At 33.5% G+C, this 57,671-nt stretch carries 47 protein-coding genes (2 of these 47 cut by a window edge); 24 read left to right on the top strand and 23 right to left on the bottom strand.

The annotated features are described in order from the left end of the window. The 7 genes from LQ622_RS09350 to LQ622_RS09315 form a co-directional block, all read left to right on the top strand. On the top strand, positions 1 to 4,473 hold the 3' portion of the coding sequence (locus LQ622_RS09350) for a MucBP domain-containing protein (protein ID WP_275590381.1). It extends 339 nt beyond the left edge of the window; the window shows 4,473 of its 4,812 coding nt (coding positions 340-4,812); its start codon lies off the left edge, out of view; the stop codon is at positions 4,471 to 4,473. Between the two features lie 143 nt (positions 4,474 to 4,616). Beyond that, positions 4,617 to 6,122, top strand: coding sequence for an accessory Sec system glycosyltransferase GtfA (gene gtfA, locus LQ622_RS09340; RefSeq protein WP_239762312.1), 1,506 nt, complete (start codon positions 4,617 to 4,619; stop codon positions 6,120 to 6,122). Continuing rightward, positions 6,115 to 7,434 (top strand): accessory Sec system glycosylation chaperone GtfB, encoded by a 1,320-nt coding sequence (gene gtfB, locus LQ622_RS09335; protein ID WP_239762311.1) that lies wholly within the window; start codon positions 6,115 to 6,117, stop codon positions 7,432 to 7,434. The genes gtfA and gtfB overlap by 8 nt, the downstream gene beginning before the upstream one ends. Positions 7,435 to 7,641: 207 nt before the next feature. Further along, positions 7,642 to 9,978, top strand: a complete 2,337-nt coding sequence (locus LQ622_RS09330; protein WP_239762310.1) for an MMPL family transporter — start codon at positions 7,642 to 7,644, stop codon at positions 9,976 to 9,978. Between the two features lie 32 nt (positions 9,979 to 10,010). Continuing rightward, positions 10,011 to 10,559: a TetR/AcrR family transcriptional regulator gene (locus LQ622_RS15070; RefSeq protein ID WP_037589126.1), complete on the top strand. Its 549-nt coding sequence runs from the start codon at positions 10,011 to 10,013 to the stop codon at positions 10,557 to 10,559. A gap of 370 nt (positions 10,560 to 10,929) precedes the next feature. Beyond that, complete coding sequence (locus LQ622_RS09320) at positions 10,930 to 12,237, top strand: LLM class flavin-dependent oxidoreductase (RefSeq protein WP_239762309.1); 1,308 nt, start codon at positions 10,930 to 10,932, stop codon at positions 12,235 to 12,237. A gap of 52 nt (positions 12,238 to 12,289) precedes the next feature. Continuing rightward, positions 12,290 to 14,107 (top strand): solute:sodium symporter family transporter, encoded by a 1,818-nt coding sequence (locus tag LQ622_RS09315; RefSeq protein WP_239762308.1) that lies wholly within the window; start codon positions 12,290 to 12,292, stop codon positions 14,105 to 14,107. A gap of 195 nt (positions 14,108 to 14,302) precedes the next feature. Here the strand turns inward: LQ622_RS09315 and LQ622_RS09310 are convergent, their stop codons facing one another. The 4 genes from LQ622_RS09310 to LQ622_RS09295 form a co-directional block, all read right to left on the bottom strand. Continuing rightward, positions 14,303 to 14,710, bottom strand: a complete 408-nt coding sequence (locus LQ622_RS09310; protein ID WP_037589129.1) for a DUF7679 family protein — start codon at positions 14,708 to 14,710, stop codon at positions 14,303 to 14,305. Between the two features lie 751 nt (positions 14,711 to 15,461). Continuing rightward, positions 15,462 to 15,884 (bottom strand): lipocalin-like domain-containing protein, encoded by a 423-nt coding sequence (locus LQ622_RS09305; protein WP_037589130.1) that lies wholly within the window; start codon positions 15,882 to 15,884, stop codon positions 15,462 to 15,464. Between the two features lie 36 nt (positions 15,885 to 15,920). Further along, positions 15,921 to 16,676: an SDR family NAD(P)-dependent oxidoreductase gene (locus LQ622_RS09300; protein WP_037589131.1), complete on the bottom strand. Its 756-nt coding sequence runs from the start codon at positions 16,674 to 16,676 to the stop codon at positions 15,921 to 15,923. A 17-nt stretch (positions 16,677 to 16,693) separates the two neighbouring features. Further along, positions 16,694 to 18,013 (bottom strand): GntP family permease, encoded by a 1,320-nt coding sequence (locus tag LQ622_RS09295; RefSeq protein WP_037589132.1) that lies wholly within the window; start codon positions 18,011 to 18,013, stop codon positions 16,694 to 16,696. Positions 18,014 to 18,195: 182 nt separating this feature from the next. Here LQ622_RS09295 and LQ622_RS09290 point away from each other — a divergent pair, with 182 nt between their 5' ends. Further along, positions 18,196 to 19,107 (top strand): LysR family transcriptional regulator, encoded by a 912-nt coding sequence (locus tag LQ622_RS09290; RefSeq protein ID WP_126477410.1) that lies wholly within the window; start codon positions 18,196 to 18,198, stop codon positions 19,105 to 19,107. A gap of 181 nt (positions 19,108 to 19,288) precedes the next feature. Here the strand turns inward: LQ622_RS09290 and LQ622_RS09285 are convergent, their stop codons facing one another. The 4 genes from LQ622_RS09285 to LQ622_RS09275 all read right to left on the bottom strand — a co-directional run bounded on the left by LQ622_RS09285 (position 19,289) and on the right by LQ622_RS09275 (position 23,325). Further along, positions 19,289 to 19,396 carry a putative holin-like toxin gene (locus LQ622_RS09285; RefSeq protein WP_078099944.1) on the bottom strand — a complete coding sequence of 36 codons (108 nt, stop codon included), beginning with the start codon at positions 19,394 to 19,396 and terminating at the stop codon, positions 19,289 to 19,291. A 241-nt stretch (positions 19,397 to 19,637) separates the two neighbouring features. After that, positions 19,638 to 19,760 (bottom strand): hypothetical protein, encoded by a 123-nt coding sequence (locus tag LQ622_RS15065; RefSeq protein WP_275589903.1) that lies wholly within the window; start codon positions 19,758 to 19,760, stop codon positions 19,638 to 19,640. 287 nt (positions 19,761 to 20,047) lie between these two features. Next, entirely contained in the window at positions 20,048 to 22,930 is a 2,883-nt protein-coding gene (locus LQ622_RS09280) for a DEAD/DEAH box helicase (protein WP_239762307.1), read from the bottom strand. Between the two features lie 2 nt (positions 22,931 to 22,932). Continuing rightward, positions 22,933 to 23,325: a (deoxy)nucleoside triphosphate pyrophosphohydrolase gene (locus tag LQ622_RS09275; RefSeq protein ID WP_239762306.1), complete on the bottom strand. Its 393-nt coding sequence runs from the start codon at positions 23,323 to 23,325 to the stop codon at positions 22,933 to 22,935. A 198-nt stretch (positions 23,326 to 23,523) separates the two neighbouring features. Here LQ622_RS09275 and dcuS point away from each other — a divergent pair, with 198 nt between their 5' ends. The 7 genes from dcuS (at position 23,524) to LQ622_RS09240 (ending at position 30,215) form a co-directional block, all read left to right on the top strand. Further along, on the top strand, positions 23,524 to 25,131 hold the full coding sequence (gene dcuS / locus LQ622_RS09270; RefSeq protein ID WP_239762305.1) for a DcuS/MalK family sensor histidine kinase: 1,608 nt from the start codon (positions 23,524 to 23,526) through the stop codon (positions 25,129 to 25,131). After that, the gene (locus LQ622_RS09265; protein WP_037589138.1) at positions 25,125 to 25,838 is read left to right on the top strand and encodes a response regulator; all 714 of its coding nucleotides are present in this window, start codon (positions 25,125 to 25,127) and stop codon (positions 25,836 to 25,838) included. Before dcuS ends, LQ622_RS09265 begins: the two co-directional genes overlap by 7 nt. A 135-nt stretch (positions 25,839 to 25,973) precedes the next feature. Beyond that, positions 25,974 to 27,317, top strand: a complete 1,344-nt coding sequence (locus LQ622_RS09260; RefSeq protein ID WP_239762304.1) for a 2-hydroxycarboxylate transporter family protein — start codon at positions 25,974 to 25,976, stop codon at positions 27,315 to 27,317. A gap of 27 nt (positions 27,318 to 27,344) precedes the next feature. Continuing rightward, positions 27,345 to 28,526, top strand: coding sequence for an NAD(P)-dependent malic enzyme (locus LQ622_RS09255; RefSeq protein WP_239775001.1), 1,182 nt, complete (start codon positions 27,345 to 27,347; stop codon positions 28,524 to 28,526). 87 nt (positions 28,527 to 28,613) lie between these two features. Further along, positions 28,614 to 28,874: an AbrB/MazE/SpoVT family DNA-binding domain-containing protein gene (locus LQ622_RS09250; protein ID WP_239762302.1), complete on the top strand. Its 261-nt coding sequence runs from the start codon at positions 28,614 to 28,616 to the stop codon at positions 28,872 to 28,874. A 116-nt stretch (positions 28,875 to 28,990) separates the two neighbouring features. After that, a complete protein-coding gene (locus tag LQ622_RS09245; RefSeq protein WP_204188476.1) occupies positions 28,991 to 29,590 on the top strand; it encodes a hypothetical protein in 600 nt (199 codons plus the stop codon). A gap of 88 nt (positions 29,591 to 29,678) precedes the next feature. Next, complete coding sequence (locus LQ622_RS09240) at positions 29,679 to 30,215, top strand: putative immunity protein (protein WP_239762301.1); 537 nt, start codon at positions 29,679 to 29,681, stop codon at positions 30,213 to 30,215. Between the two features lie 440 nt (positions 30,216 to 30,655). Here LQ622_RS09240 and LQ622_RS09235 read toward each other — a convergent pair whose 3' ends face one another. The 7 genes from LQ622_RS09235 to LQ622_RS09205 form a co-directional block, all read right to left on the bottom strand. After that, on the bottom strand, positions 30,656 to 31,639 hold the full coding sequence (locus tag LQ622_RS09235; RefSeq protein ID WP_037589144.1) for a FecCD family ABC transporter permease: 984 nt from the start codon (positions 31,637 to 31,639) through the stop codon (positions 30,656 to 30,658). After that, positions 31,636 to 32,634, bottom strand: a complete 999-nt coding sequence (locus tag LQ622_RS09230; RefSeq protein WP_204188257.1) for a FecCD family ABC transporter permease — start codon at positions 32,632 to 32,634, stop codon at positions 31,636 to 31,638. Before LQ622_RS09230 ends, LQ622_RS09235 begins: the two co-directional genes overlap by 4 nt. After that, a complete protein-coding gene (locus tag LQ622_RS09225; RefSeq protein WP_239762300.1) occupies positions 32,624 to 33,553 on the bottom strand; it encodes an ABC transporter substrate-binding protein in 930 nt (309 codons plus the stop codon). Before LQ622_RS09225 ends, LQ622_RS09230 begins: the two co-directional genes overlap by 11 nt. 118 nt (positions 33,554 to 33,671) lie before the next feature. Further along, positions 33,672 to 34,796 (bottom strand): alanine racemase, encoded by a 1,125-nt coding sequence (locus LQ622_RS09220; RefSeq protein WP_239705585.1) that lies wholly within the window; start codon positions 34,794 to 34,796, stop codon positions 33,672 to 33,674. Continuing rightward, positions 34,783 to 35,952 carry an MFS transporter gene (locus tag LQ622_RS09215; RefSeq protein ID WP_239774999.1) on the bottom strand — a complete coding sequence of 390 codons (1,170 nt, stop codon included), beginning with the start codon at positions 35,950 to 35,952 and terminating at the stop codon, positions 34,783 to 34,785. Before LQ622_RS09215 ends, LQ622_RS09220 begins: the two co-directional genes overlap by 14 nt. Beyond that, the gene (locus tag LQ622_RS09210; protein WP_204188256.1) at positions 35,933 to 37,618 is read right to left on the bottom strand and encodes an IucA/IucC family protein; all 1,686 of its coding nucleotides are present in this window, start codon (positions 37,616 to 37,618) and stop codon (positions 35,933 to 35,935) included. Before LQ622_RS09210 ends, LQ622_RS09215 begins: the two co-directional genes overlap by 20 nt. Position 37,619: 1 nt before the next feature. Then, positions 37,620 to 39,182, bottom strand: a complete 1,563-nt coding sequence (locus LQ622_RS09205) for an IucA/IucC family protein (protein ID WP_239762298.1) — start codon at positions 39,180 to 39,182, stop codon at positions 37,620 to 37,622. Between the two features lie 274 nt (positions 39,183 to 39,456). On the opposite strand from LQ622_RS09205, the gene LQ622_RS09200 reads away from it, so the two are divergent. Together LQ622_RS09200 and LQ622_RS09195 are read left to right on the top strand one after the other, a co-directional pair. Next, positions 39,457 to 39,915: a MarR family transcriptional regulator gene (locus tag LQ622_RS09200; protein ID WP_206166597.1), complete on the top strand. Its 459-nt coding sequence runs from the start codon at positions 39,457 to 39,459 to the stop codon at positions 39,913 to 39,915. Positions 39,916 to 40,185: 270 nt separating this feature from the next. Continuing rightward, a complete protein-coding gene (locus tag LQ622_RS09195) occupies positions 40,186 to 41,574 on the top strand; it encodes a DHA2 family efflux MFS transporter permease subunit (RefSeq protein ID WP_239762297.1) in 1,389 nt (462 codons plus the stop codon). Between the two features lie 42 nt (positions 41,575 to 41,616). On the opposite strand, the gene LQ622_RS09190 is transcribed toward LQ622_RS09195, so the two are convergent. Both LQ622_RS09190 and LQ622_RS09185 read right to left on the bottom strand, forming a co-directional pair. Beyond that, positions 41,617 to 43,356, bottom strand: a complete 1,740-nt coding sequence (locus tag LQ622_RS09190; RefSeq protein WP_239774997.1) for a trypsin-like serine protease — start codon at positions 43,354 to 43,356, stop codon at positions 41,617 to 41,619. Between the two features lie 549 nt (positions 43,357 to 43,905). Beyond that, entirely contained in the window at positions 43,906 to 44,526 is a 621-nt protein-coding gene (locus LQ622_RS09185) for an NAD(P)-dependent oxidoreductase (protein WP_239762295.1), read from the bottom strand. A 93-nt stretch (positions 44,527 to 44,619) separates the two neighbouring features. Between LQ622_RS09185 and LQ622_RS09180 the strand changes: the two genes are divergently transcribed. Next, entirely contained in the window at positions 44,620 to 45,111 is a 492-nt protein-coding gene (locus LQ622_RS09180; protein WP_204255480.1) for a TspO/MBR family protein, read from the top strand. Positions 45,112 to 45,262: 151 nt separating this feature from the next. On the opposite strand, the gene LQ622_RS09175 is transcribed toward LQ622_RS09180, so the two are convergent. Beyond that, entirely contained in the window at positions 45,263 to 45,430 is a 168-nt protein-coding gene (locus LQ622_RS09175) for a hypothetical protein (RefSeq protein WP_185805772.1), read from the bottom strand. Between the two features lie 263 nt (positions 45,431 to 45,693). Further along, the gene (locus tag LQ622_RS09170; protein WP_239774995.1) at positions 45,694 to 46,266 is read right to left on the bottom strand and encodes a TetR/AcrR family transcriptional regulator; all 573 of its coding nucleotides are present in this window, start codon (positions 46,264 to 46,266) and stop codon (positions 45,694 to 45,696) included. A 161-nt stretch (positions 46,267 to 46,427) separates the two neighbouring features. Here LQ622_RS09170 and pgaC point away from each other — a divergent pair, with 161 nt between their 5' ends. Genes pgaC through LQ622_RS09150 form a run of 4 tightly spaced genes read left to right on the top strand, consistent with a single transcriptional unit; the run spans position 46,428 to position 49,827 of the window. Then, entirely contained in the window at positions 46,428 to 47,660 is a 1,233-nt protein-coding gene (gene pgaC / locus LQ622_RS09165) for a poly-beta-1,6-N-acetyl-D-glucosamine synthase (RefSeq protein WP_239774993.1), read from the top strand. Beyond that, the gene (gene icaD / locus LQ622_RS09160) at positions 47,624 to 47,941 is read left to right on the top strand and encodes an intracellular adhesion protein IcaD (protein WP_078099638.1); all 318 of its coding nucleotides are present in this window, start codon (positions 47,624 to 47,626) and stop codon (positions 47,939 to 47,941) included. Before pgaC ends, icaD begins: the two co-directional genes overlap by 37 nt. Beyond that, positions 47,928 to 48,794 carry an intercellular adhesin biosynthesis polysaccharide N-deacetylase gene (gene icaB / locus LQ622_RS09155; RefSeq protein WP_239762293.1) on the top strand — a complete coding sequence of 289 codons (867 nt, stop codon included), beginning with the start codon at positions 47,928 to 47,930 and terminating at the stop codon, positions 48,792 to 48,794. Before icaD ends, icaB begins: the two co-directional genes overlap by 14 nt. Continuing rightward, positions 48,787 to 49,827: an acyltransferase family protein gene (locus LQ622_RS09150; protein ID WP_239762292.1), complete on the top strand. Its 1,041-nt coding sequence runs from the start codon at positions 48,787 to 48,789 to the stop codon at positions 49,825 to 49,827. Before icaB ends, LQ622_RS09150 begins: the two co-directional genes overlap by 8 nt. Positions 49,828 to 49,884: 57 nt before the next feature. Here LQ622_RS09150 and brnQ read toward each other — a convergent pair whose 3' ends face one another. The 3 genes from brnQ to LQ622_RS09135 form a co-directional block, all read right to left on the bottom strand. After that, complete coding sequence (gene brnQ, locus LQ622_RS09145; protein ID WP_037589161.1) at positions 49,885 to 51,243, bottom strand: branched-chain amino acid transport system II carrier protein; 1,359 nt, start codon at positions 51,241 to 51,243, stop codon at positions 49,885 to 49,887. A 506-nt stretch (positions 51,244 to 51,749) separates the two neighbouring features. After that, entirely contained in the window at positions 51,750 to 53,027 is a 1,278-nt protein-coding gene (locus tag LQ622_RS09140) for a hydroxymethylglutaryl-CoA reductase, degradative (protein ID WP_206166601.1), read from the bottom strand. Continuing rightward, complete coding sequence (locus LQ622_RS09135; protein WP_239774991.1) at positions 53,027 to 54,184, bottom strand: thiolase family protein; 1,158 nt, start codon at positions 54,182 to 54,184, stop codon at positions 53,027 to 53,029. Before LQ622_RS09135 ends, LQ622_RS09140 begins: the two co-directional genes overlap by 1 nt. 102 nt (positions 54,185 to 54,286) lie before the next feature. Here LQ622_RS09135 and LQ622_RS09130 point away from each other — a divergent pair, with 102 nt between their 5' ends. Then, positions 54,287 to 55,456 carry a hydroxymethylglutaryl-CoA synthase gene (locus LQ622_RS09130; protein ID WP_126476581.1) on the top strand — a complete coding sequence of 390 codons (1,170 nt, stop codon included), beginning with the start codon at positions 54,287 to 54,289 and terminating at the stop codon, positions 55,454 to 55,456. Positions 55,457 to 56,006: 550 nt separating this feature from the next. On the opposite strand, the gene LQ622_RS09125 is transcribed toward LQ622_RS09130, so the two are convergent. Then, positions 56,007 to 57,404, bottom strand: coding sequence for an MFS transporter (locus LQ622_RS09125; RefSeq protein ID WP_126476580.1), 1,398 nt, complete (start codon positions 57,402 to 57,404; stop codon positions 56,007 to 56,009). A 162-nt stretch (positions 57,405 to 57,566) separates the two neighbouring features. Between LQ622_RS09125 and LQ622_RS09120 the strand changes: the two genes are divergently transcribed. Next, positions 57,567 to 57,671, top strand: the start of a protein-coding gene (locus LQ622_RS09120) for a glycerophosphoryl diester phosphodiesterase (RefSeq protein ID WP_126476579.1). It continues 639 nt past the right edge of the window; 105 of the gene's 744 nt are visible here — the first part of the coding sequence; it begins with the start codon at positions 57,567 to 57,569; its stop codon lies off the right edge, out of view.

The raw sequence follows: 57,671 nt of genomic DNA, 5'->3' as shown, positions 1-57,671 counted from the left end.
ACTAAAGAAATAGAAACGACAGATGTTAATGAAAAACAAGAAGCACCAAAAGAACAAGAACCAAAAGAAACGCTTAATGAAGAAACAGAAGTGTCAGAACCAAAGGGAACTGAAACAAAAGAAACAATTACAGATACAAAACAGGGAACAGAAGAACAAAATTCATCTCAAGTAAGTAATAAACAAGAAGTACAAGAACCTAAACAAAAGCAATCAGAAACACCAGTAAGTAAAGAACAAGAAGTTTCTGAAACAACAAAACCGGAAAAGTCAGAAACAAACACTCAAGTAAGCAATACAACTCAACCTGAAGTGACAGAAACGAAGACTACTAAAAAGGTCGCAAGTGTTAAAGCGAATACGCAAAGTATGAAAGTAGCTAATGTAGCTGCTACAAACGCAGATAAATCTAACACATCAACAGTAACAAAAGATAATTTCACAGATTATTTCAAGTTAAACGGGGATGCAAAGTACGATAAAAATACTGGCATAGTAACTCTAACTACAGATGAACCAAGTAAAAAAGGTAGTTTTTCTTTAAATAGTAAAATTGATATGTCCCAAAGCTTTAAATTAAAAGGGAAAGTAAATTTAGGGAATAAGAATGCAGCTAATAAAGGTGCTGATGGAATCGGTATTGTATTCCATCCAAATTCGATTAACGATATAGGTTCATATGGTGGAGGACTTGGTATCGGCGGACTGCCTAAAGCATTTGGATTTAAGTTAGATACTTGGTATAACGGATCGGGAGAAGCTACATTTGTACCAGACCCTGAAGAATTTGGTAAAAATCGTACAAAAACAATGGGGGCATTCGTATCTACAGATAAAAACAACATGGCAGTTACAGATGAAGATACAATGCAATTTGTTGGTGGACCAATTCAAAATAAATTTACTGATATATTAGTCGAATATGACGGTAAAACAAAAATAATGAAAATTACGTATACAGATACTCAAAATAAGTCTTACGATTTCATTAAAGATATGACTGAATATATCGATCCTAATCAAAGTTATACGCTAGCTTTATCAGGGTCTACAGGTGCATACACAAACAGACAAGAATTCCAAATTACCGAATTTACATATGTAGCAAGAGGTGTTGCTAATGTGAAATATGTAGATAAAGATACAGGAAAAGAAATAGCACCTGCGATTGAGTATGAAGGTGATATTAAAGGGAAAGCAACAATAGATAATAAAAAGAATGCTTTATATAATCAGGGGTATGATTTTGTAAATGTGACAGCATCGTATGAAACTCAATTTGATAGACAAACAGATACAGTAACGTTTACAACAAGTGGTCAAAATATTGTATATTACTTTGTTAAAGCAAACGGACAAGTTATTTCTAAGTATGTAGATGAGAATGGAAACAAAATTCAAGAACCAACAACTTTAAAAGGCAAAGTAGGAGAAGACTATAGTTCGACACATCCAAGCGAAATAGAAGGATATGATTATTTAAGAACAGAAGGCAACCCAACGGGAGAATATTCAAGAGATAATCAAACAGTGACGTACGTGTATCAAAAAGCAGACGGTCATGTAACAGTGAGATATGTAGATGAGAATGGAAACAAAATTCAAGAACCAACAACTTTAAATGGCAAAGTGGGAGAAGATTATAGTTCAACACATCCAGAGCAAATCAATGAATACAATTATCTAGAAACAGAAGGTACCCCAGAGGGTAAATATTCGAGAGACAATCAAACAGTGACGTACGTGTATCAAAAAGCAGACGGTCATGTAACGGTAAGATATGTAGATGAGAATGGTAATTCGGTACAACCAGATACAGTATTGAATGGCAAAGTAGGAGAAGACTATAGTTCGACACATCCAAGCGAAATAGAAGGATATGATTATTTAAGAACAGAAGGCAACCCAGATGGTGAATATTTAAGAGACAATCAAACAGTGACGTATGTGTATCAAAAAGCAGACGGTCATGTAACAGTAAGATATGTGGATGAAGAAGGCACTGAAATTCAAAATCCAACAACTTTAAAAGGCAAAGTGGGAGAAGACTATAGTTCGACACATCCAACTCAGATTAATGAATACAATTATCTAGAAACAGAAGGTAACCCAGAGGGTAAATATTCGAGAGACAATCAAACAGTGACGTACGTGTATAAAAAAGCAGACGGTCATGTAACAGTGAGATATGTGGATGAGAATGGAAACCCAGTACAACCAGACACAGTATTGAATGGCAAAGTAGGAGAAGACTACACTTCAACGCATCCAGAACAAATCAATGAATACAATTATTTAGGAACAGAAGGTAATCCAACGGGAGAATATTTAAGAGATAATCAAACAGTGACATATGTGTATAAAAAAGCAGACGGTCATGTAACGGTGAGATATGTAGATGAGAATGGCAACTCAGTACAACCAGATACAGTATTGAATGGCAAAGTAGGAGAAGATTATAGTTCAACACATCCAGAGCAAATCAATGAGTACAATTATCTAGAAACAGAAGGCAACCCAACGGGAGAATATTCAAGAGATAATCAAACAGTGACGTACGTGTATCAAAAAGCAGACGGTCATGTAACAGTGAGATATGTGGATGAGAATGGAAACAAAATTCAAGATCCAACAACTTTGAATGGCAAAGTGGGAGAAGATTATAGTTCGACACATCCAGAACGAATCAATGAATACAATTATCTAGAAACAGAGGGTAACCCAACAGGAGAATATTCAAGAGATAATCAAACAGTGACGTATGTGTATCAAAAAGCAGACGGTCATGTAACAGTGAGATATGTGGATGAGAATGGAAATCCAGTACAACCAGACACAGTATTGAATGGCAAAGTAGGAGAAGATTATAGTTCAACACATCCAGAGCAAATCAATGAATACAATTATCTAGAAACAGAAGGCAACCCAACGGGAGAATATTCAAGAGATAATCAAACAGTGACGTACGTGTATCAAAAAGCAGACGGTCATGTAACGGTAAGATATGTGGATGAGAATGGAAACAAAATTCAAGAACCAACAACTTTGAATGGCAAAGTAGGAGAAGACTATAGTTCGACGCATCCAGAACGAATCAATGAATACAATTATTTAGGAACAGAGGGTAACCCAACAGGAGAATATTCAAGAGATAATCAAACAGTGACGTACGTGTATCAAAAAGCAAACGGTCATGTAACGGTAAGGTATGTGGATGAAGAAGGTAATTCAATACAACCAGATACAGTATTGAATGGCAAAGTAGGAGAAGATTATAGTTCAACACATCCAGAGCAAATCAATGAATACAATTATCTAGAAACAGAAGGCAACCCAGAGGGAGAATATTCAAGAGATAATCAAACAGTGACATATGTGTATCAAAAAGCAGACGGTCATGTAACAGTGAGATATGTGGATGAGAATGGAAATCCAGTGCAACCAGACACAGTATTGAATGGAAAAGTAGGAGAAGATTATAGTTCAACACATCCAGAGCAAATCAATGAATACAATTATCTAGAAACAGAAGGCAACCCAACGGGAGAATATTCAAGAGATAATCAAACAGTGACGTACGTGTATCAAAAAGCAGACGGTCATGTAACGGTAAGATATGTGGATGAGAATGGTAATTCGGTACAACCAGATACAGTATTAAATGGCAAAGTAGGAGAAGACTATAGTTCGACACATCCAGAACAAATCAATGAATACAATTATTTAGGAACAGAAGGCAACCCAACAGGAGAATATTCAAGAGACAATCAAACAGTGACGTACGTGTATCAAAAAGCAGACGGTCATGTAACAGTGAGATATGTGGATGAGAATGGAAACCCAATACAACCAGATACAGTATTGAATGGCAAAGTAGGAGAAGACTATAGTTCGACACATCCAGAGCAAATTGGTAATTATAAACTCAAAGAAGTTAATGGTAGTGAATCAGGTGTTTATACTAGAGATCCGCAAACTGTAGTTTATGTATATGAAGAAATAACTTCAGAATCATCTAGTGAATCAACAAGCGACAGCAGTTCTGAAAGTATGAGTGACTCAATGAGTGAAAGTGGCTCAGAAAGCACAAGTGAATCAACAAGTGAAAGTGATTCAGAAAGTACAAGTGAGTCAACAAGCGAAAGTACATCAGAAAGCATGAGTGACTCAATGAGCGAAATTGGAAGTGACGCTATGAATATAGATGAGACTTCAAATACAGTTGATACTAATATGAACAATGTTGTTCAAGATGATAATTATGAAGTAAATACTTTAAATAATCATATTGAAGAAGATGCAGATTCTAATGAAATTAAGGATCATAATGGTGATCAGTCTTCTGGTGATGAAAAGTTACCTGATACAGGTGAAACTAAACAGAATTCTGGTTTGATGAGTGGCTTACTTGCAGTCTTTGGTGGTGCTTTGTTATTTAGAAGTCGCCGTAAAAATAATCATGATAATCAGTAATTTTAAAAACAAGCTAAGAGATTGCACTCTTAGCTTGTTTTATTAAATGCAAATATTATATAATTATTTAAAAAGAGAATTGCGGAAGGTTAGTTTGTTTGTAATTTTTATAATTATGATAATTTGTAAGGACGGGACTTATTATGACAATATATAATATTAATTATAGTATTGGTTGGGCAAGTAGCGGCATCGAATATGCCCAATTTTATAGAGCTAAGATGCTACGTGAACAAAAGGAAAGTTTGAAATTTGTATTTTTAGACTTTATGACACGTGAGAACATTCAAACTTTAACAAGTCATATGGGATATTATGATCATGAAATTATTTGGTTATATCAATATTTTACAGATATTAAAATTGCACCTACTACTTATACCATAAATAATTTAATTGATACGCTTGATATGAAAATAACACGTCGAGAAGAAAATAAAAAAATAGTAAAGTTGTTTAGTGAAACGAATCAAACATACGTGACATGCTTTCTAAAGGAACAAGGTAAGCCATATGTGGATAGAGCAGAGTTTGTTTCTCGAGGAAAACTAATCAGAAAAGATTTCTATACTTACACTAGAACATTCTCGGAATATTACGCGCCACATGAAAATAGAGCGAAAGTTTATATGAGACAATTCTATAATGAAGATGGTTCTATTGCTTATAACGAGTATTTAAATAATAACGGTCAGTTATATATGTTTAAGGATCAAATTTTCTATTCTAAAGAGGAATTTGTAGCTTATTTCATGAAATGTCTGCATTTAACATCAAAGGATATTGTGCTTATTGACCGGTCTAAAGGAATGGCTCAACCTGTTATTCAAAATAAAAGCGAGGCTCAATTAGGTGTTGTCATTCATGCTGAACATTATAGTGAAAATTCAACAACTGATGATTATATTCTATGGAATAATTATTATGAATATGTATTTTCTCATTCAAGAGAAATTGATTTTTATATTGCAGCAACAGACCGACAAAAAACAGTTCTGAGTCATCAATTTAATCAATATTACGGAAACCTTCCAAAGATATATACAGTGCCTGTTGGTAGTATTCATGATGTGATTATACCGGATAGTAGAAAGCCTTATTCAGTCATAACGGCATCAAGATTAGCCAGTGAAAAACATATAGATTGGTTAGTAAAAGCCGTTGTCAAAGCAAAACAATCTATTCCAGATTTGATATTTGATATATACGGAGAAGGCGCTGAAAGAAACATGCTTCAAAAATTAATCGAAGAAAATGAAGCGAATGACTATATCAAGCTTTTAGGACATGTGAAGTTACAAGATGTATATGCGAATTATGAATTGTTTTTCGCAGGTTCAACAAGTGAAGGTTTCGGGTTAACATTGATGGAAGCTGTCGGCTCTGGTTTAGGGATGATAGGATTTGATGTCGATTATGGAAACACAACATTTATCAGTCATAATGAAAATGGTTATTTAATTCCATTCGATAAAAGTCACCAATCAGAACAGGAAATCGTCGATAATTTAGCTAATGCAGTTGTTCAATTTTTCAAAAATGATACTTCATCATTTCATGAGAAATCTTATGAACTTGCTGAACAATACAAGACTGACAATATTAAACAAAAGTGGTTTCACTTAATTGAAGAGGTGCTACATGATTAATCTATTTGAATCTTTCGATATAAGAACACAAAGACTTTATAAAACATTTGAGAACGCAAAGGTGAATGTACAGACCATTGTCATTGAAGAAGATGGTTTCTTACCTTCAAATGTCATAACACCTTATCAGTTTTTCGCAAATAATGATGATCATGCTTCAAAACCTTTATTCTTTAACCAAGTGCCATTGCCAAGATTTTGGGAAATTGAAGGTAATAATAATTCAGCAGAAATTAAAAATATGGGCGAAGTAAAAGGTAGAATTATATATAAGAAGAACTACGGTTTTAGAATAGTTGAGCGAATTGAATGGTTGAACAAACAAGGTAGGACGCAAGTCATTGACTACTATAATGATAAAGGTTTAAAGTATGCGCAATTAATGGTTGATGATAATCAAAGACGCATTGTTAAACGATGGTTTAATGATCGAAATGAAGAAATTATAAGTGAGAATTTTGTAACGAATGATATTATGTTGAAATGGAACGATAAAGAGTATATCTTTCAATCAAAAGTACAGTTTGTCATATTTTATTTGAAAATGAGCGAAACACCTTTAGAAAGCTTTTTAATCAATTCTTTAGCTATACCTTTTGCAGTCCTTCATGATTTAAAAGAAGAAGGACACGACTATTTGTATTGGCAAGAACAAATGAAAGATGATTTACCGGGAAATATGAAGCTTATGTTAGCTGATAAGACAAGAGGTAGTAAAATTTTAGTACCAAGTAACGAGGAATACAATAAAGTACGTGAACTTGTAGAATCTGAACATCAAAGTAGAATTGCGAAAGCAGGTTATGTATACGAGTTTAAAAATAATCATAAAGAAGCGCGCAATGTGCTCACATTAACGAACTCTGATCAGATTCCACATATTGAAGATATCGTTAAAGCTCACCCTCAATATCAATTTCATATTGCAGCTATTACTGAGATGTCTCAAAAGTTACTTCAACTTAATAAATATCATAATGTCACGCTATATCCTGTAGCAACTAAAGAGAAAATTCATACTTTGTATGAAACATGCGATATTTATTTAGATATTAACAAAGGTAATGAAATTCTGGATGCTATTAAAGTAGCATTTGAGCACCAGTTATTGATTTTAGGATATAAAGAAACAGTGCATAATGCAGATTATATTGCGAAAGAAAATCAATTCTCGTTAGAACATAAAGATCAATTAATCCATGCGTTAAAAGAGATAGAAGCGGACCCTTCATTAGCTGATACTAAACGAGAAAATCAATTGAAGCATGCAAGTTCAATACAAGCGCAAGCATTTGAAGCATTGTTTGAATAATAAATGTGTAAATAAAGAATAGAGAGTTACAGCCAAGGCATAGCACAAGCCTTGGCTGTTTTTTTAAATTTAAAACTACATTACATGCTCTAATGTAGTTTATCTTACATTTTGCCCTTAATTATCTCTACTATTTAAGTGAGTACTCCATTATCTTGTAGTTATGTCAATATAGTTTAAACTACAATCGAAATTAGGAGGAAGATTATGGCAAATGTATTGTATAAAATAGGGACTTTTATGGCTAAACATAAAGGTTGGGGGGCTACTATTTGGTTGGTTATACTTTTATCAGTATTAGTACCAATGTTACTTACGAACCCTAAGTTTGATAATGATTTAACGATGAATGATTTAAAATCAGTCGATACGAATAATAAAATTAAAGATCATTTTAATCAAGATAGTGATAAGGCACAAATTCGTGTCGTTATAAAATCAGAAGATAAAGAGGGCATTGTTAAGCCTGATATTTCAAAGGATATTCAAGATTCATTGAAGAGTATTAAAGATGATGACAAAAAAGTCGATAGAATATCTGATCCATATGAAATGAAACAAATTAGTTCTGATAAGACAACAGCTATAGCAGAAGTTTATTATGATGTATCTGCAACGGCATTATCAGATGATTCAAGAGATAAAGTACAAGATAAATTTAATGATTTAGAAGATAAATATAATGTTCAAGTTGAATATACTGGAACAGGTATGAAGACTACAGATGTAGGTGCTACTTCTGAAATAGTAGGTGTAGCAGTAGCGTTTATCGTCTTATTAATAACATTTGGGTCATTAATCGCTGCAGGTTTACCAATTCTCAGTGCAATTATAGGATTAGGTACAAGTGTGAGCATTATATCGCTATTTACATTAGCATTCGATATCCCAAATGTAACGTTAACACTTGCTGTTATGATTGGTTTAGCATTAAGCATAGATTATGCATTGTTTATTCTTTCGAGATATAAAGAGATTAAACGAGATGAACCTGACACAATAAAAGCAATCGGTTTAGCAACGGGAACTGCTGGTAGTGCAGTCGTATTTGCAGGTGTTACAGTCTTAATTGCTGTATTAGGTTTATCAGTGTTAGGCATCGATTTCTTAACGACTACAGGTTTAGTTGCAGCTATTAGCGTCATATTTGCTATGTTAACAGCGATTACGTTAGTACCTGTATTAGTTGGTATATTCCATAAGCATATTAAACCTAATAAACAGAACGTTCAAAATAAAAATGATGCAGATTCATTCTGGTCAAAATTCGTTGTTAATAAGCCGTTATTGGCTATTCTTGTAGGTTTAATCATCATTGTATTAGCGATTATTCCAGTAAAAGATATGCGTTTAGGTATTCCTGATGATGGCATGAATCCTAGCCATACGACACAACATAAAGCATACAACATTATTTCTGATAAATTCGGTGAAGGTTATAACGGTCAAATCGCGATGCTTGTGAATGTCAAAAATAAAAAAGATGATATGCAGGCACTTCAACAAGATTTACAAAGTTTAACGAAAGATGTAAAAGACATCAAAAATGTTGATACTGTCTTACCACCTATGATGAGTGAGAATAAAGATTATGCTTTAGTAATTATCGTTCCAGAAAAAGGACCAAATGATGAAACGACGAATCAATTAGTACATGATTTAAGAGACTATAATGATGATGCTAAAAAAGATTATAACTTCAAAACGGAAGTATCAAGTCAAAGTGTAATCAACATTGATATGGCAGAGAAAATCAATAAGAGTATTCCACTATTTGCGAGCGTCATAGTCGCACTAGCGTTCATTTTATTAATGGTTGTATTTAGATCTATACTCGTACCTCTAAAAGCTGTATTAGGATTTATACTATCGCTATTAGCAAGTATGGGTGTCACAACACTTATTATGCAAGATGGTGTCATGTCAGAACTATTTGGTATTGATACACCAGGTCCATTATTTGCGATTTTACCTGTTATTCTCATCAGTTTATTATTTGGACTAGCAATGGACTACGAAGTATTTTTAATGTCGAGAATACATGAAGAATATAATAAGACTAAAGATAATAAACTGGCCGTAAAATTAGGTATTAAAAAGAGTGGTCCAGTCATCGTTGCAGCAGCATTGATTATGTTCTCAGTATTTATCGCATTTGTATTCCAAGAAGATCCAATTATTAAATCAATGGGTCTGTCATTAGCTTTAGGTGTATTGTTTGATGCATTTATAGTACGATTAACATTAATTCCGGCACTTACAACTTTATTAGGAAAAGCAACATGGTTTGTTCCAGCGTGGTTAAGCAAACTGATTCCTCATATTGATATCGAAGGTCGTGATTTAGAACATACAGCTAAGCAAAATCAAACATATCATCAACCTACACCCGAAACAAATATGCATATCAATAGTCCATTAATAGATCAGCATATTGAAGTCGATGAACAAAATAAAGAAGAAATTTTGGATATATTGAAACAACAAAGTAAAAATATTGAAAGCATTAATAAAATTTTGGCAGAACTCATTAAAAAATCATAAATGCCAGAATGAATACAAAGGAGGATTTACAAATGAAATCATATAATAAATGGGATTTAAGAGTACAAAAGACATATAAGCTATTGCACACATCACTTATCACATTGTTAGAAAAACAAAGTTTCGATGAAATAACAGTACAGGCAATTTGTGATGAAGCAATGGTGCACAGAACAACCTTTTATGCCCATTTTGAAGACAAATATCATTTGTTGTCATCATGCTTAGATTACATCATAGAACATGAAGCAGTTTTTACAGATATAACACTCTCGCCAGAGAAGTGTTTAAAAGAATTGATAAAAATTGTAGATAAATATAAAGATGCATTTTCTCAAGTGATATCTAATAAGAAAGCATCTATACAAAATATATTAAAAAAGAATATGTCAGAAGGTATCAAACAACATATTAAAGAATCAGGGCATATATATGATTCATCACATATTGATATTATCATCGCAGCATATGTCGCTTCAGTACTCTCTATATTAGAAAATTACGTAGCCGAAGACGTTGAAATCAATGAAAAAGATTTAGATAACATACTCAACACCTTATCTAGAATGTTTGCGTCGTAGTAAATATTAATTTCCCATCCAACCACACTTGTTTACTATGACCTTATCTTATTTCTTGGTATGATAAGCATGATATAAAGAATATTAAGATAAGAGGTGTTTCAAATGATGTTTATTGCTGCATTCATTCCTGTATTCATTGTTGGCTTTATTATTCTTGCGATTATGGAAGAGAAAAAGAAGAAAAAATAAGTTTTCGACTTTTTATATAAATTGAATTTATCTATACCTACCAATAATTGATGTTGGTAGGTATTTTTATTTTTAAAAATAAATTTTTTGAAAATTGTAAATTGACTCTATAAATAGACAATGGTAAGATATTTCTTATTAATCCAATCGGAATAATAAATAATGGAGGGGAACAAAGATGAAAAGAATGAAATTAGGATATTTTTTAACAGGTTTTGGACATCATGTTGCGAGTAGTAGACATCCTGAGTCTATCAAAAAGGGTGGTATGAATTTAGAGAAGACGATTGAACAGGCAAAGATTTTGGAAAAGGCTAAGTTTGATTTCTTGTTTGTATCAGACAGTTTGTATGTAGATAAGAAGACACATCCTGATATGTTTTCATTTTTCGAACCTTTATCACTCATGTCTATTGTAGCTAGAGAAACGAAGCATTTGGGTCTAATTGTAACGGGTTCAACGACATATTCTGAACCGTTCAATCTAGCAAGAATCTTTGCTTCTTTAGATCATTATAGTAATGGTAGAGCTGGTTGGAACATTGTTACTTCTGGAATTAATGCGACTGCATCGAATTTCAATGGAACAAATAATGTGGATCATGATTTAAGGTATGAGCAAGCGGATGAATTTGTAGAAGTTTCTAAACAGTTATGGCATTCATGGGAAGATGTGAATCCTGAAAAGTTACACGATGAAGGTAGATTATTGCCTGATTATCAACCTAAGACGATTGATTATAAAGGACGATTTTACAGTGTTAAAGGGCCGTTAAATATTGAACAACCTCCTCAAGGTCATCCTTTACTTGTGCAAGCTGGCTCTTCTAAGAAAGGCATTGATTTTGCGGCTAAGTATGCAGAAGTTGTATTTACTGCTCAAAATGATGTGGATGCAGCTGTGCGTTTTGCTGAAAATTTAAAACGTAAAGTTAAAGAAAAAAGAGGCGATCACCAAGATGTTGTGATTATGCCTGGAATATTCCCGTTTATTGGTGAAACGAGAGAAGAGGCAGAAAAGAATTATAATGAGTTGCAAGATTTGATTCCGAAAGAAATGGGATTAGAATTACTATCTTCTTATTTAGGTGATACAGATTTAAGTGGATATGAATTAGATACACCATTTGAGGATGTTGAAATCGACCAAGGAAACAATATTCAAAGTCGTGTTGATTTGATTAAAGAAACAGCTAAGAAACATCATTCTACACTTGAAGATGTTATGAAACATGTAGCTGGCGCAAGAGGTCATCATATTATCGTTGGGACACCTGAAGATGTTGCAGATAGAATGGAAGAATGGTTTACGAAAGGTGCTGCTGATGGCTTTAATATTATGGCACCACTCAATCCTACACAATTCCAATTATTTGTAGATAAAGTGGTTCCAATATTAAAAGATAGAGGATTAGTACAAGAAGATTATAACGAAGGAACATTACGAGAAAAAATTGGATTAAGTTATGCAAAGCAACATAGTTAAGAACGATTAAAACAGTTAAAGCTGTTATTCTTCTGAAGAGGTGGTCAACAATATGTATGTAGCTTTTACACTTGTTTCATGTGCATTCTTTATCGGTATTGTCGCTTGGTATTCTTACTATAAGACGAAGAATACTGTAAATAGTTCTGGCGGATTTTTCTTAGGTGGAAGAGGGTTAACCGGCGGATTTATCGCAGGTGCCTTAATTCTTACCAATTTATCTGCCGAGCAATTAATAGGATTAAACGGACAAGGTTATCAGAATAACTTATCAAGTATGGGATGGGAAGTAACTGCTGGATTTTCAGTCATTATATTAGCGACCATTCTATTACCCAAATATTTAGGAGGCGCCTTTACGACGCTTCCTGAATTTATAAATACGCGTTTCGACCATCAAACGAGACTATTAATTGTCGTGTTATTTATGGTGGGTTATGGTTTCATTACCATTCCTTCAGTACTGTATTCAGGCTCATTAGCTGTGATACAAATTTTTGATATACCCAATATGTTTGGCATTACATATGAAATATCAATCTGGATCATCGTTTGGGTGATCGGCATTATCGGAATGCTGTATGCAGTTCTTGGTGGGTTAAAAGCAATTGCAATTTCAGATACATTAAATGGTATCGGATTGTTGATTGTCGGAATACTGGTTCCGATACTTGGATTTATTGCACTTGGTGATGGCAATATGTTAGCTGGCATGAAGACAATTGCTACAGAACATCCAGAAAAGCTTAATTCAATCGGTTCACAACAAGATGACGTGCCATTTGGTTCGATTTTTACAGGTATGATTTTTGCTAATTTATTCTACTGGGGTACGAATCAATATGTGATTCAAAGAACACTCGGAGCGAAAAGTTTAGCAGAAGGTCAAAAAGGTGCGTTATTTACAGGTTTTCTTAAGATTCTTGTACCATTTTTAATGATGATACCAGGCGTTATCGCATATCATTTATACGGTTCAGGATTAAAGAATATGGATTTAGCTTATCCAACTTTAACTAAAGATGTCTTTCCGACATTTTTAAATGGTTTCTTTTTAGCTGTACTATTAGGTGCAGTATTCTCAAGCTTTAATGCGTTGCTCAATAGTGCATCAACATTGTTTGTTTACGATATTTATAAAGTACTCATCAATAAAGAAGCGACTGATAGACAAATGATCAGAGTGAGTCAATGGTTCGGCGTCATCTTGGCGCTTATTACATTCTTTATTTCACCCATGTTAATGAATGCACCACAAGGCTTATGGACAATCATTCGTCAGTTTACAGGATTCTTTAACATACCTATCATCGCAATCGTACTGGTAGGGATATTTTCAAAAAGAATTCCAGCTATCGGACCTAAAATCGTGATTATTTCACATGTCATTGTTTATTATTTACTCATATGGGGCTTGCCGATGTTTTTCCATTATGAGATGGCGATAAACTTTATTTACATACAAGGATTATTGTTTGTCATTGAAGTACTTTTAATGATTGTTATTGGAGCAATTAAGCCATTAAGTACACCTTATCAATTCAAACCAAATCCTAAAGTAGATATGACACCATGGAAATATACCATTCCAGTGACAGTAGTCTTATTTGGGTCAATGGTCTTTACATTCGTATTGTTCTCACCGATAGGATTAGCCTCACAGGAGAATATCGTTTCACCATTATTCTGGCCAATGGTCGTAGCGCTCGTCATAGTAGTGGGCGTTCTGTATTACGTCAGTCTAAAACAATGGTCACATAAATATGAGTCAACACTAAAGCAGCAGTACAATAAACAACTCAAAGAAGAATTAAATATAGAACAACAAGGAAATGTTTTACCGAATAGCTTAGAACAGTCGGTGAAATGATGAGAGATAGTGGGTTGATCTATAGTGTAACTTTACTTGTATAAGTTAAGAAAAATGTGTTAAAATTTAGAAGTAATATAAATAACCATCAGGCTCCGGTTAGAGAACTGATGGTTAATAAGTAAAGGCTCACAGGTGGATTGTGAATACCAAACAAACCTTAATAGGTGTAAGCTAACTATACTGCGAATATAGTTAGCTTATTTTTTTATGCCATTTTTTCCATTGGTAGTATTGATACATGATATTAATCTTAGACTTCAATTTATGATCGTGTCTTAAAAAAGCAGAGCTTCTCCAAAAGTGTTTCCAACCTTTCTTTGACCAATTATCAAATGTTAGAAACTGACCTCTTGTGCGCAGTGCTTTTGGTTTATTGAGATAGAATACATTTTTAATTAAGCCAACACCAATTAATGGTCGATAATGATTCTTTGCGCTATATGGTTCTAAAGGAATGTTGATTAAAGCATGTTTGAACATCTTAGTCCAAGTCTTCGGATTTTCTTTTCGATATATACGCATCGCTTCCTGTAAATCATTAGGCAATTGATAGTTCAGAACACGTCCATCCAAGCGCTTAACTTTTACATAAAAATACATTTTAGACACAGATGAAAATTACCTCCGAGCGAAAATTAATACCATAATTATACAATAGAAATGTATGGAAGGTCTAACGAGAATGTAAGGTGGGCAGGGCGGAATGGGGGTGTTGGAGGTCTGAATATTGCAAGTGGAGTGTGACTAGCAATGTTCAGGACATTATATTTATCAAGACCACCTAAACAAGATAAATAGCGGGCTTGTATTTATCAAGACTGGCGAAACAAGATAAATAGTGGGCTTGTATTTATCAAGACTGGCGAAACAAGATAAATAGCGGGCTTGTATTTATCAAGACTGCCCAAACAAGATAAATAAGCGCTCCGTATATTGCAAGACTCCCCAAACAAGCAACATAGAACTCCCGTATGTTGCAAGACTCCCCAATCTAGCAACATAGAACGCCTGTATGTTGCAAGACTCTCCAAACAAGCAACATAGAACGCCTGTATGTTGCAAGACTCTCCAAACAAGCAACATAGAACGCCTGTATGTTGCAAGACTATCCAAACTAGCAACATAGAGCTCCTGTATGTTGCAAGACTCTCCAATCTAGCAACATAGCGCCCACTTTTCCTAATTCTCTCCGCCAACCCGCCAATCCAATCTACTGCCAATCCGCCCCAGATCCATCAGCCTCCCTAAAAGATCCACCAGCCACTCCATCTCCAGCCCCAATCACCCATCTCAAAACAGAAAAAACCGGGACTGCCATACTAGTCCCGGTTTTCTCATCATTATTATTTAATTATTTCACACGTTCCCAAACGAGTTTTTGGTTGGGAACGTTACCGTTTATGATACTTAGTGTATCGCCTTCTAATGTGAAGATTCTTGGTTGTGTTTCTCCTAACCATGTTGGGTTCATACTTACTTCCATTGTGTGGTACACTGTTGAATTTTCTTCATCTAATTCAAATTTACCTGAATATGCTACGTATCCGTGTGCTGCTGTAGCCATTTCATCTTGTGTACCTGTGTGTAAATCTCCTGATTCATATGCTGGACGGCCTTGTTGCATTAATTGTGCTGACATATAGCCGTCTGGGTTATACATGATAAATCCTGTTGCATCTTTACCTAATGGGAAAAAGATTTCTCCGTTTTCAGTTTCATCTTGATATCTTACTAATTTCCAAGTTCCAATTAATTGATCTTTTAAATTAGCCATTTGAACACTTCCTTAGATAATTTGTTTATTTATAAATTATGCGTTAGAACCGCCTGATACACTGATTGTTTCACCAGTAATTGCTGAAGCACCGTCTGATGCTAAGAATATGACAGTATCTGCAATTTCTGATGGTTCTAATAAACGGTTCATTGGCATTTTACCTGTAATGTATTTTTCCATTGCTTCTTGTTCAGTAGAATTGTCTTGTTCTGCTAAGTGTGCAAGTTGATTTTCAATTAAAGCAGTACGAACTGGTCCTGGTAATACAGCGTTTGAAGTAATACCATCTGCTACAACTTCAAGTGCTACTGTTTTAGCAAATCCAATTTGAGCGAATTTAGAAGCAACGTAAGCTGATTTGAATGGGTCTGCCATTTCACCATGTGCTGATGAAATTGTAACGATACGACCTTTTTTCTGTTGTTTCATGCTTGGTAATACGTGTTTAGTCATTAAGAATGTACCTGTTTGAATAACACCGATAACTTGGTTCCATTTTTCTAATGGGAAGTCTTCTACTTTAGAAATAAATTGAATACCTGCATTGTTAACAAGTACATCTATTGGACCATATTGTTCAGTGATTTCTTTAATTGATTTTTCAATAGTTGGTTCATCTGTTACGTCTACTTGATAAGCGACACCGTTGTTTAAAGATTGTGCTGCTTTATCAGCAACTTCTTTACTCATATCAAAAATAAATACACGGTCACCTTCTTTATCAAAAGCTTGTGCGATTGCATATCCAATACCTTGTCCTGATCCTGTTACGATTACGTTTCTCATAATGTAAAACCTCCTGAATTTTATAGAATAATTGATGCTAAAATAACAACGATAAGTGCGAGTAAGTTTGCACCTGTGTTTGTAATGAATAAATATTTAAAGCCGTTTTTGTGTGTTAAGCCTGTTAAAGCGAAGAATGTTAATACAACGCCTGTGTGCGGCATAACTGTGAATATTGATGAAGACATTGTAGCTACTCTGTGAATAGCATCTGGATCGAGTCCCATATCAACATATTGTTTACCGAATGCTTGCATTACGATACCTAGTGAACCAGATGCAGATCCTGTTATCACACCAAATAATGCAGATGCGATTGATAAACTAATTAATGGATTGCCTGGTATATTTAAGATGAAAGTCTTAATACCATCAAATCCTGGTGCTAACGTGACAACAGTACCAAATGCGATAGCTGAAGCGGTTAAGAACATTGGTAAGATAGAACTTACTGCACCATCATTAATAATTGCTTTTTGTTTAGGAATATATTGATAAAATAGTATAGCTGATAAGATAATAGACACTGCTAAACCAATCAGAATAACATTGTCTACTCTTAATATACTACCCACAATATTAATTACTATTAACACGATAATTGGTAAAATACTTAAATAAAAGTTCGGTGTTTTATTTTTAGATTGATCAGAAGCGTCTTGTTCGACATTAAAGTCATCGAATGTTTCACCTTTTTTAAGACTTTTATTTAATGCATATTTCATATACCATAACCCAAATACTATTGCGACAACTGCACCGATAATACCTAATAAAGGTGCCGCTGTTAATGTTGTACCTAAATATTTAGTAGGGACAACGTTTTGTACTGACGGTGTACCAGGGAGCATCGTCATCGTGAATGTACCTAAACCTAACATGATTGGAATACCAATTAAGTTCCAAGCGATATTTAATTGCTTGAATAATGGTTTAGCTAAAGGCACAATAACAAAGACAACAACAAACAGGCTAATGCCACCATATGTTAAAATAGCAGTAATTAAGAAGATTGCTACTAATATAGAATAAGGATTGTTTGTACCAACTTTGCTAATGATTTTTTCAGCGATAGATTGTGCTGCACCACTTTGGTCCATATACTTCGCAAGTAGTGAACCTAGAATGAATACACCAAAGAAACTAATAATAAAACCGGCGAGACCAGTCATATACGATTCTTCGGTACCGACTAAAGAATTAAAGAACGGTAAGCCATTTGTTAGAATAACAATGATTGAAGCTATTGGCCCTATAACCAAAATAGAATAACCTTTCATTGATAAATAAATAATGAAGAGGATACCTATAATGATGCCAATCGTACCTATTGTTTCCATAAAATCCCCCTATAACAATTACGATTTATGTGATTACATATACTATTATTCGCCTGAAATCGCCTGAAGTAAAAGACTTGTTTAGTTATTAGCGTGATAACTAATTAGTTATAGAGGTGTATGAAAGCAAGTATCATAAGGGGTTACGCTTATAAAGATAGACATAAAGGGGACATGAACCTATGAACAAATTACATGCTAAATCATATTTAGAGGCTATTGTGAGATTTGGAAACATTTCTCATGCAGCTAAACATTTATACGTTTCACAGCCTTATTTAAGTAAATTTTTGAAAGATATAGAATCAGAAGTAGGGGTTAAACTCATTGATAGAGAAAGTAATCCTTTAACATTAACTTACGCAGGAGAACGTTATTTAGCTTATGCAGAAGAAATGGAGAACATCTCTCAAAAAATGGCTTATGAATTACAAGAAATCGCCAATTTAGAAAAAGGACGCTTAAAAATAGGGGTGAACCCATTTCTAGCATCACATACTTTATATAATATTTTGCCTGAATTTATAAAGAACTATCCAGGTATCGAAGTTGAATTAATAGAAGACAGTGCGAATCAAATAGAAGTGCTACTTGCAGAACATAAAATAGATATTTGCATAACCATATTACCTATCAATAATGAAGAAATAGACTACGAGACGTTATATACAGAAGCATTGTACTTAGCCATCCCAGACCAGAATCCATTAGCGAAATATATACAATCTTCAGAACATAAATTACCATTTGCGATTAATAAATTGAATCGAGAAAAATTTATACTACTTAAGAACAATATGACATTACGCAGAGTGACAGATACATTTTTTGAAGATCATGATTTGAAGCCACAAACAATAGTAGAAACCATTAATGTAGATAATGCACTTTACTTAGTAAACGAAGGATTAGGCATAACAGTCGTACCAGCAAGTGTAAAAATGAAATCATCACATCAAAACGTAAAGTATTTCAAATTAAATGAGTTCGTTTATAAGAACACAGTAGCAATTGCATATAATAAGCATTTTGATATCTCTAAAGCAGCAAGTGTCTTTTTAAATTTAGCAATAATGCGATTTAAAGAGAGATAGGTGTTAAGAACTAAAAGAACATAGAAAATAGACAAAATATACCAAATTATGATATTATGTAAATGAAAAAGGACAACGTGCGCGAACACGTTGCCCGATGAGCCCGTTCGAAAGACGGTGACTGAAGTTTTTAGAACAATAATAAGTAATCATTCCAGAACTCCGTCAAAAGTTGGAATGGTTACTTTTTTGTGTTTAACTTCACAATTGTAATGACTAAGCCAATTAAGACTACGATAAAAGTACCGAAATCTATCATCAGCTTAATTGCATCAACAATTGGAATCACTAAAGGCGTCTCCTTTCTAAAGATTTTGTTGATACTTTCATAAGCACCACCTCACTCTATACTGAGATTAGCCACCATCAATCCAACTTGCTCTGTTATATTATACCAAATTACCAGTATTTGTAACATAATTTTTGGTTGTTATAGACATAATATTACGGATTATTGTATAATATAACTATAAAATGGCGACGTACACTAACACGTTGGCCAGTTAGCCCGTTCGAAAGAAAGTGGCTAGTTAGTTGATTAAAAAGTAACCATTTAACTGTCCAAAGTTAGAGATGGTTACTTTTTGATTGTTGCTTATTAATATTAAACCAATGATTGATATGACAACCATTAGAATTTCATAATCAGTCATTCTACTACTTTCAAGGATCAAAAACCAACATCATAGGCATCACCCTTGAAATAGAGATTAGCCACCATCTTTCGAACTTGCTTATATTAAAATAAAGATAATTTCAATCATTCCGTAAACTTGATTAATAGTTGGGAATGGTTATTTTTTTGTAATAATTTAATGCTCATAGCACAAATTAAAGAGTATTTAATATAATTTAGTTAAAGTACAAGAAGCGGGTGATTAACAATGAGAGTGGTTCATACTATAGAAAAGTCCAGAACATTAATGTCCTAGACTTTTTCCTACGCCTCTATGATATATCTATAAATTTCGTCTTTTACAGGTGATTCCATAGATAATGTCATTGTGACGATATTTTGTTGTTTAGCGTTTGGCATGATTGTTTGTTCTGCTGAATCTTTATTGTAGTGGGCTTTTCCCAGGTAATAAAATTCTTTCCCGTCTGCCACGTCTTCTTTCTTTACAAAGATATACATGTCTATATTATTTTCTTGATGTGCTAGGATTTTTTGGACTTCCTTTGATTCTAATGTACGATTACTTCTTGTAAACCATTTGAGTTCGTCAGGGCTTAGGAATTCATCTTCGTACTTTGTATTATCACTGATATCATCTTGTTTATGATATGTAATGAAAATTGGTAAAGTATTATTTCCGAATTTATAGCCGTTAATTGTTCCAGACTCATCAGATTTCCAGTTTAGTAATTTAACGAAGTCTTTTCTTGTATATTTGTTATACAGTAGTAGGCCGTTTTGGCTACCGTGATGAACCATATTATTGTATTTAGCTAATTCGATAATGTCATCAACGTATGTTTTGAACTCTGTTTTTTCTAGTGCTGCTGAAAATGTATCAGTCAGTCTAACTTCATCATCGATTATGTTGATAATAGGGTTACCATACGTTTTGTTTATTGTAACGCTAAAGAAACGATGGTCTAAAATTTTTAAGGTTGTTTGAATGTCATCGTTTGTAACGTTTGAATCAATTTGTTGTGCGATTGGTAGTAGCTCATGTATTTTATGAGGTCTTCTCATAATAGCTTCTAAAATTGTATAATCAACGTTTTTTAAGCCTGGTGCGATTTCTCGAGACAAGAATGTTAAGTTGAGACTTTCATTTTTAGTTAATGTGTCTTCAATTTTCTTAAATCTGACGAGGAATTCATGATAGTTATTATAAGTACTATCACTAGAATATATCACGCTAGGTTCTATAGAATTCTGTCTAATGAAATCCATTAATAATGGCGTTCGACCAATTCTTTGTTCAACTTCATTAAAAGCCTGTTTAATGTGAGCTGCTGAACTCAAATTGACTTGTTTCAGTGAATCATATATTTGTTTCTTAGCTACTTCTTCAAAATTGATAGTAGAAACACCTGTTAATGCAGTATTATCCGCTATAAATCTTCTGTAATTATCTTTATTTTGTGATTGATCACCAGATAATGCGACTGGAATGAGGTAGTTTTTCTTATAGTTACCTATGAAATCAATAACCGTTAAATATTCTTTGCTTTCCGCTTTTCTTAAACCTCTACCAAGCTGCTGAATAAAGATAATACTTGATTCTGTTTCCCTTAACATGACAATCTGATTTACAGGTGCAATATCAATACCTTCGTTAAATAAGTTAACGGTAATAATGTAATTGATTTCTCCTGATTTTAGTTGTTCGATTGCTTCTTGTCGTTTATCCATATTATCTTCACCAGTTAATGCAAGCGAAGGTACGTTAAGAGCTGTTAATTTTTTAGCGAGTTCCCATGCTTCGTCTTTTCTACTTACGAAAATAAGTCCTCTAAGCGTATCACCAGAATAGCCATAGTATTGTGTCTTTTCTAGAATATGTTTAACTCTTTCATCAGAAGTTAAATCTGCTAAACTACTGTAATCATCTGTAGATTGCCCATTATGAACGTAGTCTGTGACACCGAAATAATGGAACGGGCATAGTATTTCACTTTCCAGCGCTTTTTGTAATCTAATTTCATAAGCAATGTTGTAATCGAACATTTCAAATATATTTAAATTATCGGTTCTTTCAGGTGTTGCTGTCATACCAAGTACAAAATCAGGTGTAAAGTAATTGAATACCTTTTGATATGATGAGGCAGCTGATCGGTGTGCTTCATCGTAAACGATATAATCAAAGTAATTTTCATCAAACTGCCTAAAAACATCTTCTTTAGATAATGTTTGAATCGTTGCAAATAAATATTTAGCACTAGTATTCTTTTGTTTCCCTGTTAATAAGCCAAAGTCCTCATCTTGTGCGAATGGTAGTACTTTTTTAAATTCTTGAATGGCTCTTTTTAAAATACCTTCATTATGAACGATAAAAAGAAATTGATTAGGATTGTAACTTCTCACATCTAATGCAGAGAGAATTGTTTTTCCTGTACCAGTAGCTGAAATAATCAATGCTTTATCTTTATGCTCTTTTCTGAGTTCAGCTAATGAATGTAAAGCTTCTTTTTGCATAATGTTAGGTTCGATTCTAACTGCTTCATCAATATTTCTTTGGATTTCATTTTGTTGCTCTGTAATACGATAGGCTTCTTTTAAATTACGCGCGTCATATGTCTTCTCGTAGTCTTGAATCCATTCATCAGAAAGAGGCGTACTATTATGCCATAGTTCATCAAATTGAGCTTTAACATTATAAACGAGATCCCCATTCTTTTGAGTAGAAAGTAAGATATTATGTTCGTAGTTAACTTTTAAAGCATTAGAAGTTAAATTAGAACTTCCGACAATCATGGACGAATAATATTCATGGTCAAATACATAACCTTTAGCGTGAAATCCACTAACACCAGTTAATTTTACATCTACATTTTTAAGCTTTAATAATTCTTTATACATTTTAGGCGTGTTGAACCCTAAATAATTCGAAGTAATAATTTTACCTCGAACACCTTTTTTGTCTAAATCATATAGATGCGATTTTAAACTTGCTAATCCACCTTCTGTGATAAAAGCGACTGAAATCGTGAATGTCTTACATTTATGTAGTTCATTAATAATAGTAGAAAGTACATTTTCTTCATTATTATTAACCAATAATTTCGGCATGAAATTACCTTTATGTGAAATTGTACGATCTATAAACCCTTTGTGTAGCGACTGATTAAAGTCTTCTAATAAATTGTTCATATTTATACCTCATCTACAATGATTTTGACAGCAGGTATATCGGCTGGTGCCCATTCTAAAGTTTCAAGATCTTTAACATCAAGCCATTGAATATTTTTATGTTCAGTAAGTGTAGGCATTTTCTCTTTCAATTTACATTTATATGTATGAAGGTTAACAATTCCAAAGTCATATTCATATGAAGTAGAAGTAACTTTATCACCAACTTCAAGATCACATAACATTTCTTCACTGATCTCACGTTTTAAAGCTTCTATTTCAGATTCACCTTTTTCTATTTTACCGCCAGGGAATTCCCACATAAGAGGTAAACTCATATTTTCATTTCTTTGTGCACAAAGTATCTTATCATCATTAAAGATAATTGCACCTACAACTTCGATTTGTTTTTTCAAAATATTACCTCCAAAAATTATGATATTTGTCTATATATTTTATCAAAAATTGTTCTCAAGGTTAATAAAATGTAAAATTACGATCCATAAAAATTCAACTTTAGATAATTTCCTATGATTTATTATATGAAAACTAAGAATATGATATATTCTTAATAATTAATGACATTTGTAATGTTTACTAAAGGCGGTTATGTTTTGAAGAAGCAAAGATTAAAGTTGAGTACGCTTGTGATTATTGTGGTTTGTATTGTAGTGTTATTTTCTTTATTAATTACGTGTTTATTGATCAGTAATACGATTAAGGATACGATTCATAGTACGACAAAGGAGAAGGCGGAGGTTATTGGTAAGGCGATTGCGGGTTCTGAGGTTGTGCAGAAGTCTTTGGCTGAGAATAGTGATGATCATAAGATCCAAGATTATACGTCTAAGATTCAAAAAACAACGGACGTGAGTTTTATTGTAGTGATGGATATGAATGGCATTAGAAAGTCTCACCCGAATGAGAAGTTGATTGGTAAGCATTTTAAAGGTGGCGATGAAGGAGAGGTCTTACATGGTAAGGCTAGTTCTTCTATTGCGAAAGGTACGCTTGGTTTAACGATGCGTGCTTTTACGCCTATATATGCTGATGGCAAACAAGTTGGTGCGGTATCGGTTGGTGTGCCTATGCAGACGGTATACGAGGCTTTAGCGGATGGTAATAAGAAAATTATTATTGGATCTGTGATTGGTTTAATTGTCGGTGCTATTGGTGCGTATTTATTATCGATTTATATTAAGCGTATTTTGTTAGGGCTTGAACCTTCACATATCGCGAAAATTCTAGGTGAACGGAATACGATGTTACAGTCTGTTCATGAAGGGATTGTGGCAGTTGATAAAGAAGGTAAAATTAATCTGGTCAATAAGTCTGCAATGGATATTTTTAAGAAAGCAGGTCTTAAAGGAGATCCTATAGGTATGCCAATTAATGATTATATGGCTTCGACACAATTGCCTAAGATTGTTGAGCTTGGAAAGCCTGAACTTGATAAAGAACAAGATATTAATGGCGTGAAGATATTGGTGAATAGAGTACCATTGATTGTGAATCATGACATTGTAGGTGCGATATCAACGTTTAGAGATAAGACAGAAGTGCATAAATTATCAGAGCAGTTGGTAGGCGTTCGGACGTATGCAGATACGTTAAGAGCTCAATCGCATGAATTTAGTAATAGATTGCATGTGATTTCTGGTATGTTGCAGATGGAACATTACGATGATTTAAAACAGTACATACGTGAAATTGTTGAACTCGGTAGTCAAGAAAGTGGAGATATCACATCGAAAGTTAAAGATGCTGCACTAGCTGGTTTCTTAATTGGTAAGCTTAGTCTGGCACGCGAACAACAAATCAAGCTTTCTATTGTGAATCATGCTACGATACCAGAACCGAAAGATTCACATATTACACATGAAGTGATTACTATTATCGGTAATTTAATTGATAATAGTATAGACTCATTAGTATCATCATCACTTAAAAAGAAAACAATTGACGTACACTTGAACTATAAACAAGATCAGTTAATGATAGATGTAATAGATTCAGGCATAGGGCTCAATCATGAACTAGATGAACATATATTTGAAAAAGGCTTTTCTTCTAAAGGAGAGAATAGAGGGTATGGTTTACACCTCGTTCAACAAAGTGTTGAAAAGCTTGATGGTCAAATATCAATCAATGCGCATGAAGCAGGAAATGTACAGTTCTCAGTTGTTATAAACTATCCGAAAAAGGACGAAGATAAATGTTAAATATACTTATAGTTGAAGATGACCCAATGGTTGCGCAAATCAATCGTCAATTTATAGAAAAAGTAGATCCTGAAGCGTTAGTTGATTTTGCACAGAATGTAACAGAAGCAATGGAAGTCATTCAGTCAAAGACAATCGATTTATTATTGTTAGATATATACATGCCAGAAGAAAATGGCTTAACTTTTTTGAAATATGTAAGAGAGCAAGGTTATCAAGTAGATGCGATATTGATAACAGCTGCTACAGATGCTGAAGATATTCAGACAGCCTTCAGATATGGTGCAGTAGATTATTTAATTAAACCATTTGAATTTGAACGATTTAAGCAGTCTTTACTTAAATACAAACAAGGACAGACTTTCTTTAAAGGTAATCATCAAATTAAACAAGCAGATATTGATGCAGAGTTCTTGAATAAACAAGTTGTTACAGATGATTCAGAACTGAAATTGCCAAAAGGTGTCACAAAAGAAACGTTACAAAGTATCATTGAGAAGATGAATGACTTTGAAGATCATGCATTTTCAACAGATGATATTTCTAAAGCAGTTAATATTTCAAGAGTATCTGTCAGAAAGTATTTAAAATTCTTAACCGATATTGAAGTGTTAGAAGAGTCTTTAACGTATGGTATTGGCCGACCGATATACTTCTACAAGTTAAACAAAGACAACTTAAAATATTTACAAGGATATATGTCATGATATATCTCAATAAAAAACCAAACGATTCGGTTCGTTTGGTTTTTTTAATTACAAAAAGATAATTAAAATTTCATAAGCTATAATTTTTGGTTGCGTTTTCATAAAATGAATTTATATCAATTAAGGGGGATAAAAATGAATACGAAGACCAATTTGGAAGCGGTTACCGAGAGTGAGTTACCTATCCAAAATAATATAAAAAGCTTATGGGAAAAATTAATGAAAGCTAAAATTGGTGTATTACCATTACCGTTATACATTGTCTTAGCTGCAATTATATTAACAGCATCTGTATATAATACGTTACCAGCAGATATGATTGGTGGATTTGCTGTCATTATGATTTTAGGAATATTGCTTGGCGATTTAGGGCAGAGAATTCCTATATTAAAAGAAATAGGTGGACCAGCTATATTAGCATTGCTCGTACCTTCTATTCTAGTATTTCTAAATGTGATTAATACATCTTCAATGGAAGCCGTTACGACTTTGATGAAGACATCTAATTTCTTGTATTTCTATATTTCTTGTTTAGTAGTCGGCAGTATTTTAGGCATGAATAGAAAAATGTTAATTCAAGGTTTCACACGCATGTTTGTGCCTTTAATAGTGGGTACAGTATTAGCTGTCGTAGCAGGTATGTTAGTTGGATTGTTGTTTGGATATGATTTACAACATACTTTCTTCTATATCGTTGTTCCAATTATCGGTGGCGGTATTGGTGAAGGGATACTTCCATTATCTATAGCATATTCATCTATTTTAGGTGGATCAGCAGAATCATTCGTATCACAAATGATTCCAGCAGCTGTTATTGGGAATATTTTTGCAGTTGTTAGTGCGGGACTTATGATGCGTTTAGGTGAAAAGAAAAAACATCTTTCAGGAAATGGGAAGTTAGTAAAAAATGAAGATGGTAATGAAGTTCATGAAGAGAAAGAGAAAGTCATTGATTTCTCACTAATGGGTGCAGGTTTACTTATTGCTTGTACATTCTTTATTGTTGGTACGCTTGGTCAGAAATTCATTGGTGTCCCAGGACCGGTTATTATGATTTTATTTGCAACATTAATTAAGTGTCTTAAAGTGATGCCACACAAAATGGAAGACGGTGCGCATAATTTATACAAATTTATTTCAACAAGTTTAACTTGGCCGTTAATGGTCGGTCTCGGTATGCTTTATATTCCGTTAGAAGATGTTGTGAAGATTGTAACACCAGCATACGTTATCGTATGTGCGTCAGTTGTTTTCGTCATGATGTTATCTGGATATTTCGTAGGAAAATTAATGAAGATGTATCCTGTTGATGCAGCAATCGTAACAGGTTGTCATAGTGGGTTAGGTGGTACAGGAGATGTTGCGATATTATCAGCATCTAAACGTATGGCATTAATGCCGTTTGCACAAGTGGCTACTAGAATCGGTGGTGTATCTACCGTAATCTTAGCATCACTATTATTAAAATTATTAAGCTAAATATATATAAATAAGGAGTAATTAAAAATGACTGAAAGTAATGAATACGGTGAATCTATAAATTTACATCAAGAACGCGCAGGTAAAATTGAAATCACGAGCAAAGTAGATGTGACTTCAGAAGAAGACTTAAGTGTTGTCTATACACCAGGTGTTTCTGCAGTATGTAGAGCAATTGCTGAAGATGAAACAAAAGTAAATACATTGACTGCAAGAGGTAACATGATTGCAGTTATTACAGATGGGACAGCAGTACTAGGTTTAGGTGATATCGGTCCAAAAGCGGCCATTCCTGTTATGGAAGGTAAGAGCATTCTCTTTAAAAAACTTGCGAATGTTGATGCTTTTCCAATTTCATTAGACACGAAAGATACTGAAGAAATCATCTCAATCATTAAAGCGTTACAACCTAATTTTTCAGGTATCAATTTAGAAGATATTTCAGCACCTCGTTGCTTTGAAATAGAGAAGCGTTTAATAGAAGAATTAGATATACCTGTATTTCATGACGATCAACACGGAACAGCAATCGTCGTACTTGCAGCACTTATCAATGCACTTAAAGTTGTAGATAAAGCAGAAAAAGATGCGAAAATCATTATAAATGGCGCAGGTTCAGCAGGTATTGCGATTGCGAAATTATTGCTAGAAGCGGGTTATCAAAACATTACGCTCGTTAGTCTAGAAGGCGTCTTAAATAAATCAGAAGAATGGTTGAATGATGCACAAAGAGAAATTGCTGAATATACAAATCTTGATAATATCCATGGAACTTTAGAAGATGTTATTAAAGATGCTGATGTATTTATCGGCGTATCAGGTCCAAAAGCATTATCAAAAGAACATGTTCAATCAATGAACAACGATCCAATTATCTTTGCATTAGCGAATCCAACACCAGAAATTTATCCGGAAGAAGCGTATGAAGCGGGTGCAGCAATCGTTGGAACAGGTCGTTCAGATTATCCAAATCAAATTAATAATCTGTTAGCATTCCCTGGTATATTTAGAGGTGTATTAGATGCCAAGACACAACATATTACAACAGAAATGAAAATAGCAGCAGCAAAAGCCATAGCAGCAACCATTCATAAAGACGAACTCAATGCGAATTATGTCATACCAAATTCATTAGAAAAAAGAGTCGTCGATCAAGTAGCAGTATCAGTCCAACAATGCGTAGAAAATAAAACAGAAGTGTTGGTGTAAGGTATAAACGCCACGTATAGTCCGTCTATATGTGGTGTTCTTTTTGTGTTATTATATCTTTGATAGCATGATAAAGGAGTGATATCCGTGAGTGAATCGATGAACAATGAATCTGCTAAAGTATATGAAAATGACAATGGACAATTTATCAGTGTCACTAAAGAAATACTTGAAAAAGCAGGCATGAAAATTGGTGATGAACTTATCGTGAAAGTAAAACCTAATCAAATTATAGTAGAAAAACCTAATTCATATAAGGAACGTCTGAGACAATTTGTAGCAGATGGCGGAAGATATGAAGAAGAAGAGTTTGATTGGGGCGAAGATGTCGGAGAAGAAAAATGGTAAGTTAGTAATATGAGTTTATAACAATAAAGTAAACTTAAAATATATTCACCACAAACGATATGAATTACAATACATTTATAAACTTTTTATGAAAATTACAGTTCGGAGGAAGGAATTTGAAACAGATATTTTCGGGAATGATATTAGTATTACTACTTTTAATCGTTGGTGTATTTGGTTTCATTGCGTATCAATTTATTGCTGGTGATAATCGTATTGAATTTTCTAGTAATCAACAAACAGCTGATAAAGAACCGAGTAGTGAGGAAAGTCATGACAAAGAATCCAGTGATGATTCTGAGGAACCAGAAGGCGATCCACCAAGCATCGATGTCCAAACGACTCAATTTAGCCAAGGCTTTATGAATGCTGATGTAAGAAGCGGATTTTATGGAGTAGGTATTGGATTATCGCGAGATGCCATTGAAAAGAAATTCGGGAAGTCAGATGGACGTATAGAAGCTGGACAATCTCAAGCTGAAAAATATGGTAACGTAGCCGTAAGATATAATAGTAAAGATAAAGCAGAACATATATACGTAGCACCGACAAATGTAACAGTAGAAGCATTTAAATCCGTTCACGGAACACCAACTATAGAAAATAGCGATGGGTTAGTATATGATGATAATCCAAACAATTCCTTCTCAATATTAATAACGACAAAGAATGGTAAAATAACAGCCATTGAAAATGCCAATCAAATACAAAGATAATATAATGCCAGCTATGATGATGTAGCTGGTGTTTTTATAAATTTAATTGAAAGCATTTAAACAATCGTCATACTAAGGAGGACATGTTATGGATCTAGAGGAATATGCATGGAATGAGCATGAAAGAGAGCTTAAGAAAGCGCATAAAGTTGAAATACCTTCTAAATATAAAGTGAAAATTCAAGATGATATTGAAAAACGAATAACTTTGGAGATATTATTAGAAGAACTGACACAGAAAGAACTTGTCGAGTGGGCGATTACAAATGCGAAGAGATTTATTGATGATATAGATATAGGCAATGACGAAGAAAAATATACAATTATTTCAGAAACTGAACACAAATTAAAACTTAGAAAAGAAGGGCAAATTAGTGCTTATGAACTCAGACAAGCTGGATTTTTAGCGAATCAATTATCACAAAGATCACTAACAGAACAAAGTAAATTTGCAGCACGTGTATACGCACAAGCAATCGCAACAGGACATATGAGAGGACATGCAATTGTATCATCAGATTATGCTGTTAAAGTGATGAATGTAATATCTAACAATGATTTAAAGTTAGTGACTGAAGAAAGAAATAAACAAATCCATATAGCAAAAGATATCATGGCAAGATGAGTATTGTTTGATTTGAGGATTTAGTAAAGCCAAGAGATCGCCCAAGTCATGGCTTAAGTCCTGAATAAAGCCAAGAGATCGTCGAAGTCGTGGCTTAAGTGATGAGTAAAGCCAAGAGATCGTCAAAGTCATGGCTTAAGTGATGAGTAAAGCCAAGAGATCGCAAAAGTTGTGGCTTAAGTGATGAGTAAAGCCAAGAGATCGTCGAAGTCATGGCTTAAGTGATGAATAAAGCCAAGAGATTGCGAAAGTCATGGCTTAAGTGATGAATAAAGCCAAGAGATCGTCCAAGTCATGGCTTAAGACCTAAGTAAAGCCAAGAGATCGCAAAAGTCATGGCTTAAGACCTAAGTAAAGCCAAGAGACAACGAATCGTCATATCAAGATAGATAACAAAAAGGACTAGAAAATTTTCTAGTCCATTTTGTGTTATTAATATATCATTTTCTACTCTTAATTAATAAATACATAAAGAATGGTGAACCGATGAGTGCGGTAAAGATTCCTGCTGGGATTTCTTTTGGTAAGAAGAGTGTTCTACCGATTAAATCACTTAATAATAGTATGATGGCGCCGATTATAGCACTATAAAATATTCGGTTTCTAAATTGATGTGCACCGAGTTTAAGTGCGATGTGTGGTGCGATTAATCCAACAAATTGTATGCCACCTACATAACTCATGGATATTCCAATTAAGATACTCATTGATATTAATGCAATGACAGATATGTGTTGATAAGGATTACCTAAAGCTAGTGATAAATTTCTACCTAAGTAATGAATATCAAATGATCGTGCATAATATGTCAGAACAAACATAACGATAAGCAAGATGCTTCCTACAATCATGACTTGTTGATATTCTGCTTGATGAACAGATCCTGTAATCCAAATTTGAGCTTGAGCACTTCGTTTACTTGAAGTTAATATTAGGAACATCACAATTGCTTGGCAAAGTATATTAAAGCTTATACCAATGAGTATGAGACGATCTCGTTTGTAACTTTTTCGCATTGCTAAATAATATAATAATGCCGTAATAATAATCGCGCCAAGCATTGAAAAGATTGGCTGATAGGCAATTGGTAATAATAAAGCTTCGGTACTTGTTGTTAAAACAATAAGAAATACTAATGAACCAACATTAGCACCTTGTGATATACCAATCACATCAGGAGAAGCTAATGGATTCTTCGTAATAAATTGTAAGACACAACCTGCAATGCCAAGTGCTGCACCCGTTACAATTGCTAATAAGACTCTCGGCAGTCTTAAAGTATTAATGACTAAGTTTGTATAAGGATCACCAAGTTTAAATAAGCCACTTAGTACATTTTGAGGTGCGATAAAGCTGTCACCTAACATGAGTGTGAGTAAAGTCGTTAACATGAGCATGATAATAAGTATGATAAATTTCTTCATTCTGTTAACTCCTTACGATTAAGAATTAAATAAATGAATATTGGTGCACCAATAAGAGCTGTTGTAATACCGACTGGCAATTCTCTCGGCATTAATAAATATCTGCTTAAAATGTCGCTTAATAATAGAAGACAACCACCTAGAACACCTGATAAAGGTATGACGATAAAATGATTATGAGATTTACATAACAATTTCGCAACATGAGGTGTAATCAGTCCTATAAAGGCGATGGGACCAGCTAATGCCACGGCAGATCCACTTAATAGAACAACAGCAATCATCGTGAATACTTTAATGGATAATATTTTAGCTCCAAGTCCTTTTAATGCGTCATCACTTAGCATATAAAGATTAAGCGGCTTGGCCATGTAAATAGATATGATTAAACCAACGATAATAAATGGCCATATGTACATTAAAATATTAATATGTTTATTCGCTACCGAACCATTTAACCAATATATTAATTCTTCTATAGCTGATTCGTTATAGATCAGTAGACCTTGAGTGATAGCCATACAAAAAGCACTAATACTTGCTCCAAATAAAGTTAATTCCATCGCATTAAATGGCTTAAATGGTAATGTTGTGGCTAATATAATTAAAGTTGCAATGATGATGGTACCGATAAAAGCCATAATGGTTTGTTGAAATGCACCGTTCATCCCAAACGCAACAGTCGTAATTACAACCATTAAACTAGCACCACTATTAACTCCCATAATGCCAGGACTTGCGAAAGGGTTTCGTGTAATGGTTTGGATCATTACACCACTAATACCCATTAAAACACCGACAACCCCGCCCAATATTGCGCGAGGTAGTCTTAGTTGTGTCAGTACACGTTGCTCTTTAATTGTTTCTCCATGGATATAATGTTGCCATATATCTGAAAAGGTAAAATGTTTATAGCCAAGCATCATACTTAATATGAATAGTACGATAAACATACCTGAAAATAGGAGAAATAACCAAAGATATTTATTTTTCATTTAATTTTTCCTTTAAATCATCAATCATCATATTGGCAGATAATACACCACCTGAAGTGTTCCAAACAGCATCATCTACTTTATAAACATGACCTTTTTTAGAAGCATTTAATTCTTTAAAGGCAGGATCATTTACCCATTCTTTTTCTAATGCTGAAACTTTCTTATCATCTTCTTGGAAAGTAAAGTAGAAGATGTAATCTCCGTCCATTGCTTCAATACGTTCTTTTGTAAGACCTCTTTCCGCAAAGTCGTTCTTATCTTGACCTTTAGGACGTTTAATACCAAGTTCGTCTAAGATAACACCTGAGAATGTATCTTTATGATAAATTCTTACATCACCTGGCATAAAGCGAACCATTGATACTTCTGAGTTTGCTTTATCTCCAATTTCTTCTTTTGCTTTTTTAACATGATTATCGTAATTCTTTAAGACTTCATTTCCTTTATCTTCTTTATTTACAGCTTTCGCGTATAATTTAAAGTTGTTTTTCCAGTCACCACGTAGTTCTTTAGAGAATACAGTAGGTGCGATTTCAGAAAGTTTCTTGTATTGTGCTTCTTGTCTGAATTTATTACCGATAATTAAATCTGGTTTAAGTTTCGCAATTTTTTCTAAGTTGATTTCACTTTCTCCACCAACAGGTTCAATGTCTTTATATTTCTTCTCTAAATGCTTATACCACGGATCACCAGCATATGAATTAGCAGCACCAACAGGTTTAACGCCCATTGAAACGAGTGCTTCTGTACCTTCATTAGTTAATACAACAACGCGTTTAGGATTGTTAGGTACTTTAGTCGTTCCCATCGCATGTTTCACTTCATGCGTATCTTTGTCTGAAGATGCCTCTTGTTTATTACCACAAGCTGCGAGCATTACAACAAGTACTACTATAACTGATAAAAGCTTTCTCATTTCTTTAACCTCTTTCTCAAGTTGAATTATGATAATGATTTTCATTTTCAATTATAAAATATTACCTTTTTTTGTCAATATATTTTTGGAATATACTTTCAGTTTAAATAAAATATATTTAAATATACTCAATAACTGGCAGTTCATGAGATAAAAATTGTAAATGGCTAATGTCATATCCGTAACTTCCGGCATATTTAAAGACGACCCAGTCACCCGTTTGTATGCTTTCAATATCATAGGGGAGACCAAATACATCATTAGGTGTACATAGTTTTCCGGCTAATACGACCGTATCATTATTAATGGACTTTATTCTGTTAGATGTTGAATGCGAATGAATGACTTCAAAAGGTTGATGATGTTGCCACGCTTTTGGAAATCTAAAATGATTTGTGCCACCGTTTAATAAGACGAATGTTTGATCATGCATAGATTTAATATCGTAAACATGAGCGGCATAATAACCTATTGGACCTGTAATAAAACGACCAAGTTCAAAAGTTAAGCGTGGTAGGTGATGGATACGTGTTGCAAAATAATCAAAATCAAAACATGTTTGATCATCGTAGTCGATCCCTATACCGCCACCAACATTAATCGCATAGTCTTCCGGTAAATGTGATTGATATTGTTGCGTAAATTTAAGGGCACTTTCTATGAATGTGACATGCGCATCCTCATCTAAATTATTGCTCATAGCATGAAAGTGGAAACCTGTTAAAGTAATTTCTTCTGTGTCGTGACAGATTTGAATGGCTTCATCTAGATCGTTGTAGGGCATACCAAATTGTGTCGCGACACCAGCCATTTTTAATTTAGCTGTTGATTGAATGTTACTTAAATTAATGCGAATCATCACTTCGATTGTTTGTTGTTTGTCTTGAAGCAATGCTTGCAATGCATCTAACTCAAAGAGGCTCTCTACTTGAATAGATTTCACTTGTTCATCTAAAGCATATTCTAAATGTTGTTTCGTCTTTACAGGTCCGCCGTAAATGATTGGAATTTCTTTTGAAATAGATCGAACCTTTTCAATTTCTCCAGTAGAAGCAACTTCAAATCCAGAAACAAAAGGTGCGAGTGTTTCTAAAATTTTTATATTAGAGTTGGCTTTCACTGCATAGAAAATATCGTGTTTCGTGACAGATCTAATCCAATTGATGCGCTGTTTTAGTTCGGTTAAATCATATATATAATAATCGTGATTACTGTCTGTTAACACTTCTTTAATTCTTTCCATATTGATTCTCCTTATTTATCATAAACATGACACAGATGACCATGATGAGCAGTCCAACAACCATTGTTATATATACAATTTGTAAATTGAACTGTTCAAAGATAAAGCTTAGTAATATACCACCAAGTGGAATGAAACCTTTGTCCATCATTGAAATGGATAATACAGACCCTCTATATTTAGCTTCAACAAGCTGTTGAACAAGTATTCGATTGGTCGTTCTAAACGCTTGTGATGCCAATCCCATTATTAATAAGATAGCTGCATATAAATATGTATCATGAATAAACATTAATAATATGATGGTTAACGTAAATATCATTGCCCATCGTTTCAAACTTTTCATCGTGTTCATATTTTTAGTGCGCATAAACATGACTAAAATCATAATAGAACCAGCTGCAATCATGGCAGTAAAGAGTGAATAAATCATCGTACGGCTGCCAAATTGTTCATCTACAATGTTTGGCAAAATAATCGTATACGAAAATCCAAAAAGCATCGATAAGACACTAGACAACATGAGCATGACAATAACAGGTTGTTGTCTTAAGTAAGACCATATTTTATGACGTGTCTTCTTCTCATGATGGACCTCTGGCAAAGTTTGATTGAATAACATAACCATCAAACTCCCTATAATAGGTAGGGATAATACGATATTAGAATTCAGTTGAGCTAATAATATCCCACCTATAAATGGTCCAGTTAATCTAGCTATATTTAAAATTAAAGCATTTAAACTGATTGCTTTATGTAGCTTGTCTGGTGTTACAAAACTTTGTATAAGTGCATTTCTTTGAATTGTATCGATTGCTTGGAAAAATGAACGCACCATAATAATTGAAAGGATGAGGTAGATATTCCATTTTTGCCAAAAAGCATAGACGACACATACTGTGCATAACATATTTGCACAATGGATGATGTACATGAGTTTGGTAGAGCTGACTGTATCGATGATTTTACCGATTACAAAAGCAAAAGCTAACTGCGGCATTAACCGTGCAAAATTAATATATGCAATATAAACAGCACTGCCGGTCATTTGTAACGTTATCCAATTTAATGCGATAATATCTACCCAATCGATTGTTCGAGCTATAAACTGAGAACTGACAAAACGATGATAAGGATTAAACTTTAACTTCATCATTAATGAGAAGTGGGTTGGCTTTTTGGATATAAATATCTTGATCTTTATTAGATACGCGCATCGTTAATAACGCTTTCTCGTTTATAGTCTCTTTGTAAAAGGCTTTAATATCTGCCTCTGTATGTTCTATGTCTTGTGATAATAAATCTTCAAATACGGCTTTAAATGTACGGTTAATACGTAGCCATAACATGTTTGGATCATATGTATAATCTTCACTGAAATGATGCACAAGTGTGTTGAGGTGATTACTCATTAATGTGTTTTGTACTTTTTCATACATACCTTCAGTCGTTGCATTTGTTAAAGCGTTGCTAAGTTCTAGCCATTCAGGAACGCGAGAAGCATCAATTCGTAATCCGCCAAAGTCACGTACGTGTAGTCGTGTAGGCATACCGTTCATAAATTCAAATGACATATTTTGTAGATGTGCTTCTAAGCCGACACCGTATTTCGTCATAAGTGTTAACACGGTTTCAACGAGTAATGAAACATATTGGTCAAACCAAGCAATTGGCGTTGCTGTTGCACGAGCTGTTTCAATCATATCGACGTAAATTTTTTGGTGATGTTCATTTAACTCAAACAAACATGTCGCTGTATAAAGTGATGCATGAGCAGGTATATATTGTGTATTATTTTCTCGCAATATGAATGACAGGTTACGCTGTTTATCTACTTCGTCATGAATGTAAGTCATTCCGCCATATTCTAAAACAGGTAAGCTGATTTCATTAAGACGGTCGTCAGTCTTATAAATATATTTGAAATATTCACCGATATTTTTAGAGTTAATAATACTGTTGTTACTAATAGAACGTATTGTTGACGTCATTTGTGAATTGACGGGCAATTTGATAATCGGTGTTATCGTATCTAAAGGACAAACGGTTCTAAATGATGATGTACTCTTTACGAGTCCACCAGTATGTTGAAGCGGTATAATGTTTTGAGATTGAATCTCTTCCGCATAAACTTGTGGTATGACATGTTCGAATTGAAACGGATGAACGGGTATCAAATCATAATCTTCAGGAATTTCTCCTAAATAACCACTAAAGTTAGCCAATGTTTTTATCTCAGAAGCTTCTAAATTGTTATATAGAAAGCCTTTTTTCACGAATAACCAGTTTAATTTAAATGCTTGATTATATTCAGGTGAATATTGCATCACTTCTTTGAAAGACAATCCTAACTTTGTCTTTGCGCATGGATGAATGTTATGTCCTGTAATCACATATTGCTCACTATGTAATAATGGGTGGTCACTTTTAGATGTATAAGAACAGTGAATAAAGCTAATGGCTTGGTTGATGAGATGATTTTCAATTTCAACACGCAATTTGTGGTAATCGTGATGTTCATCGCTAAAATGATTAAGCCAATCTATTAATTCAAGTGGATCTTGAACAAAGCGAGTTGTTGTATCATCTGTAATTTGTACGCGATGGTTCGCTTTATCATATGTGATAAATATAGAATCGGTAATATATAAAGTAGTGATTGTTTTAATAGATTCTACATGATGTATAGGAGGTGTTACTTCTTCATATAAGCATGTTAATAATTTCTTAAATGTTGTATGAATGCTGTCTTGAATACATTGCTCGATATAGTGATGTTCATATTTATCTGTATGTTGATATACCTCTTTAGTCCAACTCATTTTATTTGGCCTCCATATATAACGGGTTATTGATATTTGTATATTGGTAATCGTAACCTTCAGCGAAAATTCTCATTTTTAACAATGATTTAATGTTAAAGGTTGGTTGTTTTAAAATATTGATGTCAGGTGCACTATGAACGTGATGATCGGCTATCATATTTCGAATGATTTGATAACCTTTTGTGCTGTCATAGCCATAAGTAGCCAACACTTGTATAAGCTGGAACAGATGATTGTATAAGACTGCATGAGAGAATACAGATAACAAATCTTCAAATGAGTCAGTAATCAAACCTGTTGAAGCATCGATATCTATATTTCTTTCGTATAATCTCACGCCACCAAAGTCTCTTATATAAATAGAGATAGGCATGCCGTCTTTAATAATGACAGTGCTATTTTGCATATGTGCTTCTAAACTAATACCTTCTTCAAGCAATAATCTATAAGTAGCTTCTAATAAATTATGTGTATACTCTGTTAAGAATAATTGAGTTGCAGAATCAAATGACATGTCTTGTGTTTGCATAATTGTTTCAATACATTCAATGAGTATAGGTTTTTTCGTAACAAAGCTATCAGTAATCAGACTGCCACATACTAATTGGTGAGCACCTTTCTGTTCGGGTATACGACTTCTTAACATAAAGCTACATTTATTAGCGTGAGCCTGATTGATATTTAAATAACTGCCTGCTAAATCTTTTTGAATATAGCTATTATCATAACCATTTGAACGATAAATGCCTTCCACAACATCACTGAGAATAATACCGTTACGTATAGAAGCGGGTGACACATTTCTTACTGCACTTGTCGCTTGTGCATTGACAGCAGTCTTAACGATGCAATTTAATTCTTGTGCTTCTAAAGTTCTAAAAGATAATAATGGATTACTTTCAACTGCTAAATCGAATAACGGAATCATGAACTGTTGTTCGAAACATGTTTCAAACTGTGGTAACAGAAAATGTTTCAATTGCCATTCATGAATAAACAGTAATGCATAGTTTTCAAATTTAATGCCATGTTCTTTACAATATGTATTAATTTTCTTTTTAAAAGTCTCTAATGCAGGTGATTGATAGATATTGATTTCATCTATAAAATCTTTATTGCACAATAGAGGAATGACATTCACCGTTTGTCTAAATTCTGGTGAAAACTTAATAACATCATCAATAGAGAATCCTAGTTTTGTCTTAGTCATAGGGTGAAAAGGATGTCCTTCAGTAACACTTTGTTCGAAAAAGACATCTGATAAATTTTCTTGTTCAACAAACTCAAAAATATTTTGATAACGGTGACCATATTGTTGATGATCACGTTCGAATTGAATATAGCTCAAAGTGAGATTACGAATAGAGTCTTGAATTTCGTGTACTAAGCGTTCATCATCATAAATGACATCTTGATCAATATCTTCAAAATTTGATAATTGATCAATACGTCGTGTGATTTCACGGTATGCTTTCTCGTATAAAGTAGTTATTTCTTCTTCAGAAAAATCTTGAAAATATTGACGTATTTCTTGTATCTGTTCGTTATATACGATTTCCAAAAAGATCAACTTCCTTTTCAAATAATTTATATAGTGAGAATCATTCTCAATTATAGGAGGTTTGAACGGTTTGTCAATGATAGAACATAATAATAAAAAATCACGATAAATTATATAAAATTATTATTTTAATACTTTAGTTAGTCTAAAAAGATTAGAATATGATAAAGACAATTGAATGAACTATTGATTTTTTATCATTTCTGTTACTATGAAGAAAAGTATGTGTAAAGTGAATTATCATATATGAGATTGAATATAAGGGGATTTAGCGATGAATAAAGTAAAGTCTTTAATGCAAAAAATGGGTCATGTACAAAATAGAATTGTCTGGCTAAATAAACCTAAAATGGAAAAAGCTTTATCTGGATATACGTCCTCAGAAGTTCATTGTATAGAAGCTATCCATAATATAGAAAATCCAAATGTTAAAAAAATATCAGATGACTTATTTATGACACGAGGCGCAATAAGTAAATTAACGAAAAAACTCATTAAGAAAAATGCGATTACGGTATATCAAAAAGATGACAATAAAAAAGAAATATACTTTGAGTTAACAGCAGAAGGAAACCGAATATATAACAGTCATTTAGCATTGCATGATCAATTTTTAGAAAGAGACAAACCATTCTTTGATGATATAACAGAAGAAGAATTTGAAACATTGAATCGATTTTTTGATAAATATAGTGACTACTTAGATCAAGTCATTGAGAAAGAAAAAGCTTGAATAGAATGTAGATAAAAGCTGAGACATCCATGTCTCAGCTTTTTTGGATTTAAGGGATAGTGGCATTTCTAAGGAACATTATTCGGGATTCTGTCTCTAACGGGGATTCTAAGGGACACAATTCGTAATTCTGTCTCTAACGAGGGTTCTAACGGACACAATTCGGAATTCTGTCACTAACAAAATTTCTGCTTATATTATTTTTGTTGACTAGGAAACAAAAAGCTCTTATAATGTTTCTGTGGAAACAAAATATAAAGGAGTTAATTTATGTATTCTCAACAATTAGAACGCATTCCTAAAAGCATAATGATAGCGGCATGGGCCATTGCTTTAGGTGCTATTATGCCCATGCTCGATTCAACAATGATCAATATTGCGATTAATGATTTAACGAAATACTTTGATACATCCCTTAATTTTATTCAATGGGGTGTTACGGGATATATTCTTGCTATGGCAGTTGCTGTGCCGTTTTCTGGTTGGTTAATGGACCACTTTGATGGTAAACGTGTATATATAAGTGCTGTTGTTACATTTGGTATTGTTTCAGTATTAACAGGATTAAGTCCAAATATCTTTTGGTTTATTCTATTTAGACTCGTTCAAGGATTTAGTGCAGGAATCATTTCAACGCTTATGGCTACACTGCTTGTTAAGACAACAGGTCAAGATAAAATTGGTAGAGTTATGGCTATTGTAAGTATTCCTATGATACTTGGTCCTATATTAGGTCCAGTAGTTGGTGGGTTTATTATTCATTATGTCTCATGGCAATGGATATTTTATTTGAACATCATTGTCATGATCATTATCACACCAGTTATGATTAAACGATTACCGTCATATGAACCTTTTAATAAAGGTAAGAGACTAGATTGGTTTGGCATAATTAATTTATCTTTAATCAGTATTACGTTAATTTACGGCATTACACATGCTACTGAAACAGCTTCGTTTACAAATATTGAAACTGTGCTCGTGCTATCGGCGAGTATTATACTTATCATGATTTATTTGATATACAATCGAGTTCAGGATTATCAAACCGTATTACCAACTAATTTATTTAAAAATCGTAACTATGCAGCTTCAAGTAGCGGCTTATTTCTAGCCAATTTAGCGATTATGGGACCGATGATTATTTTCCCGCTGTTCTTTCAGAATTTTAAAGGATTTAATACGATTGAAGCGGCTATTGCATTAATGCCTCAAGGAATTGGTATGTTATTAGCGAGACCTTTGATTGGTAAATTAACAGATCATTATGGTGCTAAAAAAGTGATATTGGTAAGTTTAATATTAACGATTGTTGCTTCAATACCATTTGTATTTGTAGACGGCAACACATCAATCATCATATTAAGTATGCTGCTTTTATTACGAGGAATAAGTGTTGGTGGGATACTTCTACCATTTACAACAAATACTTATGCAGATTTAAAAGACGAACAATTACCACAAGCAGGTATTACGATTAATATTGTAGAAAATATTGGATCTAGCTTCGGTTCCGCATTGATCGCTACAGTCGTCGCAACAATATCTATACACAATCATATAATGGCATTTCACATTGGGTTTCTAGTCCCAGCAATTGTATTTATATTATTGCTTATATGTTGGGCGATGATTCCTTCTAAAAGTGTGAAAGCATAAAAAGAGATGTTTCATATGAAACATCTCTTAGGGGATACCTTATTATTTATCAGTTTTACGTTTTCTGAAGAATAATAAACTACCTAATACTGCGAATAATGTACCGAATAATGTTGTAGTTATCGCTTCTTTTTCACCTGTATTTGGTAATTGTTTCTTATCATGCTTAGCATTTGATTGAGTTTTGTTCTGAGCATGAGATGTAGATACTTGAGTAGCAGTTACTTTCTTTTCAGTATTATTTATTTGAGTAGCTTTTACTGCTTGTTTAGTGTCGTCTACTTTAGGTTGCTCAGCCGGTTTAGTAGTGTCGTCTACTTTAGGTTGTTCCGCCGGTTTAGTAGGCTCGTCCACTTTAGGTTGCTCAGCTGGCTTAGTAGGTTCATCCGCTTTAGGTTGTTCCGCCGGTTTAGTAGGCTCGTCTACTTTAGGTTGTTCCGCCGGTTTAGTAGGCTCGTCTACTTTAGGTTGTTCAGCTGGCTTAGTAGGTTCATCCGCTTTAGGTTGTTCTGCCGGTTTAGTAGGCTCGTCTACTTTAGGTTGCTCAGCAGGTTGAGTTGGATCTTCTACTTTACCGTCTTTATTAATAATAGACTGTATCCAGTTATAAATTTCATGTGTTATAGGAGTCATTAAAGTTCCATATTCATTGCCTGTTGTATCATAACTAAATACACCAATAACATCGTCAGTACCTTCAAGAATAATAGGACTTCCAGATTGTCCAGAATATCCGTACATCGATAATTCAACTGTTCCTTTAGGTTGTTTTTGAATGATAGTACCATCAACCCAATATTGGTCTATTGATTCTTCATTTAAATCAACTGGATAACCTTGTGATTCTATCTTTTTACCAAGCATTTCTTTATTAAATGGTTTAATGTTATAAGGGTTTATTTCACTTATAGATTCTGGCATATCATTATGTGGTTCTACTTCAATAATTCCGATATCATAACGTTGCAATGGAGATTCAATGTATTGTGGCATAACATGCATTGCTTTAATTTTGTAGCGACCAAACTTTTCAAATTCACCATGTCTACCTGGTGAAACATACCCACCAGTTAAATATCCTCTTGGGTAATTATTACTATAAATAACATGACCTGCTGTTAGGATATAATTTTCTCCAATAACTAATCCAGTACCATTAGCATGTTTTAAGTTTTCGATTTGACCTTTATAATTACCATTTTCCACATAAATATAAGCAGTTCTGTTACGGACCTCATAGTTTTCTAATTTTCTACGAGTATCAATTAAAGCACCATCCTCATCAAAGTGAGGGTCTTTTGAAGTATCATATCGGAAATTAGGATCTGTGAAATATGCATCTTCTTTTTCTTCTTCGGCAGTAAGTGCTGTCGGAGTAGGTTGTGCTGTTGCATTATTTTCTGTTGAAGTAGGTGCAGGTTGAGTTGTACCTTCTTTAGTACTTGATGTTGTATTACTTGTAGTATTTTCAGTTACATTATGCTCAGAAGGTGATGCTGTTGGCTCACTATTAGCTTCGTTAGCAGCATTACTATCTGTTTCTTTGTTTGCTTCAACTGAATTTGTCGCTTCATTTGTATTTGTTGAATTGTCTTTATTCTCTATATTATTTGATTCATTTGAAGTATGTGTTTCTTCATGAGCTACAGCTGCGTTTGACTCAGTTGATGCATTGTTCTCGCTGGCATGAGTGACAGTTGGATGAGATAAGAAAAACACACCTGCTATAATAACAGGTAATTTTACTAATCCCGTTCTAAAGTTGATAAAGTTTTTATTCATGTAAAACTTCCTTTCTTGGATGATACCCATAATATACAAAAATTTCCATGCTAACGCAATACGAAATGATTATTATTCTCAATTATTTTAGAAAAATTTTACAAATTTGTGAATGAAGGTAGGAGAGGTGTGAAAGAAAGGTATGACTAGCAACATAGAACCCACGAATATTGCAAGACGAGGATGACTAGCAACATAGAAGGCCCGAATATTGCAAGACGCGTATGACTAGCAACATAGGAGCTGCGAATATTGCAAGACACGACTGACTAGCAACATAGAAGCCGTGAATATTGCAAGACGGACATGACTAGCAACATAGAAGCCGTGAATATTGCAAGACGGACATAACTAGCAACATAGAAGCCGCGAATATTGCAAGACGGACATGACTAGCAACATAGGAGCCGTGAATATTGCAAGACGCGTATGACTAGCAACATAGGAGGCCCGAATATTGCAAGACACGACTGACTAGCAACATAGAAGCCGTGAATATTGCAAGACGAGGATATCTAGCAACATTCGGGGGCATTTTTACACTCTAATTCAATATCCTATTCCAACGCGTGATTGGATATATTCGTCAGACGATATTTGATTGTAAACGAAGTCTGCTGTGTCTGGGACAGATATTTTTACAGCGTTCTCTGGTAAGTAGTTTCGTTCGACTCTGTATTGTCCGATTCTTTCGCCATCTGGTAAATAGGTTGGGCATACGATTGTCCAATCTAACTCTGAATCTTTAAGCAGTGTATAAACTTTATGATGTTCTTCTGCTGCACGTGTTGTTCGTCTTTTAGATTCATTAGATTGATAGCGCAGTAAATTCTCATCAGTTCGACTTTGTAATATACCAGCAGTACCTATTGTGATGATACGCTTTATGCCTTGTTGTGACATTGTATCGATAATGAATGGCATAGCTTCTGATAATGTAGTGGAGCCATCTGTACTTAATGCACTTACAATAATGTCATTACCTTCAGCTGCTTTTTGAATATCATTTGGATTTAATACATTTCCTTCGATTAGTCTCACAGATTGATGATCGACGCTTAATTTATTTTTATCACGAACGAGTACGGTTACGTCATGACCGTCCGATAGCGCATGTGTTAATACTTCTTGTCCAACTCTGCCTGTAGCACCTAAAATTAATATTTTCATTTGTATTGCTCCTTTTAAAAAAGTTCTTATTTTAATGATAGACAATTTCGGGTATATATACTAGACATCAAACTTTTGAAAAGGTGGTTCTGTATGAAATTAAGTAAAATAGTGAAATACGCTGGTATCATTTCAGCACCGTTAGTTGGTGGTAGACTAATCGGTAAATATGCTGTTCAAAATGCACGTAAAGATTACTCTAAAAATAAAAAACCACCATTTTCACCACCGGGTTATATATTCCCAATTGTATGGCCGATATTATATTTAAGCATGGGTATCGCACATTCGATTATAACGAAAGAACGCGCAGCTAAATCAACACAGACAGCTTATTATAGTCAATTAGGTTTAAATTACTTATGGTCAATACTGTATTTCAAATATAAATTAAGAGGCACAGCGCTGATTGAAAGTTATGTATTATTGAGCGCAGTCATATTAACAACTGTTCAATTTTATAAAGTGAATAAGACAGCAGGATTATTATTAATTCCATATGTTTGTTGGTCTGCTTATGCCTCATATTTAACAACAGGTAATTGGGCACTTAATAAAGATAACCCGAGATATACGGAGAAATAGGGAATACACCTAGTAGGAAAAATACAATTAAGCATATATTTTAAGCGGGATTACTCAATAGAGTACCCGCTTAAAATATGTCTGTATAAAAAATAAAATCATAACGATTGCCTTGATTGTCTGAGCAGTCGTTATGACGGTATATAGCGAATTATTCTGAAGATTGAGCTTCCAACTTTTCTAGGATGCCTTTAATAATTTCTTTCTCATCTGATAAATTAAACTCTTCAGATGAGATTTTTTGGCTAATAGACTGTGAAACATATAACAAATCATCACTAATATCTTCATAATAGCCTTTCCCGTTGTTGTTAACCATGGTTCTACCTCTTTCTCTAGTATAGCTATATATGTAATACCCAGAAAATATAAAATAATAACAAAAAAAGTAATTTAATTATTGGAAATACAAAATAATAATTAATTTGTTTACTTTCTGAAACAAATTATACACAAAAAGAATGGTTTTGAAAATCAATTAAAGTTAATGTGTTTTTTGATTTTGCGGAACTTTTTATAAATGATTAATCTATAAAAAAAACACACCATATCTTAATTGATATGGCGCGTTATTATAAGTTTTTATGAATTATCAGCATTGGACTGCTTCATTAATATTTTAATATGTTGATCAAATTCTTTAATGATATTCTCAGGTGTAACGTTATTTTGTACAAATGATTTTCTATAAAGCCATCCGTATACAAACATATTAATAAATAGAATGAAATCTTCACGATTTATATTGAATTCACTATTTTTATGGATATCTACTAATTTACTGTTAAATACGACTGCAAGTTCTTTATTATGCTCTAAAATCATCTCTGTAAAGTTGGATGGTGCAAATGATAATTGAATGTAGAATTTCACTAAGTACTCTGAATCATATATATATTCTTGAAAAAACTTTATAAGTTCTTCATGAGCATTATGAGGTTGTGTATCAATACTTTTGATTAATTTCATACCTTTATTCATACATCTTTCAATACATTGTTCATACAATTCATCTTTACTTTTGAAATAGTTATATAAACTTGCTTTTTTAATACCTAATTCATTGGCAATATTATTTAGTGATGTTCCATAATAGCCCATTTCAGAAAAGGTTCTCATACTTATTTGAATGAGTTTCTCAGATGTATTATTCACTTCATTTGCCTCCTTTACTTCCTATGAATAACTATACAGGAAAATACACTAAAAATCACTCGTAAAAACGTTTACATTTCACACAATAAATTACGCATTGCCTTTTTCTCTGAAAATGATATACTATTTTTACAAACTACCGTTCGTTAGGGAGAGGGATTATGGAACTTTTATTGTTATTTTTTATCGTTTATCCAATTGCTATGTCGATTTTTTGGATAATCGGGACTTTGATTTACTATGTTTTTATTGAAAGAAAGTTGAAAGCTAAGCATATTAATTATCAACCACAAGAAGGGATTTCATTTATTATCGCTTGTTACAACGAAGCGAGTACCATTGCAGAAACGATTAAGAATTTAAATGACCTCTCATTTCCGATCAAAGAGATTATTGCTGTTAATGATGGGAGCTCGGATAATACAAAGGCAGAATTATTAAGACTTAAACAAGCGTACAAAATTAAGTTTATTAATTTAGAGGAAAATAGGGGTAAAGCAAATGCGTTAAATATTGCAGCTCAATATGCTCAATACCCATATTTGATGTGTGTGGATGCAGATACGATTAACGACGATGATGCACCGTATTATATGGTGGAAAGTTTGGTTGATGATCCAACAATCGGAGCAGTAACAGGGAACCCACGTATTAGAAATAAATCTACTTTACTAGGGAAAATTCAAACAATCGAATATGCAAGTATGATAGGCAGTATAAAGAGAGCACAAACGATTAACGGATTTGTTAATACGATATCTGGTGTGTTTACGTTATTTAATAAAAAAGCACTAGAGAAGAATCAATATTGGGATACGGACATGATTACTGAAGATATTGCAGTGTCATGGAAGTTTCATTTATCAGGATACAAAATAAAATATGAACCGAGAGCTTTATGTTGGATGCTTGTGCCTGAAACATTTAAGGGGTTATGGAAACAAAGGGTAAGATGGTCCCAAGGTGGACATGAAGTGATTTTAAGAGATTTTAAGAACATGTTTAAAGTAAGAAACGTTTCATTATGGTTGTTATTTATTGAACAAATTCTTTCTGTAATATGGGTCTATGGCATAGTTGTTATCTTATGTTACACACTACTTCGATTAAACTTCTTGGATTACTACTTCTATAATTATCAATTAAATATCTTCTTAATATCAGCATTCTTACTGACGTTTATTAACATTATTCAATTTACTATTTCTTTATTAATTGATAGTAGATATGAAAGAAAAAATAATTTATTTCTTATATTTTTAAGTTGGTATCCAACTTTTTATTGGTTAATCAATGCGATTGTCGTCGTAGTTGCATTTCCAAAAGCACTTAAAAGAAAAAAAGGAGCGTTTGCTACATGGACAAGTCCAGACAGAGGGAACATAAAAGAGTAGAATCAAATTTAAATATTTTTAGAGAGTCAATCGTATTTATAGCATCATCAATATTATGGCTATATTGCATAACAGTATTATTTGTAATGGTAGGTTCGTTATTACCGATAGACAATCATTTTATACAAATTGTAAGAGTAATATTGAATCTTGAGAAAGGTGACATTGTCTCGATTTTTAATTATTTTGTGATTGGGTCAATCATCATTGCAGTATATTTGATGATTACGTTTCTATTCAACGTTAGAAGAAAGAGAGCTGTACCACATGAGAATTATTAAGATGAGTCTTAAGTGGTCGATGATGATAGCTTTGATATTATTCATGTTCATTTCTAGTGATCAATCAGTACTTGCTAAGAAACAAAAAACACTTGGTGGCGAGAAAAATGGATGTCTCGCATTAAACTATCACCGCGTACGAGAAGACACATGGATAGATAAATTATTATCAGCATTCTCAAATAGTAAAGAATTGAAAATTTATAGTGTCACTGACACGCAATTCGAATCTCATATTAAATGGTTAAAAGAAAAGAATGCTCAATTTTTATCTTTAGATGAATTCATTCATTACAAAGAAAAAGGTAAGTTCCCTAAAAATTGCGTGTGGTTAAATTTTGATGATATGGATCAAAGTATTTATGAAAATGCCTTTCCAATTATGAAAAAATACGATGTCCAAGGAACTGGGTTTGTAATAACAGATCATGTAGGTGACCCTGATTTTCATAATATTCGTATGTCTCCTAAAAAAGAATTACTCGAAATGAAGAATAGTGGTCTATGGGATTTTGCTTCGCATACACATGATATGCATACTATGAAAAAAGAAAAATCAAAATTTGTAGCATATGCTGAAAAGGGGAACATTAAACAGGATATCGATAATAGTACGAACTATATTAAAGATGAACTAGATGGAAATGAACAAGCGATCGCATATCCGTACGGTCAAGCAAACGATAAATTAATTAAACAACTTGATCACGATACATCAATCAAGTATGGATTTACATTGGAAGAAAAAGCAGTTGTTCCAGATAGTGATAATTTTTACATTCCAAGAGTTATGGTAAGTGATGACGCTTTTAACAAGCTTGTTAAGAAATGGGAAGGATTTAATCATGAGTAAAGGAAGATATATTGAATTTATATATTTAAGAACATTTTTATGTTTATTAATTGTACTAACACATGTTTTTACCGAGTTTACAAATACAAATGAACCTGATAATTTACAGTTACAAGTCTTATATTGGATCAGAATGATCTTAATTATCGGGACACCTTCATTTATTATATTGTCTCAACTATTAACGACGCTAAATTATAATGAAAAATTAAAAACAGGCTATTTAAGAACAAGATTAAAATATATATTATTACCTTACTTAATTATGGGTGCTTTCTATAGTTATTCTGAATCACTTAAATTAAATGATTCATTCTTAACGCAATACACAGAAAATGTTATTCAAGGTAATTGGTATGGATACTTTATTGTAATCATTATTCAGTTCTTCTTGTTAAATTGGTTTATCTATCGAATAAACGCAAAAATACTTTTTTCAAAATGGAGCCTTATCATTTCGTTTATGATCAATACAGTCTATTTATATAGCTATCAAAATGTTGAACCTGTCAGAGAATTTATAAGTCACTATTATCCATTTAGTCCTGAAACATTTATAATTGGTTGGTTATTTTATTACTTTTTAGGTTCTTACGTAGGTCATAATTATCAAGCTATTAAAGCTTTCGTATCGAAATACATCGCTTTAATTGTATTTTTAGCTATCGCTGCATACATAGCTTTTGTATTTGTAGGAGAACATGATTATTGGATGGTTAGTAGTATGGACTATCGTATTTTATTATATATTACTTTTGCATTTTTAATTTTAATTAACTTTAGCACACAGTTTGATGAATTTATGTTTAGTTCTGTTGAATTGATTAGTAGATATTCATTTTTTGTTTATTTACTACATCCTATTATATTGGAATATATGTTCCAATATACAAGTATATTTGAAGAACAAACATTCATCTTTATTCCAATATCTTTACTGTTTATTGTGGGATGTTGCCTCGGGATTGGAATTTTATTAAGAGAATTTCAAATTTTTAAATTTGTAATGGGCAGACAACCTTATAATAAATAAATATTTAAATAAAAAAGCAAGTTATCTCATAAACGAGGTAACTTGCTTTTATCTGTATTATGCTGTTTTGTATGATGATTTCTTAAATTGATATACGATGAAGCCGATGATAAATCCGACAACGGCTGGTAATACCCAACCCATTCCAATCGTGAAGAACGGTAAGAATTTTTCGCCAAAAGTGATGACTGCATGTGCAAAACTTGTATTTGCGATGAATTCAGGACTTGCTTTAATGCCATCAACAAATGAAGCAATCATTGTAAAGTATGTCGTAAATTGATAAACAATTTTTGAATGATTAAAGAATGAACTGAATAATGTTAGCAAAATAATTGTAATCGCTAATGGATATAAAAACATTAATACTGGAGTAGAGTATTCAATAATTTTTGTTAAACCAACATTAGCAAATATACATGAAATAATACTTACAACTGTTGCAAACATTAAATAATTTTGCTTTGGAAATAGCTCAGTGAATGTTTCTGAAAAGGCTGTGATTAAGCCTATAGCAGTCTTTAAACAAGCTACGATAATGATTAGAGATAGTAATATGATGCCGTAATCACCTAAATAATATCGTGCGATTTGAGCTAAAGCTATGCCACCATTTTCACTCGCTTTGAAATGACCTAAACTCATCGTACCCATAAATGCTAATAAACTATAAATAATACCCATTAAAATAATGCTAATCGTACCAGATTTAAACGTTTCTTTCGCAATATGATTTGGGTTTGTAATACCTAACTTTTTAATAGTGGATACGATGATAATACCGAATGCAAGTGCAGCTAAAGCATCTAACGTATTATAACCATCAATGAACCCTTTTAATAACGCGCTATTTTCATAATCAGGATTAATATTAGCATTTGATACTTGTCCAATTGGATTAATAAACGCTAATAAAATCAATAAGCCTAAAAGGACTAAAAATACAGGATTTAAAAATTTACCGATATATTCTAGAATTTTTGAAGGTTTTTTTGAGAAAAACCAAGCAACTAAGAAGAATAAAATACTAAATATCGATAAATATAATGTGACAGATGAATCTGAAATAAACGGTGTAAATGCAATTTCAAACGATGTCGTCGCAAGTCTAGGTAACGCATAGAACGGTCCAATTACAAGATAAAGTAATATTGTGAAGATATAAGCGTATTTGCGATTCACACGTGTCGTTACTTCAAAAATACCATTCGTCTTAGATATACCAATTGCGATAATACCTAAGAACGGTAAACCAATCGCAGTAATTAAGAAACCAATATTGGCCGTTAAAACATTCGATCCCGCCAATTGACCTAAATGAATAGGGAAGATTAAATTACCCGCTCCAAAAAATAAGCCAAAAAGTAAGGATCCAATATATATATTTTCTTTAAAAGTCAGTTTGTTTTTCATGATGATAAATATCTCCTATTTTTTTAATCAACTTCACTATCTTAATGCGTATTGTAAGAAGATGTCAAATGGGTATTCGGGATAAACAAAGAAAGAGCCTAGAACAACGATGAATGTTGTTCTAGGCTCTTTTATGATTTTATTGTGGCGCTAACGATCAAGACTCAAAAACAAGATCGTTAGCGGACTGAATCATAGGTGAAATATAGTGATTTTACACTAAATGAGATGTCTAACGATCAAGACTCGAAAACAAGATCGTTAGAAATTCTAACGTTCAAGAAAGTGAAACAAGATCGTTAGCGCGCCGAAATGCAGGTAGAATAGTGTGAATTTGCACTAAATGAGCTATCTAACGATCAAGACTCAAAAACAAGATCGTTAGCGGACTGAATCATAGGTGAAATATAGTGATTTTACACTAAATGAGCTATCTAACGATCAAGAATGCGAAACTAGATCGTTAGCGCGCCGAATTCCACCGAAATCCACCGAATCTCACCAATTATCTAGTTATTTCTCATCTCATACAGTAATCCTTGTGCTGCTTCTAAGTTTGGTTTATCCATATTTTTAAGTGCTTCTGTTATAAGTTGGATTTCATTACCTTTTGCACCGATTTTAATTGCTAATGATTTATAGTGTAGGTTCATATGACCTTGCTGTATACCTTCTGATACGAGTGCACGACATGCTGAAAAGTTCTGTGCGAGTCCGACTGCTGCTACAATATGTGCTAATTCTTGTGCTGTTTTAACGCCTAGCAAGTCTAACGTAACTTTAGATATTGGTAAGAGGTCTATGCTTCCGCCAATAATGCCAAGTGTTAATGGTAATTCTATAGCACCTATTAAGAATTGGTTATCTCTATCATATTTCCAAGTTGTTAAACTTCTATATTGTCCGTCTTTACTTGCATAAGCATGTGCACCTGCTTCAACACTTCTTGTATCATTACCTGAAGCTAATACAACTGAGCTAATACCATTCATAACACCTTTATTATGTGTGACTGCTCTATATGGGTCGATGTGCGCTAATACAGATGCTCTTTCCATACGGTGTGCGACTTCTGCACCACTTACATCACCTTTATCCAAATCTGAAACGGCAATTTTACCTTCAATGCGAATAACAGATGTTGTTGAATAGTTTGAAAGGATACTCATTAGTATGTTTGTATCACTTAATTGCGTTTCTAAATAGTGCGCAATACCTTCAAGAATCGTATTGATAATATTAGCACCCATTGCATCTCGTGTATCGATATGAACTTTTAAAGAAAGCATGCCTTCTTCAGGGAATTCATCTGTTTCGATTTTACGGTAACCGCCACCTCTTTTAAGAATAGAAGGGTAAACTTGATCGGCTACTTGGTGGATATCTGATTCTAAATTTAGTATATCTTTAGATAGTTGAGCAGTATCTGTAACATTATCAAATACGATTTGACCTAATTTAATATTGTCACTTTGAATGACTTTAAGACCACCAGATTTGTTGAAAAGTTTAGAACCGAAACTTGCTGCTGCGACTACTGAAGGCTCTTCAACCATCATAGGTACAGCGTATGCTTTATCTTCTACTATAATTTCAGGTAAGACACCTACTGGTAGGGTACCTTGACCAATGACATTTTCGATTAAATTCTCTAAAAGTTCTTTATCTATTTCTGAATTATTGAGTAATATTTGCTCAGATTCTTCTTTAATCCAACCATGATCTTTTAATTGTTGAATTTTCTCATGTCGTGATAAGTGTCTGAAATCTTTCGTTAAAGGTTTCATTAAAGTCCTACTCCTTTTTCTATCATTAGTGCTATGCCTAAGCCACCACCGATACAAGCAGTCGCGATACCTGTTTGCTTATCTTCTTGTTTTAAGGCATGTGCTAACGTTGTAACTAATCTTGAGCCAGTTGAGCCTAGTGGGTGACCTAAAGCAATCGCGCCACCATAAATGTTAAATTTCTCATCTGGAATGTTCAGATTCTTTTTAACTGGAATACTTTGTGCTGAGAATGCTTCTGTCATCTCAACTAAGTCGATATCTTGAATTGTTTTTCCAGTCTTGTTTAATAGTGATTCTACTGCATAGAAAGGTGCATAACCCATGTATAATGGATCACAGCCGATTTCTGCGTGCTGTCCGACAGTTGCTAAGATTGTGTAGCCGTGTTCTTTCGCATATGATTCACTCATTAAAATTAAAGCAGAACCACCGTCACTTAAAGCTGAAGCGTTACCCGCAGTCACTGTACCATCTTCTTTGAAAATAGTTTTTAATGTTGCAAGGTCTTCCATTGTACTTTCTGGTCTAATTAATTCATCTGAAGTCATTGTTTCACCATTAACATCTTCTAATGAAACGATTTCTTCGTTAAATTTACCAGCTTTAGTTGCCTTATCAGATTTTAAGTGTGAATTTAATGCAAACGCATCTTGTTCTTCACGCGTAACTTCATATTTAGTTGCAATTGCTTCTGCAGTTAAGCCCATCGCCATATCATGAAAGACGTCTGTTAAACCATCATGCATGAAACTTTTAACAGGTGCGTCGCCTTTTTTAAGAATAAGGTCTGGTGTGTTTGTCATACTTTCAACGCCACCAACAGCAACAACATTTGCTTCACCAAGTTGAATAAGTTGTTTCCCTAAGATGATAGATTTAAGTCCTGATCCACAAACTTCGTTTACAGTCATACCAGGTGTTTCGTATGGTAAACCAGCATTTACAGCAATTTGTCTAGCAGCATTTTGTCCCGTACCTGCTTGAACAACGTTACCGAAAATAACATTCTCGATATCTTTAGGATCTAGTTGAATTTTATTAATTGCAGATTTTAAAGCAGCAGTCCCTAATTCTACTGCAGAGTAGTTACTCAACCTTCCTCTGAATTTTCCTACAGGTGTTCTTTGAGCACTTACGATTACAACTTTATTCATATTTAATGTTCTCCTTAAAAATTTATTTATTAATAATTGTCAATATTTAATGTAGTTTGATATCATTCAATATATAAAATAACATATTGAGAGGAAATTATTATGGCAATAGGTATTGATAAATTAGATTTTTACATCCCAAGTTTTTATGTAAGTATGGAAGATTTAGCAAATGCTCGTGGAGTAGATCCAAATAAATTTAAAATTGGTATCGGACAAAATAAAATGGCCGTTAATCCAGTGAGCCAAGATATTATATCAATGGGTATTAACGCAGCTCAAGATATTTTATCTGAACAAGATAAAAAAGATATCGACATGGTGATCGTAGCGACTGAATCAGGCGTTGATCACTCTAAAGCAGCATCAATAGAGATTCATAACCAATTAAATATTCAACCATTTGCACGTTGTATTGAAATGAAAGAAGCTTGTTACTCAGCTACAGCAGCTATCCAACTTGCTAAAGATTTCTTATCAAACAACCCAAACAAGAAAGTACTTGTAATCGCATCTGATATCGCACGTTACGGATTAAATTCAGGTGGCGAACCTACACAAGGTGCAGGAGCAGTCGCTTTATTATTAAGTCATAATCCTAGAATTTTAGAATTAAATGACGATAGCGTTGCATATACTAATAACGTATATGATTTCTGGAGACCAACTTCTGAAAAATATCCTGTCGTAGATGGTGCTTTATCTAAAGATGCATACATTGAATCATTCAACACAGTTTGGAATGAATACGCTAAACGTACAGGTCATGAAGTAAATGATTTTGAATCATTCTGTTTCCACGTTCCATTTACAAAAATGGGCGAAAAAGCCTTCAAGACTATTTTAAACGAAAACGTAGAAGATTCAATTAAAAACAGATTAATGGATGCTTATCAAGATTCTGTATTATGGAATAGAGACGTAGGAAATATTTATACAGGTTCATTGTATTTAAGTTTAATCTCTTTATTACAAAACCATACATTCCAAGCAGGACAAAAAGTATGTCTATTTAGTTATGGTTCAGGCGCAGTAGGTGAAATATTTAGTGGTTCAATCGTAGAAGGTTATGATAAAGCACTAGATAAAGAAAAACACTTAGACATGCTTGCATCAAGAGAACAATTATCTGTAGAAGAATACGAAACATTCTTTAATAGATTTGATAACCAAGAATTTGACTTCGAACGCGAACTTAGACAAGACCCATATTCAAAAGTATACTTACACAGTATCGCAGATCACATTAGAACATATAAAACAGAAGAATAATGAATGAAGCCTAGGACAAGACGTCCTAGGCTTTTCAAATTTTTAGGTATATTTTTTGAGTATGAGTTGTATTGCTGAAAAGATGTGAGTTAAAGGTGTAATAAACTCACGAGATCGCCAAACATGTGAGTTAAAAGTGGAGTAAACTCACGAGATCGCAGAACATGTGAGTTAAAGAGGTAATAAACTCACAAGATTGTGAAAGATGTGAGTTAAAGGTGTAATAAACTCACGAGATCGCCAAACATGTGAGTTAAAGAGGTAATAAACTCACAAGATCGTGAAAGATGTGAGTTAAAGAAGTAATAAACTCACGAGATCGCAAAAGATGTGAGTTAAAGAGGTAGTAAACTCACGAGATCGCAAAAGATGTGAGTTAAAGAGGTAATAAACTCACAAGATCGTAAAAGATGTGAGTTAAAGGTGTAATAAACTCACGAGATCGCAAAAGATGTGAGTTAAAGGTGCAGTAAACTCACAAGATAGCGAAAATTGAACTTTATAAGTAACAAAGCCTAGGACAAGACGTCCTAGGCTTTTGCTTTTTGTATTAAACTTTTTCTATATATTGATCTTCGTATTCGACATCTTTACCGACTGGTTCCCACTTAATATAAGTTGTAATGATAAGTCCAACTATAGGTACTAATGCTAATAGCAGCATTGTCTTATTCAATCCTAAATTAGCTAATATAATTGGGAAAATAAATGTACCAAACATACTACCAAATCTACTTACGGATTCTACAAAGCCTGTTCCTTTACCTCGTAGGATTGTAGGGTATGATAGGGCGGCAATTGCTTTCCCTTGAGTTCCTGGTCCACCTGAATGTCCAAATAGGAAGAATGCGACCATTAACGCGATTAACCATGTATAGGTTTGTCCATAAAATAAACCTATAATAATCATGGCTGTACCGACAATACTAAACCCAGCAATTGTTAACTTACGTGCGCCGTATTTTGTTGTGAGTAATGCACCAGTTAAACCACCAATGATACCCGCGATATTAATGAGTGCAGTACCTGATAGAGATTCGATTTTATTTTCTCCGATAATATAAATTGCGATTAAAGGAATATACAGCCCGATTGCGTAGTACTGCATACCTTGTAATGTTGCAATGGAAGTCGCTAATATTGTTCTTTTTCGATAGCGTTTATTAAATAACGTACGTAAAGGATTTTTAACTTCTGTTTTACTAAATGATTCATTTTCACCTTTATTGGGCTCGATATTCACATTGATGTTGTAGTTCTTCTCGAGTTCTTTACTCGCTTCTGTTAAGGTTTTATTTTTCATTGACCATGATGGACTTTCGCTTAAATAAAATAATCTTAATACGAGTATAATCGTTGCGAACAATGCACCGAGAGCTACAGAATAACGCCATAACCAAGCGCCAGTTCCAAGAGAATATAATAAAATAACGATAAGAGCCGAAGATACAACGGCGATATACCAAACAACTTGCCAATAGTTGACGTTACGGCCCTTATCTTTTTTATTACTGATTTCTGCTATAAATGTAAAAGCAACTGGGCTATCCATGCCAATCGCAAAGCCCATTAATAATCTGAAACATAATAAAATAGCTGGTGCAGGTGATAACGCGGCACCAATCGCCCCGATGATTAAAGAGATAAGTGAGACAGATAGAATCAATTTACGACCTAATTTATCGGCGTAAAATCCACCAATCGCAGCACCAAATAATGCACCGAATGGCATTGCTGTCATAATAAATGATAAGTAAGTTGGAGAAAGTTTGAATTCTTGCGTAAGTTGATCAGTCGCTGTACCTAATATTGTTAAATCATAAGCATCTAAAAATATTGTACCTAATACGATAATCAATAATAGTGACGTACGCTTTGTCGTCTTCCGTTCGTTCACATAATCGATAATATCCTGTTTCGTATGTATTGTAATTGTTTCACTAGCCATAACCATACCCTCCTAAAAATAAGTTACACATTTTGTTGGCAATAAACAGACCATTAATGTGATAATACAGTTATGCTGATTCTACGGATGTTTGTTGTAAATATATACCCTAAGAATCAAAAAATTAACAAATTAAAAATAAAAAACGCAAGGAGAGGTAATATGTTAACAATATATGGACATAGAGGATTACCTAGTAAAGCTCCAGAAAATACAATAGCATCTTTTAAAGCGGCTTCAGAAATAGAAGGTGTAAATTGGCTAGAA

It is taken from the genome of Mammaliicoccus sp. N-M50 (genome assembly GCF_022386995.1).
GTDB lineage: Bacteria > Bacillota > Bacilli > Staphylococcales > Staphylococcaceae > Mammaliicoccus > Mammaliicoccus sciuri_A.
The sequence above is the reverse complement of the archived record's forward strand: the minus strand, read 5'-3'. Positions and strand labels throughout refer to the sequence as shown.

Excerpts from the sequence above, each read along its gene's own strand:
- LQ622_RS09220 (WP_239705585.1), bottom strand. The coding sequence starts at position 34,796 with ATGGAAAGAATTAAAGAAGTGTTAACAGACAGTAATCACGATTATTAT.
- LQ622_RS09225 (WP_239762300.1), bottom strand. The coding sequence starts at position 33,553 with ATGAGAAAGCTTTTATCAGTTATAGTAGTACTTGTTGTAATGCTCGCA.
- LQ622_RS09195 (WP_239762297.1), top strand. The coding sequence starts at position 40,186 with ATGTATTCTCAACAATTAGAACGCATTCCTAAAAGCATAATGATAGCG.
- LQ622_RS09330 (WP_239762310.1), top strand. The coding sequence starts at position 7,642 with ATGGCAAATGTATTGTATAAAATAGGGACTTTTATGGCTAAACATAAA.
- LQ622_RS09315 (WP_239762308.1), top strand. The coding sequence starts at position 12,290 with ATGTATGTAGCTTTTACACTTGTTTCATGTGCATTCTTTATCGGTATT.
- icaB (WP_239762293.1), top strand. The coding sequence starts at position 47,928 with ATGAGAATTATTAAGATGAGTCTTAAGTGGTCGATGATGATAGCTTTG.
- LQ622_RS09310 (WP_037589129.1), bottom strand. The coding sequence starts at position 14,710 with ATGTATTTTTATGTAAAAGTTAAGCGCTTGGATGGACGTGTTCTGAAC.
- LQ622_RS09150 (WP_239762292.1), top strand. The coding sequence starts at position 48,787 with ATGAGTAAAGGAAGATATATTGAATTTATATATTTAAGAACATTTTTA.
- LQ622_RS09305 (WP_037589130.1), bottom strand. The coding sequence starts at position 15,884 with ATGGCTAATTTAAAAGATCAATTAATTGGAACTTGGAAATTAGTAAGA.
- LQ622_RS09125 (WP_126476580.1), bottom strand. The coding sequence starts at position 57,404 with ATGGCTAGTGAAACAATTACAATACATACGAAACAGGATATTATCGAT.
- LQ622_RS09215 (WP_239774999.1), bottom strand. The coding sequence starts at position 35,952 with ATGATGAAGTTAAAGTTTAATCCTTATCATCGTTTTGTCAGTTCTCAG.
- LQ622_RS09290 (WP_126477410.1), top strand. The coding sequence starts at position 18,196 with ATGAACAAATTACATGCTAAATCATATTTAGAGGCTATTGTGAGATTT.
- LQ622_RS15065 (WP_275589903.1), bottom strand. The coding sequence starts at position 19,760 with ATGACTGATTATGAAATTCTAATGGTTGTCATATCAATCATTGGTTTA.
- LQ622_RS15070 (WP_037589126.1), top strand. The coding sequence starts at position 10,011 with ATGAAATCATATAATAAATGGGATTTAAGAGTACAAAAGACATATAAG.
- LQ622_RS09130 (WP_126476581.1), top strand. The coding sequence starts at position 54,287 with ATGGCAATAGGTATTGATAAATTAGATTTTTACATCCCAAGTTTTTAT.
- LQ622_RS09210 (WP_204188256.1), bottom strand. The coding sequence starts at position 37,618 with ATGAGTTGGACTAAAGAGGTATATCAACATACAGATAAATATGAACAT.
- icaD (WP_078099638.1), top strand. The coding sequence starts at position 47,624 with ATGGACAAGTCCAGACAGAGGGAACATAAAAGAGTAGAATCAAATTTA.
- LQ622_RS09175 (WP_185805772.1), bottom strand. The coding sequence starts at position 45,430 with ATGGTTAACAACAACGGGAAAGGCTATTATGAAGATATTAGTGATGAT.
- gtfB (WP_239762311.1), top strand. The coding sequence starts at position 6,115 with ATGATTAATCTATTTGAATCTTTCGATATAAGAACACAAAGACTTTAT.
- pgaC (WP_239774993.1), top strand. The coding sequence starts at position 46,428 with ATGGAACTTTTATTGTTATTTTTTATCGTTTATCCAATTGCTATGTCG.
- LQ622_RS09295 (WP_037589132.1), bottom strand. The coding sequence starts at position 18,013 with ATGGAAACAATAGGTACGATTGGCATCATTATAGGTATCCTCTTCATT.
- LQ622_RS09280 (WP_239762307.1), bottom strand. The coding sequence starts at position 22,930 with ATGAACAATTTATTAGAAGACTTTAATCAGTCGCTACACAAAGGGTTT.
- LQ622_RS09200 (WP_206166597.1), top strand. The coding sequence starts at position 39,457 with ATGAATAAAGTAAAGTCTTTAATGCAAAAAATGGGTCATGTACAAAAT.
- LQ622_RS09230 (WP_204188257.1), bottom strand. The coding sequence starts at position 32,634 with ATGAAAAATAAATATCTTTGGTTATTTCTCCTATTTTCAGGTATGTTT.
- LQ622_RS09235 (WP_037589144.1), bottom strand. The coding sequence starts at position 31,639 with ATGAAGAAATTTATCATACTTATTATCATGCTCATGTTAACGACTTTA.
- LQ622_RS09240 (WP_239762301.1), top strand. The coding sequence starts at position 29,679 with ATGGATCTAGAGGAATATGCATGGAATGAGCATGAAAGAGAGCTTAAG.
- LQ622_RS09255 (WP_239775001.1), top strand. The coding sequence starts at position 27,345 with ATGACTGAAAGTAATGAATACGGTGAATCTATAAATTTACATCAAGAA.
- LQ622_RS09260 (WP_239762304.1), top strand. The coding sequence starts at position 25,974 with ATGAATACGAAGACCAATTTGGAAGCGGTTACCGAGAGTGAGTTACCT.
- LQ622_RS09140 (WP_206166601.1), bottom strand. The coding sequence starts at position 53,027 with ATGAAACCTTTAACGAAAGATTTCAGACACTTATCACGACATGAGAAA.
- LQ622_RS09320 (WP_239762309.1), top strand. The coding sequence starts at position 10,930 with ATGAAAAGAATGAAATTAGGATATTTTTTAACAGGTTTTGGACATCAT.
- LQ622_RS09185 (WP_239762295.1), bottom strand. The coding sequence starts at position 44,526 with ATGAAAATATTAATTTTAGGTGCTACAGGCAGAGTTGGACAAGAAGTA.
- gtfA (WP_239762312.1), top strand. The coding sequence starts at position 4,617 with ATGACAATATATAATATTAATTATAGTATTGGTTGGGCAAGTAGCGGC.
- LQ622_RS09180 (WP_204255480.1), top strand. The coding sequence starts at position 44,620 with ATGAAATTAAGTAAAATAGTGAAATACGCTGGTATCATTTCAGCACCG.
- LQ622_RS09265 (WP_037589138.1), top strand. The coding sequence starts at position 25,125 with ATGTTAAATATACTTATAGTTGAAGATGACCCAATGGTTGCGCAAATC.
- LQ622_RS09135 (WP_239774991.1), bottom strand. The coding sequence starts at position 54,184 with ATGAATAAAGTTGTAATCGTAAGTGCTCAAAGAACACCTGTAGGAAAA.
- LQ622_RS09190 (WP_239774997.1), bottom strand. The coding sequence starts at position 43,356 with ATGAATAAAAACTTTATCAACTTTAGAACGGGATTAGTAAAATTACCT.